At 52.9% G+C, this 57,085-nt stretch carries 57 protein-coding genes (2 of these 57 cut by a window edge); 35 read left to right on the top strand and 22 right to left on the bottom strand.

The window, feature by feature from the left end; all coding sequences use genetic code 11:
- From GPJ68_RS05700 to GPJ68_RS05720, 5 genes are all read left to right on the top strand, one after another.
- Positions 1-347, top strand: partial view of a hydrolase gene (locus GPJ68_RS05700; RefSeq protein ID WP_047416914.1) — the 3' portion only. 295 nt of this gene lie to the left of the window's left edge; 347 of the gene's 642 nt are visible here — the last part of the coding sequence; its start codon lies beyond the left edge, outside the window; the stop codon is at positions 345-347.
- 173 nt (positions 348-520) lie between these two features.
- Positions 521-1,066 (top strand): antibiotic biosynthesis monooxygenase, encoded by a 546-nt coding sequence (locus GPJ68_RS05705; RefSeq protein ID WP_016152022.1) that lies wholly within the window; start codon positions 521-523, stop codon positions 1,064-1,066.
- Between the two features lie 21 nt (positions 1,067-1,087).
- On the top strand, positions 1,088-2,956 hold the full coding sequence (locus tag GPJ68_RS05710; protein WP_104651297.1) for an amidohydrolase: 1,869 nt from the start codon (positions 1,088-1,090) through the stop codon (positions 2,954-2,956).
- 136 nt (positions 2,957-3,092) lie between these two features.
- On the top strand, positions 3,093-5,735 hold the full coding sequence (locus GPJ68_RS05715; RefSeq protein WP_104651298.1) for a DUF2339 domain-containing protein: 2,643 nt from the start codon (positions 3,093-3,095) through the stop codon (positions 5,733-5,735).
- Positions 5,732-7,126 carry a DUF3999 domain-containing protein gene (locus GPJ68_RS05720; RefSeq protein WP_104651299.1) on the top strand — a complete coding sequence of 465 codons (1,395 nt, stop codon included), beginning with the start codon at positions 5,732-5,734 and terminating at the stop codon, positions 7,124-7,126. Before GPJ68_RS05715 ends, GPJ68_RS05720 begins: the two co-directional genes overlap by 4 nt.
- 48 nt (positions 7,127-7,174) lie before the next feature.
- Here GPJ68_RS05720 and GPJ68_RS05725 read toward each other — a convergent pair whose 3' ends face one another.
- Positions 7,175-7,777 (bottom strand): peroxiredoxin, encoded by a 603-nt coding sequence (locus GPJ68_RS05725; protein ID WP_003021524.1) that lies wholly within the window; start codon positions 7,775-7,777, stop codon positions 7,175-7,177.
- Between the two features lie 168 nt (positions 7,778-7,945).
- Positions 7,946-8,527 (bottom strand): ACP phosphodiesterase, encoded by a 582-nt coding sequence (acpH, locus tag GPJ68_RS05730; RefSeq protein ID WP_104651300.1) that lies wholly within the window; start codon positions 8,525-8,527, stop codon positions 7,946-7,948.
- A gap of 217 nt (positions 8,528-8,744) precedes the next feature.
- Between acpH and queA the strand changes: the two genes are divergently transcribed.
- The 7 genes from queA to GPJ68_RS05765 all read left to right on the top strand — a co-directional run bounded on the left by queA (position 8,745) and on the right by GPJ68_RS05765 (position 15,461).
- Positions 8,745-9,815 (top strand): tRNA preQ1(34) S-adenosylmethionine ribosyltransferase-isomerase QueA, encoded by a 1,071-nt coding sequence (gene queA, locus GPJ68_RS05735; protein ID WP_003021529.1) that lies wholly within the window; start codon positions 8,745-8,747, stop codon positions 9,813-9,815.
- Between the two features lie 55 nt (positions 9,816-9,870).
- Complete coding sequence (tgt, locus tag GPJ68_RS05740; RefSeq protein WP_003021535.1) at positions 9,871-10,998, top strand: tRNA guanosine(34) transglycosylase Tgt; 1,128 nt, start codon at positions 9,871-9,873, stop codon at positions 10,996-10,998.
- Positions 10,999-11,020: 22 nt separating this feature from the next.
- On the top strand, positions 11,021-11,353 hold the full coding sequence (gene yajC / locus GPJ68_RS05745; protein ID WP_003021544.1) for a preprotein translocase subunit YajC: 333 nt from the start codon (positions 11,021-11,023) through the stop codon (positions 11,351-11,353).
- Between the two features lie 27 nt (positions 11,354-11,380).
- The gene (gene secD, locus GPJ68_RS05750) at positions 11,381-13,228 is read left to right on the top strand and encodes a protein translocase subunit SecD (protein WP_003021547.1); all 1,848 of its coding nucleotides are present in this window, start codon (positions 11,381-11,383) and stop codon (positions 13,226-13,228) included.
- A gap of 10 nt (positions 13,229-13,238) precedes the next feature.
- Complete coding sequence (gene secF, locus GPJ68_RS05755) at positions 13,239-14,210, top strand: protein translocase subunit SecF (RefSeq protein ID WP_003021550.1); 972 nt, start codon at positions 13,239-13,241, stop codon at positions 14,208-14,210.
- 169 nt (positions 14,211-14,379) lie between these two features.
- Positions 14,380-14,745, top strand: a complete 366-nt coding sequence (locus GPJ68_RS05760; protein ID WP_016152028.1) for a VOC family protein — start codon at positions 14,380-14,382, stop codon at positions 14,743-14,745.
- Between the two features lie 23 nt (positions 14,746-14,768).
- The gene (locus GPJ68_RS05765) at positions 14,769-15,461 is read left to right on the top strand and encodes a YafY family protein (RefSeq protein ID WP_047357691.1); all 693 of its coding nucleotides are present in this window, start codon (positions 14,769-14,771) and stop codon (positions 15,459-15,461) included.
- A gap of 45 nt (positions 15,462-15,506) precedes the next feature.
- On the opposite strand, the gene GPJ68_RS05770 is transcribed toward GPJ68_RS05765, so the two are convergent.
- Both GPJ68_RS05770 and GPJ68_RS05775 read right to left on the bottom strand, forming a co-directional pair.
- Positions 15,507-16,370 carry a nucleoside-specific channel-forming protein Tsx gene (locus tag GPJ68_RS05770; protein ID WP_003021561.1) on the bottom strand — a complete coding sequence of 288 codons (864 nt, stop codon included), beginning with the start codon at positions 16,368-16,370 and terminating at the stop codon, positions 15,507-15,509.
- 298 nt (positions 16,371-16,668) lie between these two features.
- Positions 16,669-17,208 carry a DUF3251 domain-containing protein gene (locus GPJ68_RS05775; RefSeq protein WP_016155853.1) on the bottom strand — a complete coding sequence of 180 codons (540 nt, stop codon included), beginning with the start codon at positions 17,206-17,208 and terminating at the stop codon, positions 16,669-16,671.
- A gap of 153 nt (positions 17,209-17,361) precedes the next feature.
- Between GPJ68_RS05775 and nrdR the strand changes: the two genes are divergently transcribed.
- The 6 genes from nrdR to pgpA all read left to right on the top strand — a co-directional run bounded on the left by nrdR (position 17,362) and on the right by pgpA (position 21,465).
- Complete coding sequence (gene nrdR / locus GPJ68_RS05780; RefSeq protein ID WP_016152032.1) at positions 17,362-17,811, top strand: transcriptional regulator NrdR; 450 nt, start codon at positions 17,362-17,364, stop codon at positions 17,809-17,811.
- Positions 17,812-17,814: 3 nt separating this feature from the next.
- On the top strand, positions 17,815-18,918 hold the full coding sequence (gene ribD / locus GPJ68_RS05785; protein ID WP_016152033.1) for a bifunctional diaminohydroxyphosphoribosylaminopyrimidine deaminase/5-amino-6-(5-phosphoribosylamino)uracil reductase RibD: 1,104 nt from the start codon (positions 17,815-17,817) through the stop codon (positions 18,916-18,918).
- 86 nt (positions 18,919-19,004) lie between these two features.
- Complete coding sequence (ribE, locus tag GPJ68_RS05790; protein WP_016152034.1) at positions 19,005-19,475, top strand: 6,7-dimethyl-8-ribityllumazine synthase; 471 nt, start codon at positions 19,005-19,007, stop codon at positions 19,473-19,475.
- A gap of 19 nt (positions 19,476-19,494) precedes the next feature.
- Positions 19,495-19,914, top strand: a complete 420-nt coding sequence (gene nusB, locus GPJ68_RS05795) for a transcription antitermination factor NusB (protein ID WP_000801129.1) — start codon at positions 19,495-19,497, stop codon at positions 19,912-19,914.
- A 77-nt stretch (positions 19,915-19,991) separates the two neighbouring features.
- The gene (gene thiL / locus GPJ68_RS05800) at positions 19,992-20,969 is read left to right on the top strand and encodes a thiamine-phosphate kinase (protein WP_075846808.1); all 978 of its coding nucleotides are present in this window, start codon (positions 19,992-19,994) and stop codon (positions 20,967-20,969) included.
- Positions 20,947-21,465, top strand: a complete 519-nt coding sequence (pgpA, locus tag GPJ68_RS05805) for a phosphatidylglycerophosphatase A (RefSeq protein ID WP_016152036.1) — start codon at positions 20,947-20,949, stop codon at positions 21,463-21,465. Before thiL ends, pgpA begins: the two co-directional genes overlap by 23 nt.
- Positions 21,466-21,565: 100 nt before the next feature.
- Here the strand turns inward: pgpA and yajO are convergent, their stop codons facing one another.
- From yajO to xseB, 4 genes are read right to left on the bottom strand one after another with little or no spacing between them, the layout of a single operon-like run.
- Positions 21,566-22,540, bottom strand: coding sequence for a 1-deoxyxylulose-5-phosphate synthase YajO (gene yajO, locus GPJ68_RS05810; RefSeq protein WP_019076159.1), 975 nt, complete (start codon positions 22,538-22,540; stop codon positions 21,566-21,568).
- 56 nt (positions 22,541-22,596) lie between these two features.
- Complete coding sequence (gene dxs / locus GPJ68_RS05815; RefSeq protein ID WP_104651301.1) at positions 22,597-24,459, bottom strand: 1-deoxy-D-xylulose-5-phosphate synthase; 1,863 nt, start codon at positions 24,457-24,459, stop codon at positions 22,597-22,599.
- A gap of 24 nt (positions 24,460-24,483) precedes the next feature.
- Positions 24,484-25,383, bottom strand: a complete 900-nt coding sequence (gene ispA / locus GPJ68_RS05820; protein WP_180837172.1) for a (2E,6E)-farnesyl diphosphate synthase — start codon at positions 25,381-25,383, stop codon at positions 24,484-24,486.
- Positions 25,384-25,626: an exodeoxyribonuclease VII small subunit gene (gene xseB, locus GPJ68_RS05825; protein ID WP_016152040.1), complete on the bottom strand. Its 243-nt coding sequence runs from the start codon at positions 25,624-25,626 to the stop codon at positions 25,384-25,386.
- Between the two features lie 208 nt (positions 25,627-25,834).
- Here xseB and thiI point away from each other — a divergent pair, with 208 nt between their 5' ends.
- A complete protein-coding gene (gene thiI, locus GPJ68_RS05830; RefSeq protein ID WP_005125147.1) occupies positions 25,835-27,283 on the top strand; it encodes a tRNA uracil 4-sulfurtransferase ThiI in 1,449 nt (482 codons plus the stop codon).
- 99 nt (positions 27,284-27,382) lie between these two features.
- On the opposite strand, the gene GPJ68_RS05835 is transcribed toward thiI, so the two are convergent.
- Genes GPJ68_RS05835 through panE form a run of 3 tightly spaced genes read right to left on the bottom strand, consistent with a single transcriptional unit; the run spans position 27,383 to position 29,958 of the window.
- On the bottom strand, positions 27,383-28,462 hold the full coding sequence (locus GPJ68_RS05835) for a hypothetical protein (protein ID WP_172860633.1): 1,080 nt from the start codon (positions 28,460-28,462) through the stop codon (positions 27,383-27,385).
- A 31-nt stretch (positions 28,463-28,493) separates the two neighbouring features.
- Positions 28,494-29,084, bottom strand: a complete 591-nt coding sequence (gene yajL / locus GPJ68_RS05840) for a protein deglycase YajL (RefSeq protein WP_016152043.1) — start codon at positions 29,082-29,084, stop codon at positions 28,494-28,496.
- Positions 29,047-29,958: a 2-dehydropantoate 2-reductase gene (gene panE / locus GPJ68_RS05845; RefSeq protein WP_019076161.1), complete on the bottom strand. Its 912-nt coding sequence runs from the start codon at positions 29,956-29,958 to the stop codon at positions 29,047-29,049. The genes yajL and panE overlap by 38 nt, the downstream gene beginning before the upstream one ends.
- Positions 29,959-30,132: 174 nt before the next feature.
- Between panE and GPJ68_RS05850 the strand changes: the two genes are divergently transcribed.
- On the top strand, positions 30,133-30,624 hold the full coding sequence (locus tag GPJ68_RS05850) for a YajQ family cyclic di-GMP-binding protein (protein ID WP_003831002.1): 492 nt from the start codon (positions 30,133-30,135) through the stop codon (positions 30,622-30,624).
- A 94-nt stretch (positions 30,625-30,718) separates the two neighbouring features.
- Here the strand turns inward: GPJ68_RS05850 and GPJ68_RS05855 are convergent, their stop codons facing one another.
- Positions 30,719-32,083: an MFS transporter gene (locus tag GPJ68_RS05855; protein WP_016152045.1), complete on the bottom strand. Its 1,365-nt coding sequence runs from the start codon at positions 32,081-32,083 to the stop codon at positions 30,719-30,721.
- Between the two features lie 182 nt (positions 32,084-32,265).
- On the opposite strand from GPJ68_RS05855, the gene GPJ68_RS05860 reads away from it, so the two are divergent.
- From GPJ68_RS05860 to GPJ68_RS05870, 3 genes are read left to right on the top strand one after another with little or no spacing between them, the layout of a single operon-like run.
- Complete coding sequence (locus GPJ68_RS05860) at positions 32,266-32,748, top strand: type VI secretion system tube protein TssD (protein ID WP_016155861.1); 483 nt, start codon at positions 32,266-32,268, stop codon at positions 32,746-32,748.
- An 11-nt stretch (positions 32,749-32,759) separates the two neighbouring features.
- Complete coding sequence (locus GPJ68_RS05865; RefSeq protein WP_019076163.1) at positions 32,760-33,227, top strand: STM2901 family protein; 468 nt, start codon at positions 32,760-32,762, stop codon at positions 33,225-33,227.
- Positions 33,227-33,550, top strand: coding sequence for a DUF1493 family protein (locus GPJ68_RS05870; RefSeq protein WP_016152048.1), 324 nt, complete (start codon positions 33,227-33,229; stop codon positions 33,548-33,550). Before GPJ68_RS05865 ends, GPJ68_RS05870 begins: the two co-directional genes overlap by 1 nt.
- A 59-nt stretch (positions 33,551-33,609) precedes the next feature.
- On the opposite strand, the gene cyoE is transcribed toward GPJ68_RS05870, so the two are convergent.
- From cyoE to GPJ68_RS05905, 7 genes are all read right to left on the bottom strand, one after another.
- Entirely contained in the window at positions 33,610-34,500 is an 891-nt protein-coding gene (gene cyoE / locus GPJ68_RS05875; RefSeq protein WP_003831005.1) for a heme o synthase, read from the bottom strand.
- 11 nt (positions 34,501-34,511) lie between these two features.
- On the bottom strand, positions 34,512-34,841 hold the full coding sequence (locus tag GPJ68_RS05880; RefSeq protein WP_003831006.1) for a cytochrome o ubiquinol oxidase subunit IV: 330 nt from the start codon (positions 34,839-34,841) through the stop codon (positions 34,512-34,514).
- Complete coding sequence (locus GPJ68_RS05885) at positions 34,841-35,455, bottom strand: cytochrome o ubiquinol oxidase subunit III (protein WP_003831007.1); 615 nt, start codon at positions 35,453-35,455, stop codon at positions 34,841-34,843. The genes GPJ68_RS05880 and GPJ68_RS05885 overlap by 1 nt, the downstream gene beginning before the upstream one ends.
- Entirely contained in the window at positions 35,445-37,436 is a 1,992-nt protein-coding gene (gene cyoB, locus GPJ68_RS05890; RefSeq protein ID WP_003831008.1) for a cytochrome o ubiquinol oxidase subunit I, read from the bottom strand. Before cyoB ends, GPJ68_RS05885 begins: the two co-directional genes overlap by 11 nt.
- A gap of 19 nt (positions 37,437-37,455) precedes the next feature.
- A complete protein-coding gene (gene cyoA / locus GPJ68_RS05895) occupies positions 37,456-38,403 on the bottom strand; it encodes a cytochrome o ubiquinol oxidase subunit II (RefSeq protein ID WP_003847580.1) in 948 nt (315 codons plus the stop codon).
- Between the two features lie 459 nt (positions 38,404-38,862).
- Positions 38,863-40,338 carry a muropeptide MFS transporter AmpG gene (ampG, locus tag GPJ68_RS05900; protein ID WP_104651303.1) on the bottom strand — a complete coding sequence of 492 codons (1,476 nt, stop codon included), beginning with the start codon at positions 40,336-40,338 and terminating at the stop codon, positions 38,863-38,865.
- A 44-nt stretch (positions 40,339-40,382) separates the two neighbouring features.
- Entirely contained in the window at positions 40,383-40,961 is a 579-nt protein-coding gene (locus tag GPJ68_RS05905; protein WP_016152050.1) for a lipoprotein, read from the bottom strand.
- Between the two features lie 306 nt (positions 40,962-41,267).
- Between GPJ68_RS05905 and bolA the strand changes: the two genes are divergently transcribed.
- The 9 genes from bolA (at position 41,268) to fadM (ending at position 51,687) form a co-directional block, all read left to right on the top strand.
- A complete protein-coding gene (gene bolA, locus GPJ68_RS05910; RefSeq protein ID WP_016152051.1) occupies positions 41,268-41,585 on the top strand; it encodes a transcriptional regulator BolA in 318 nt (105 codons plus the stop codon).
- Positions 41,586-41,929: 344 nt separating this feature from the next.
- Complete coding sequence (gene tig, locus GPJ68_RS05915; RefSeq protein ID WP_003021622.1) at positions 41,930-43,228, top strand: trigger factor; 1,299 nt, start codon at positions 41,930-41,932, stop codon at positions 43,226-43,228.
- A 247-nt stretch (positions 43,229-43,475) separates the two neighbouring features.
- Positions 43,476-44,099: an ATP-dependent Clp endopeptidase proteolytic subunit ClpP gene (clpP, locus tag GPJ68_RS05920; protein ID WP_003021624.1), complete on the top strand. Its 624-nt coding sequence runs from the start codon at positions 43,476-43,478 to the stop codon at positions 44,097-44,099.
- 126 nt (positions 44,100-44,225) lie between these two features.
- A complete protein-coding gene (gene clpX / locus GPJ68_RS05925; protein WP_003831013.1) occupies positions 44,226-45,500 on the top strand; it encodes an ATP-dependent protease ATP-binding subunit ClpX in 1,275 nt (424 codons plus the stop codon).
- Positions 45,501-45,684: 184 nt separating this feature from the next.
- A complete protein-coding gene (gene lon, locus GPJ68_RS05930) occupies positions 45,685-48,039 on the top strand; it encodes an endopeptidase La (RefSeq protein WP_016152052.1) in 2,355 nt (784 codons plus the stop codon).
- Between the two features lie 190 nt (positions 48,040-48,229).
- Positions 48,230-48,520: a nucleoid-associated protein HU-beta gene (gene hupB / locus GPJ68_RS05935; RefSeq protein ID WP_219352570.1), complete on the top strand. Its 291-nt coding sequence runs from the start codon at positions 48,230-48,232 to the stop codon at positions 48,518-48,520.
- A 267-nt stretch (positions 48,521-48,787) separates the two neighbouring features.
- On the top strand, positions 48,788-50,662 hold the full coding sequence (gene ppiD, locus GPJ68_RS05940; protein WP_016152053.1) for a peptidylprolyl isomerase: 1,875 nt from the start codon (positions 48,788-48,790) through the stop codon (positions 50,660-50,662).
- Positions 50,663-50,808: 146 nt separating this feature from the next.
- The gene (locus GPJ68_RS05945) at positions 50,809-51,183 is read left to right on the top strand and encodes a helix-hairpin-helix domain-containing protein (RefSeq protein ID WP_104651304.1); all 375 of its coding nucleotides are present in this window, start codon (positions 50,809-50,811) and stop codon (positions 51,181-51,183) included.
- 105 nt (positions 51,184-51,288) lie between these two features.
- Complete coding sequence (fadM, locus tag GPJ68_RS05950; protein WP_016152055.1) at positions 51,289-51,687, top strand: long-chain acyl-CoA thioesterase FadM; 399 nt, start codon at positions 51,289-51,291, stop codon at positions 51,685-51,687.
- Between the two features lie 107 nt (positions 51,688-51,794).
- Here fadM and queC read toward each other — a convergent pair whose 3' ends face one another.
- Positions 51,795-52,490 (bottom strand): 7-cyano-7-deazaguanine synthase QueC, encoded by a 696-nt coding sequence (gene queC / locus GPJ68_RS05955; RefSeq protein WP_003021638.1) that lies wholly within the window; start codon positions 52,488-52,490, stop codon positions 51,795-51,797.
- 64 nt (positions 52,491-52,554) lie between these two features.
- Positions 52,555-54,255 carry an SgrR family transcriptional regulator gene (locus GPJ68_RS05960; RefSeq protein ID WP_047416878.1) on the bottom strand — a complete coding sequence of 567 codons (1,701 nt, stop codon included), beginning with the start codon at positions 54,253-54,255 and terminating at the stop codon, positions 52,555-52,557.
- A gap of 217 nt (positions 54,256-54,472) precedes the next feature.
- Between GPJ68_RS05960 and cof the strand changes: the two genes are divergently transcribed.
- Positions 54,473-55,291 carry an HMP-PP phosphatase gene (cof, locus tag GPJ68_RS05965; protein ID WP_094760925.1) on the top strand — a complete coding sequence of 273 codons (819 nt, stop codon included), beginning with the start codon at positions 54,473-54,475 and terminating at the stop codon, positions 55,289-55,291.
- A 49-nt stretch (positions 55,292-55,340) separates the two neighbouring features.
- On the opposite strand, the gene GPJ68_RS05970 is transcribed toward cof, so the two are convergent.
- On the bottom strand, positions 55,341-56,396 hold the full coding sequence (locus GPJ68_RS05970) for a PLP-dependent cysteine synthase family protein (protein ID WP_094168793.1): 1,056 nt from the start codon (positions 56,394-56,396) through the stop codon (positions 55,341-55,343).
- Positions 56,397-56,512: 116 nt separating this feature from the next.
- On the opposite strand from GPJ68_RS05970, the gene decR reads away from it, so the two are divergent.
- Together decR and GPJ68_RS05980 are read left to right on the top strand one after the other, a co-directional pair.
- On the top strand, positions 56,513-56,971 hold the full coding sequence (decR, locus tag GPJ68_RS05975; RefSeq protein ID WP_016152059.1) for a DNA-binding transcriptional regulator DecR: 459 nt from the start codon (positions 56,513-56,515) through the stop codon (positions 56,969-56,971).
- Between the two features lie 44 nt (positions 56,972-57,015).
- Positions 57,016-57,085: the 5' portion of a SmdA family multidrug ABC transporter permease/ATP-binding protein gene (locus GPJ68_RS05980; RefSeq protein ID WP_180837174.1), read on the top strand. The gene runs 1,703 nt beyond the window's last position; the window shows 70 of its 1,773 coding nt (coding positions 1-70); the start codon lies at positions 57,016-57,018; its stop codon lies beyond the right edge, outside the window.

The following is a 57,085-nucleotide window of genomic DNA, read 5'->3' on the forward strand; positions in this document are numbered from 1 at the left end:
CAGCGACCGGGCGTAAAAAATTGATTATCTCCGCGCTGTGGACCGAAGTATGCCTGACTTTCCCGGCGCTGATGGCGCTGGAAGCGGGTTACGAAGTTTATGTGGTAACTGACACTTCCGGCGGCACATCCGTGGATGCCCATGAGCGTTCTATCGACCGCATGGTACAGGCGGGCGCCGTACCAGTGACCTGGCAACAGGTTCTTCTCGAGTACCAGCGCGACTGGTCCCGCAAAGAAACCTACGACGCCGTCATGGATCTGGTACGTGAGCACAGCGGCGCCTACGGTATGGGCGTGGATTACGCCTACACCATGGTGCATGGCGCGCCGGAACGTAAAGCCTAAATACACCTCATCCTTCATGTTGCCTCTTTGTAGGCTTCGTTTGCGTACCCCAGTCACTCACTTTGTCAGCTTCCGGGGATACACAATCTTGCCGCTTCGATGCGCCATGAATGATTTTGTGTATTGCTTCCGTGGCCTAAGCGGGCCTGTTTCCTCTCCACAAGGAACCCTTTATGGCGCAGAACAAACATGTGACGTTGGTGATTTCCCACACCCTGCTGCCTGAACAAGCGCAGCGGTATGAGCAGTGGCTGGGGAAAATCATGCCAGTGGCGGCCGAGTTTCCCGGTCATCTTGGGGCGAATGTGATTCGTCCTGCAGATGGCAACAATTTGTGGAACATCATTATCCGCTTCGACACGCTTGAGCATCTGTATAACTGGACCCAGTCCGATACGCGCCGCGTGCTGGTCGAAGAGATTGCCCCGCTGCTGGCGGAAGGGGATAAAACTGAAATCCGCACCGAAGCAGCGTTCTGGTTTACACCGCCCGCGCCCCATGTACGTCAGCCCAGGCGCTGGAAACAGTTTCTGATAACCCTGCTGGTGATTTTTCCCAGCACCAATCTGGTGCCGTGGTTGACCGGCATTGTGCTGCCTGCCATGAAGGGCTCGTTACTCCTGCATCTGATCAATGATGCCTGTGTGGTTGCGCTGGTGGTCTGGTTCTGGATGCCCATCGTAACCCGTCTGTTTGCCGGATGGCTGAAAAAAGCCTGACCGGTTTCTCAGGAGATTGTTATGTCTCAAACTGCCACACTGATTCTGACTCACGGAAAAATTCATACTCTCGAAAGACAAAACCCGCAGGTCGAGGCGGTGGCGATCGCCAATGGTAAGATCCTGGCGACCGGTAGCCACGATCGCATCATGAGTTTTGCCACTGACGGGACGCAGGTTGTCGATCTGCAGGGACATACGGTGATCCCGGGCCTGAACGATTCGCACCTGCACCTCATTCGCGGCGGTCTGAATTACAACCTGGAATTGCGTTGGGAAGGCGTTCCGTCGCTGGCGGACGCGCTACGCATGCTCAAAGAGCAGGCTGACAGAACGCCATCGCCGCAATGGGTGCGCGTGGTGGGCGGCTGGAGCGAATTCCAGTTTGCCGAACGTCGCATGCCAACCCTCGAAGAACTGAATGAAGCTGCCCCGGATACCCCAGTTTTTGTTCTGCACCTCTACGACAGAGCTTTGCTGAACCGTGCCGCACTGAAAGCAGTCGGCTACACCAAGGCGACGCCGGACCCGGCGGGCGGTGAGATTGTGCGTGATAGCAACGGTAACCCAACCGGGATGCTGATCGCCAAACCCAACGCCATGATCCTTTATTCGACGCTGGCAAAAGGACCAAAACTGCCGCTGGAAATGCAGGTCAACTCGACCCGGCAGTTTATGCGCGAGCTGAACCGTCTCGGGCTGACCAGCGCCATCGATGCAGGCGGTGGTTTTCAGAACTACCCGGAAGATTACGAGATAATTGAGCAGTTACACGCCAACAAACAGATGACGGTGCGCATCGCCTACAACTTGTTTACCCAGCGTCCGCAGCAGGAACTGGAAGACTTTGAACGCTGGACCGATATGCTCAAACCAGGGCAGGGGACCGACTTCTACCGTGCCAATGGGGCAGGGGAAATGCTGGTCTTCTCGGCCGCGGATTTTGAAGACTTCATCCAGCCACGCCCGGATCTGCCGGAAGGTATGGAAGATGAGCTGGAGCGCGTGGTGCGCCACCTCGTGGAGCACCGCTGGCCGTTCCGCCTGCACGCCACCTACGATGAATCCATCAGCCGAATGCTCGACGTATTCGAGAAGGTGAATCGCGATATCCCGTTCAATGGCCTGCACTGGTTCTTCGATCACGCTGAAACGATTACCGAACGGAATATCGAGCGTGTAAAAGCGCTGGGGGGCGGGATCGCTGTTCAGCACCGTATGGCGTTCCAGGGCGAATATTTTGTCGATCGCTACGGCAAAGATGCGGTCAAACATACCCCGCCGGTGGCGAAAATGCTGGCGGCTGAAGTTCCGGTAGGGCTGGGGACTGATGCCACCCGCGTGGCCAGCTACAACCCGTGGACAGCGCTCTACTGGCTGGTTTCGGGACGTACTGTGGGAGGGATGGCGATGTACGATGATAACAATCGCCTGCCGCGCGATGTGGCGCTGGAATTGTGGACCGCCGGTAGCGCCTGGTTCTCCAGCGAACAGGGTAAGAAAGGGCGCATCGAGAAAGACCAACTGGCCGACCTGGTGGTGCTGTCTAAAGATTACTTCAGTGTGCCGGAAGAGGAGATCAAAGGCATAGAGTCGGTAATGACCATTGTCGATGGCAAAGTGGTGTATGCGGCCGGGCATTTCACTCCGCTGGCGCCGCCGGCCATCCCGGTTGTACCTGACTGGTCGCCGGTGGTAAAAGTGCCGGGGCACTATCGCTCAGCGCCGCCTGCTGCGGCGAAAATTGGCGCAATGGTGCAGATGCACCAGTGCTGCGGCAGCTGCGGCGTACACGGTCATCAGCATGATATAGCGCGTAAATCGGCAATTCCGGTGTCAGATGACCGGGCTTTCTGGGGCGCGCTTGGCTGCTCCTGCTTCGCGTTTTAATCCCTCATCACAGCCCCTGGCCAAACGCAGGGGCTGATTGTCTATTCTGAAAAGCGGTTCATCGTGTTAACCGATATGGCGCAACTGCAACAATTTGTGTCATTCTGGTCTGTCTTTATACAGTGAAGGTGGAAACATGGATGAGCTGCTAACCCTTGGCTGCATTGTATTATTCTTCGCGCTGGTAGTGGTTCCTGGCCTCGCGATCGTGGCATTCAGACGCAGTGCGGCTGTACGTTCTGAGCTGATGGTCTTGCGCCGTCGGGTAGAGGAGCTGGAGCTGCGCGGTGTGGTGCAGACCAGCGCCGTTGAGCCAACGGCAGCAAAAGATATTGTTCCTGCCGATGCGCCAACGACTGCGATGAGCAGCGTATCACCGGAGCCTGTAACTGAGCCGCCGCCTGAGCCCGTTAACCCGTGGGCTTCACAGCCGAAGCCGGATAATGCGGCGGTATCTACGCCCGACGTCGAGCGGCCTTCTGCTTTTGGCGGGGTAATGTCATCGCTGGTGCGCTGGTTTATGCAGGGTAACCCGTTGGCAAAGCTCGGTATTTTGCTCCTGTTTTTGGGGCTTTCTTTCCTGCTGCGTTATACGGTCGAACATTCTCTGTTTCCGCTGGAGCTGCGTCTGGTGGCGGCCGCGCTGTTCGCTATTGTGCTGTTGGCGTTGGGCTGGCGGCTGCGGCATAAGCAACCGATCTATGCGCTGATATTACAGGGGGGAGCTACCGGAGCACTCTATCTCACCGTCTTTGGCGCGTTCCGGCTGTGGCAAATGCTGCCAATGACGCTGGCATTTGCGCTGCTGGTGGTGATTTGTGCGGCGAGTGTGGGGCTGGCTATTCTGCAAAAGGCGCTCAGCCTGGCGATGCTGGCAAGTCTTGGCGGTTATCTCGCGCCGCTGCTGCTTTCCACCGGCGGCGGCAGTCATGTCGCGCTCTTCTCATTCTATCTTCTGCTCTCGGTCGGCATTCTCGCCATCAGCATCTGGCAGCACTGGCGGGAGCTTAATCTGCTCGGCCTGCTGTTCACCTTCGGCGTTGGCGGGGTGTGGGGCCTGGAGGGCTATCGACCAGAGTATTACCTGAGTTGCCAACTGTTCCTGATCGCCAACACGATTATTTTTGGCGTGCTGAGCGTGGCGTTGTCGCTCCGGGCGCAGGAAAAAGGCAAACAGATTATTGACGGCGTACTGCTGTTTGCCCCACCGCTGATCGGTTTTGGAATGCAGTATGCCATTACCCGGCATATGGCTTATGGTCCGGCGCTTAGTGCGCTGGGCTACGGTGGTTTCTATCTGGTGTTAGCAAAGTTTGCGTTGCGCCGTTCCTCTTCTCTGGGGAGACCTTTGGTATTGTCCGCCCTGGCGCTCGGTGGTGCGTTTACCACGCTTGCTATCCCGTTGGCGCTTTCAGCCCGTTGGACGGCGATGGCCTGGTCGCTGGAGGGGCTTGGGATCCTCTGGCTGGGCGTGCAACAACAGCAACGACGCATGAGTTATAGCGGTACGGCGCTGCTCGTGCTGGCCGTGGGCAGCGCGCTATGGGCGCTGGCGAACGGAACAACCGCGCTCTCAGTCATGCTGATTTTTGCCGTGCTCAGCCTCAGTTGGCTGGTTGCTGCATGGCTATGGCGCAACATTTGGATGCCGGGCAGTTGGGCGCTACTCGCTGGTGGTTTGGTTTTCTGGATTGTTGCGCTCGTTGCGGTATCGCAACTCGTTCTGAAACAGGATCGGTGGGTACTGTCTGGCGTGCTGGCATTAATGGCGGTATCGAGCTGGGGCTGGCGAAGTATCGCGGGTCGCCTGGCGTGGCGGGAGCTGGATGCCAGTAAATGGCTGCTGTGGCCGATGATGCTGGTGATGCTGATCTATCAGATCGCTGTACAGCAGATTTTTGCGGCGGGCTGGCCGAATCTGGCCTGGTGCGCGGCGCTAATTGTTGCGGTAGCGCTGCTCTGGCGTGACGCACAAATATTACCGCCAATGCTTTCCAGACTGGCGCATTTATCGTTCTTCTGGATGATTTTACTGGCGCTCGCGGTTGAGCTGTTCTGGTTCGCGCAGGGGCTGCCGTGGGGAAGGGCTGCGTGGGGTAGCGGCCTGATGATGGCGGCTGGCGGGCTGCTTATTTTCCTGATTTATCAGTCTGTTCATCGACAAATCTGGCCGTTTCGCATCTGGCCGGCCCTCTATTCTGTTCAGGCGATGGTTCCCGTTGTGCTGGTGCTGGTCGGTCTGCTCGTGCTGACGAATTTACAAGATGGCGTGGTTTATCGTCAGACTTATCTGCCGTTGCTCAACCCGCTGGAAGAGGGCGCAGCTTTTGCCCTGCTGGGCCTGGTGGTGTTTTATCGCGCGTCTGAACGCTATTTCCCGGTGCAGCTTTCGGTATCTCGCCCATGGCCGGTTGTGGCGCTGATGGCGCTCAGCTTTTGGTGGCTCAATGGTGTGCTGCTGCGCGCATTGTCCTGGTATGGCGAGGTTGCGTGGCGTGTAGACGCACTATGGGATTCACGGCTGATTCAAACCTGTTTTGCTCTGTTCTGGATGCTGGCGGCATTGGTGGTGATGCTGCGGGCGACCCGGCGCCGCTCGCGTCGGGAATGGCTGTGTGGCGCGGTATTGCTGGGGATAGTCATTGTGAAACTGATGCTGGTGGACAGCGCAGGAGGCGGCGGTCTGGCGCGCGCGGTTGCGTTTATCGGTGTGGCCATTCTGGTGTTGATTATCGGGTATTTTTCACCATTACCGCCCAAAGCTGGAGAAGAAAAATGAAATGGATGAAAGCGGTGTTATGCAGCGTACTGCTGGGCGTGACAGGCGCGGCGGTAAGCAGCGATGAAGTGAAAGAGTCTCCGGCGGACTACGTAACGGGGGTGACGCTGGAAACTACGGGCACATCACCGTGGTATCGCCTTTCGCTACCTCCGGCGGTGTATCCGGGTACCGCCTGGGCGGATTTGCGCGATGTCCGGGTCTTTAACCATCTGGGGGAGACGGTGCCGTTTACTCTGGTGGCGCAGAAAACCCAGCCCGTTACGCCAGAGGCAGTGGCGCTGCGTTTTTTCCCGCTTGATATGTCACCGGTTGCGCCGCGTGAGGGGGGGCAACGAGGCGGAGACGCTATTGTTTTACGTTCGAAGAGCGGCATTGAAATTCATTTGCAAAGTGATGATGTCAAAGCGCTCGGCCAGAGCTATTTACTGACGCTCCCGGAAGAGACGAAAGATGCCTTTTCACTGGCGCAGTTACGCCTGAACTGGGACTCGCAGGCGGGCAACTGGCAGGGGAAAGCCTCGGTTTATGCAAGCAGTGATTTACGCTACTGGCGACCCGTGCAGGAAGATGCTCCGTTAATGGATCTGACGCGTGATAACGATCGCCTGAAAATGGACACCATCAGCGCCAGCCTCACGCTCTCTGTGGAGGCGACTCGCTACCTGCTGGTGATCCTCGACTCGCAAAGTCCGGCGCTGACGTTAAACAGTGTGAGCGCGATAGCGGCCAGCAGCGAGCCGGAATCCGAGCGTATCGTGATTGAAGCCCAGGGGAATAAGGTTTCGGATGACGAAGCCGTCTGGCGATGGGCGCAGCCCCAGCCGCTGACCTCGCTTCGCATCGATCTGGAAAGTGAAGGTGTTTTACCGGTGGAACTGGCCTGGCGCAGCGCTGAAAAAGAGCCCTGGCAGCCGCTGACAAAAACCATGCTTTACAATCTGGACTGGAGGAGTGCGGAAGATATTCGTCTTTCCGGTCAGTTGGTTGAGGCCGTCCGGATGACGACTATTAACGCCCGGTTGCCAGAGAGGCTGCCTGAGTTGAGCGGCATGCGCGACAGTTATCAACTGGTGTTTAATACGCAGGGCAAAGGGCCTTATATGCTGGCGTGGGGAAACCGGGCGGCGAAAAAGGCAGATGTTGGTCTCGATATGCTGATCCCGGCGTCGCTGCGTAAATCGCAGGAGATAGATTATCTACCGTGGGCGACTCTTCAGGAGAGCGTGGCGCTTGGTGGTGAAGCGCGATTGACGGCAACGTCAGTAGCTGAGCAACAAAGCCAGTGGAAAACGCTGTTGGTGTGGGGGGCGTTGATTCTTGGGGTCGCCGTACTGGCGCTTATGGCGTGGCGAATCTGGCGTGAAGTGAAAAAGGGTAATCCGACATAAACCAATAAAAGAGGCCCGCATTTGCGGGCCTCTTACGATTCATGCCAATTACAGGCTGGAAACGTTCTCGGTCAGGTATTTTGCTACGCCGTCCGGAGACGCGTTCATACCTTCTTTACCTTTTTCCCACTGTGCCGGGCAAACGTCGCCGTGCTCTTCGTGGAACTGCAGCGCGTCAACCATGCGCAGCATTTCGTCGATGTTACGACCCAGCGGCAGATCGTTAACCACCTGGTGGCGAACAACGCCGTTAGCGTCGATCAGGAAAGAACCGCGCAGAGCAACGCCCGCTTCCGGGTGCTCGATGCCGTAGGCTTTCTGGATTTCGCGTTTGATGTCAGCAACCATTGCGTATTTCACTGCACCGATGCCGCCTTTGTCGACAGGGGTGTTACGCCATGCGTTGTGGACAAATTCAGAGTCGAAGGAAACGCCAACAACTTCCACGCCGCGCTTCTGGAATTCTTCGTAACGTTTGTCGAAAGCGATCAGTTCAGACGGGCAAACGAAGGTGAAGTCCATCGGCCAGAAGAACAGAACGGTAGTTTTACCGTTGGTATGCTGTTTGAAGTTGAAGTTTTCAACGATCTCACCGCTACCCAGTACCGCAGCTGCTGTGAAATCCGGAGCCTGACGAGTTACCAGTACCATATAATTCTCCTGCAATGTTAAGGGGTTTTTGGAACGCAACGCGGGCCAGTATAGAGAGTGTTCGGGAATAAGACAAAGAGGCGCTGGCAATCAATGAGACAGGTTTTGTCTATCAATCTTTTGCCGGATGGCGGCTACTGCTTATCCGGCGGCTAATATGGGCTGTAGTCAAAGGGTTTTACGCTGCGCCTGTTCCATCATTTGCGGATAAAACTGCCAGAATCGTTCCTCTAACGCATCGTAATGCGTATCCAGGTCATACCATGAGTCACGCAGGGCATCGAGTCGTGGGCGGCGGCTGGCCATGCCATTCAGGACGTTCTGGATAAAATCCATGTCCCGATAGCGCTCAAGCCATTTCTCTGACCATATATAGTTGTTTAAATTGATAAAGCGCGGTGGCGATTCAGGCAAAATAGTGGTCACCTGGGTGTGTGCATAGCGGACAAAGTCCGCCAGCGGGAAGTCGGGGGATATTTCCGACCAGTGGCGCGACAGAAAATGATCCCACATTACGTCCAGCGTAATCGGCGCGACACGGCGCGTTTCGCTGCGAAACCACTCTTTGGCTTCACGCACCTGCGGCAGGTTATCGGTCATCACGTCGATACGACGGTGCATGAAGATGCCTTCTACCACGTCAGGCGAAAAGTGCGTTTCCGGATTGCCCCGGACAAAGTCGGCCAACAAATTGCCGGAAAGCGAGCTGTCGGCAAGGTGAGCCAGATGCAAATGTGCAAGAAAATTCATATCCACTTCATCCTTCAAACTGCCTCTTTGTTGGCTGCCTTCTCTCACCCCTGTCACTTACTTGAGTAAGCTCCCGGGGACTCATTCAGTTGCCGCCTCGATGCATCTTGAATGATTTTGTGTATAGATTATGTCTTTTAACTTGAGGGGTAAAGGTTGCAGGGAGGACGCCCCGGCACTAGACTACCCGCCTCTTATTTTAGTCTGAGTCAGTGTCATGCGCGTTACCGATTTCACCTTTGAACTACCCGAATCCCTGATTGCCCACTATCCGCAAGCTGAGCGCAGTAGTTGCCGCTTGCTGTCTTTGGACGGGCCGACGGGCGCGCTGACGCACGGTACTTTCACCGATTTGCTCGATAAGCTCAACCCTGGCGATTTGCTGGTCTTTAACAACACCCGCGTTATTCCGGCGCGTCTGTTTGGCCGTAAAGCCAGCGGCGGCAAGATCGAAGTGCTGGTCGAGCGTATGTTGGATGACAAACGTATTCTGGCGCATATTCGCGCCTCGAAAGCGCCAAAGCCGGGGGCCGAGCTGCTGCTGGGCGACGACGAAAGTATTAAAGCAACGATGGTGGCACGCCATGACGCGCTGTTTGAAGTCGAGTTTAACGACGAGCGCAGCGTGCTGGATATCCTTAACGCCATCGGCCATATGCCGCTGCCACCGTATATTGACCGTCCGGATGAAGATGCCGATCGCGAGCTGTATCAGACCGTGTATAGCGAAAAACCGGGTGCGGTCGCCGCGCCGACTGCGGGTCTGCACTTTGACGATCCGCTGCTGGCTAAGCTGCGCGATAAAGGCATTGAAATGGCGTTCGTCACGCTGCACGTGGGCGCGGGGACTTTCCAGCCGGTGCGCGTAGACACCATCGAAGATCACATCATGCACTCCGAATATGCGGAAGTGCCGCAGGATGTCGTTGATGCTGTGCTGGCGGCGAAAGCGCGCGGCAACCGCGTGATTGCGGTGGGCACCACCTCCGTACGTTCACTGGAAAGCGCGGCGCAGGCGGCCAAAAACGACCTTATCGAGCCGTTTTTCGGCGATACGCAAATATTCATTTATCCTGGCTATAAATATCAGGTGATTGATGCCCTGGTAACCAACTTCCACCTGCCGGAATCAACGCTGATCATGCTGGTTTCCGCGTTTGCTGGTTATAAAAACACCATGCACGCCTATCATGAAGCGGTAAAAGCGGAATATCGCTTTTTTAGTTACGGTGATGCGATGTTTATCACGTACAATCCGCAGGCTATTTCTGAGCGTGTCGGGGAATAAATCCGCGATATGAGTATTTAAAACGTCGGACTGTTTTTCTGACGCAGGAGTTAAGATGAAATTTGAACTGGATACCACAGACGGTCGCGCTCGCCGCGGCCGCCTGGTTTTTGATCGTGGCGTAGTAGAAACACCTGCTTTTATGCCGGTCGGTACTTACGGCACCGTGAAAGGCATGACGCCGGAAGAAGTTGAAGCAACTGGCGCGCAGATTATCCTCGGTAACACCTTCCACCTGTGGCTGCGCCCGGGGCAGGAAATCATGAAACTGCATGGCGATCTGCACGATTTTATGCAGTGGAAAGGGCCAATCCTCACCGATTCCGGCGGCTTCCAGGTTTTCAGCCTGGGTGATATCCGTAAGATTACCGAGCAGGGCGTGCATTTCCGTAACCCAATCAACGGCGATCCGATTTTCCTCGATCCCGAGAAGTCGATGGAGATTCAATACGATCTCGGTTCCGATATCGTCATGATCTTCGACGAATGTACACCGTATCCGGCCGACTGGGACTATGCTAAACGCTCGATGGAGATGTCTCTGCGTTGGGCGAAGCGCAGTCGGGATCGTTTTGATAGCCTCGGCAACAAAAATGCGCTTTTTGGCATCATTCAGGGCAGTGTTTACGAAGATTTACGTGATATCTCCGTTAAAGGTCTGGTAGACATCGGTTTTGATGGCTACGCTGTCGGCGGTTTGGCTGTCGGTGAGCCGAAGGAAGATATGCACCGCATCCTGGAGCATGTATGCCCACAGATTCCGGCAGATAAACCTCGTTACCTGATGGGCGTCGGCAAACCAGAAGATCTGGTTGAAGGCGTACGTCGCGGTATCGATATGTTTGACTGCGTGATGCCAACGCGAAATGCCCGTAATGGTCATTTGTTTGTGACTGACGGCGTGGTAAAAATTCGTAACGCGAAACATAAAAGCGACACCAGTCCGCTCGATGCTGAGTGTGATTGCTACACCTGTCGCAATTATTCGCGCGCTTACTTGCATCATCTCGACCGTTGCAACGAAATATTGGGCGCGCGACTCAACACGATTCATAACCTTCGCTACTACCAGCGTTTGATGGCGGGTTTACGCAAGGCTATTGAAGAGGGTAAATTAGAGAGCTTCGTGACCGATTTTTACCAACGTCAGGGTAGACCAGTTCCACCTGTGAACGTTGATTAATTTTAATAATGAGGGAATTTGAATGAGCTTTTTTATTTCTGATGCGGTAGCGGCAACAGGTGCTCCGGCGCAGGGCAGCCCGATGTCTCTGATTCTGATGCTGGTGGTGTTTGGTCTGATTTTCTACTTCATGATCCTGCGCCCGCAGCAAAAGCGCACCAAAGAACACAAAAATCTGATGAACTCCATTGCGAAAGGCGATGAAGTGCTGACTAACGGTGGTCTGGTGGGTCGCGTGACCAAAGTAGCAGAATCTGGCTACATCGCTATCGCGCTGAACGACACCACTGAAGTGGTTATTAAACGTGATTTCGTAGCTGCCGTTCTGCCGAAAGGCACCATGAAGGCGCTGTAATTTATTGTTTTCCCAAAGGGAACTGCCGTGTTAAACCGTTATCCTTTGTGGAAGTATGTCATGCTGATCGTCGTTATTGTCGTCGGTCTGCTCTATGCGCTTCCCAACCTGTATGGTGAGGATCCGGCTGTTCAAATCACTGGCGTGCGCGGTGCCGCCGCCAGTGAGCAAACGCTGATCCAGGTCCAGAAAACGTTACAAGAAGATAAAATCACACCTAAGTCTGTGGCTCTGGAAGAGGGTGCTATTCTTGCGCGCTTCGACTCCACTGATACCCAACTGCGCGCTCGTGAAGTGTTAATGGGCGTATTGGGCGATCAATACGTCGTGGCGCTTAACCTTGCACCGGCAACTCCACGCTGGCTGGCAGCCATTCACGCAGAACCGATGAAACTCGGTCTTGACCTGCGTGGCGGCGTTCACTTCCTGATGGAAGTGGATATGGACACCGCGCTGAGTAAGTTGCAGGAACAAAATATCGATAGCCTGCGCAGCGATCTGCGTGAAAAAGGCATTCCTTATACTACCGTTCGCAAAGAAGATAACTACGGTCTGAGCATCACCTTCCGTGATAGCAGCGCTCGTGATGAAGCTATCTCTTACCTGAGCAAGCGTCACCAGGATCTGGTTATTTCCAGCCAGGGCAGCAATGCTCTGCGTGCGGTGATGACCGATGCGCGCCTGAGCGAAGCCCGTGAGTACGCGGTACAGCAGAACATCAACATTCTGCGTAATCGTGTTAACCAACTGGGTGTTGCTGAGCCGGTGGTCCAACGTCAGGGTGCTGACCGCATTGTGGTCGAACTGCCAGGCATTCAGGATACCGCGCGTGCGAAAGAAATTCTGGGCGCTACCGCGACGCTGGAATTCCGTCTGGTGAACACCAACGTTGACCAGTCTGCTGCGGCATCCGGACGTGTACCGGGTGATTCGGAAGTGAAACAGTCTCGTGAAGGTCAGCCGGTTGTGCTGTACAAACGCGTGATCCTGACCGGTGATCATATCACCGACTCCACTTCCAGCCAGGACGAATACAATCAGCCGCAGGTTAACATCTCGCTGGATAGCGCGGGTGGTAACATCATGTCCAACTTCACCAAGGACAACATCGGTAAGCCGATGGCGACCCTGTTCGTGGAGTACAAAGACAGCGGTAAAAAAGATGCCAACGGTCGCGCAGTGCTGGTGAAACAGGAAGAGGTGATTAACATCGCCAACATCCAGTCTCGCCTGGGCAACAGCTTCCGTATCACCGGTATTAACAACCCGAACGAAGCGCGTCAGCTTTCTCTGCTGTTACGTGCCGGTGCGTTGATTGCGCCGATTCAGATTGTTGAAGAACGTACCATCGGTCCTACCTTGGGTATGCAGAACATTAAACAGGGGCTGGAAGCGTGTCTGGCCGGTCTGGTGGTGTCTATCCTGTTCATGATCTTCTTCTATAAGAAGTTCGGTCTGATCGCGACCAGTGCGCTGATTGCTAACCTGGTACTGATTGTCGGTATTATGTCGCTGCTGCCGGGCGCTACGCTGAGTATGCCGGGGATTGCGGGGATCGTCTTAACCCTTGCCGTCGCGGTCGATGCGAACGTACTGATTAACGAACGTATCAAAGAAGAGTTGAGTAACGGGCGTTCGGTGCAGCAGGCCATCAATGAAGGTTATGCGGGTGCATTTAGCTCCATCTTTGATGCGAACATTACGACGCTGATTAAGGTCATTATCCTGTACGCAGTTGGCACTGGGGCAATTAAAGGGTTCGCGATTACTACCGGTATTGGTGTGGCGACGTCGATGTTTACCGCGATTGTCGGTACACGTGCCATCGTAAACCTGTTGTATGGCGGCAAGCGCGTCAAAAAGCTGTCAATCTGAGGAGTGCGAAGTGGCACAGGAATATACTGTTGAACAATTGAACCACGGCCGTAAAGTCTGGGACTTTATGCGCTGGGACTACTGGGCTTTCGGCATTTCAGGTTTCCTGCTGATTGCGGCCATCGTGGTGATGGGCGTACGCGGGTTTAACTGGGGGCTCGATTTCACCGGTGGTACGGTAATTGAAATCACGCTGGAAAAACCGGCCGATATGGACGTGATGCGCGATGCGCTGGAGAAAGCGGGCTTTGTTGATCCGCTTCTGCAGAACTTCGGCAGCAGCCACGACATTATGGTGCGTATGCCGCCAACTGAAGGCGCAGACGGCGGTCAGGTACTGGGCAGCAAAGTGTTGAGTGTGATTAACGAATCCACCAACCAAAACGCCGCGGTGAAGCGAATTGAATTCGTGGGTCCGAGCGTGGGTGCAGACCTGGCGCAAACCGGTGCAATGGCGCTGATGGCGGCGTTAATATCCATCCTGGTGTACGTCGGTTTCCGCTTTGAGTGGCGACTGGCGGCAGGGGTAGTTATCGCTCTGGCGCACGACGTGATTATCACACTTGGGATCCTGTCGTTGTTCCATATCGAGATTGATCTGACTATCGTCGCATCGTTGATGTCGGTAATCGGTTACTCGCTGAACGACAGTATCGTCGTATCTGACCGTATTCGTGAAAACTTCCGCAAAATTCGTCGCGGTACGCCTTACGAAATCTTTAACGTGTCATTGACTCAGACGCTGCACCGTACGTTGATTACGTCCGGTACGACGTTGATGGTTATTCTGATGCTGTTCCTGTTCGGTGGTCCGGTACTGGAAGGCTTCTCGCTGACGATGCTGATCGGTGTTTCCATCGGTACTGCATCTTCTATCTACGTAGCATCGGCGCTGGCGCTGAAGCTGGGTATGAAGCGTGAGCACATGCTGCAGCAGAAGGTTGAGAAAGAAGGGGCGGATCAACCGTCAATTCTGCCTTAAACTATTAAGAGTGAAGATACTGGAATCCCGATCGCAAGGTCGGGATTTTTTTTGCCTGCGATTTGCTAGCAGTCCATTATCTTATCCGGTCGCCATACTACTGACAGTATGCTGTCAGTAGCCCTGTCTTATAGTCCTTCTGAGATTACCCACACAGGCAGGAGGAAGTATGAATAACGTAATTAGCTGGTTTGAAATCCCCGTGGCACAAATGGAGCGCGCCATTGCTTTTTATGAGCCAGTGATGCAGGTTTCTTTGCGTCGTGAGAATATGGACAGCGCGGAGCTGGCCGTATTTCCACATCAGGATCCCGCTCCCGGCGGGGCGCTGGCTAAATTTGACGGTATTACGCCTTCAGCGCAGGGCGCTATTATTTATCTGCATACGGACGATTTGGCTGCAACGCTTAAACGCGTCGCCACCGCTGGCGGTCAGTGCGTGTTTGGTCCGCTCGAACTGGGGCAGGATATTGGCACTATTGCGCTGTTTACTGACAGCGAAGGCAATCGCGTTGGTTTACATCAACCCGCGTAATATTTTCAGGACTGAGGATTAAAATGACCAGACGCGCCGACCGCTTGTTTCAGATTGTACAAATCCTGCGTGGCAGGCGAGTGACAACGGCGGCGCTGCTGGCAGAACGTCTTGAGGTTTCTGAACGGACGATTTATCGCGATATCCGCGATCTCTCTTTATCCGGCGTGCCCATTGAAGGTGAAGTGGGCAGTGGATACCGCTTAATGGCGGGGTTTGATCTGCCGCCGTTGATGTTAACGCATCGCGAATCAGAAGCGTTAATGGTAGCGATTCGGTTGCTGAAAACATGGGGCGGGGATTCACTCTCACAGGCGCTGGAATCCGCGCAGGAAAAAGTGCTGGCGATATTGCCGCCAGAGTGTCGGCGCAGAGCCGAGCAAACGCGGGTTTTCGCGCCAGATTTTGGCAATCAGCCGCATTCACGCAGTGCTTTTGATCTCATACATCGCGCGGTTTCGGCGCAGCATGTGTTGGCGCTGCATTATCGCGACGAGTCCGGGAATCTCTCCTGGCGCGACGTTCAGCCGCTGGGGTTATTTTTCTGGGGTGAGCACTGGTTGCTGGTTGCCTGGTGCGAGAAACGTGACGATTATCGCTGCTTTCGCGTTGATCGGTGTCTGAAGATCACGCCGCTCGACAGGCATTTTCGTGAATCTGCAGATCGCTCGCTAAGTGATTTTTTACGTAAAGTACGCTGTGAAGACCAGCCATAAAAAAGCCAGCGGTTAAGCTGGCTTGTCTGCGATAAATTGGCAGGATTAGAAGTTGTAACCTACGACCAGGTAACCACCCCAACCGGTAGATTTCGCGCTGAAGTCGCCTTCGCCCCAGTTCAGAGTATCTCCACCTTTCCACTGGCCGCCGTTATGGAAGTAACGCGCTACTACGGAGTAGTGCCAGTGATCGTAGTTCAGCGCCAGGACGTGGCTGGAAGCGATAGAGTTGCTGGTGCGGTTCGGATCATCACCCAAATCGGAGCCCCAGTCGAAGTTGGTGAAGCCGATGTAGGTCAGTTGGCCGCCCCAAACCTGGGTGATCGGCACAAAGTATTTCACTTTGAAACGGTAGCCATCCCACTCGTTTTCGTTGGATGCGCCATAGTTCTGCCACTGGTATTTAGCATACACGTTCAGGGACAGACCCATCGGCAGACCGGTATCGATATCGGTACCCAGACCCATATACCAGGTGCTCTGGCGGCTGGCTTTGTTATCACCCATATCGTAGATGTAGTTGTTGGCGAAATACCACTCTTTGAACGGACCAAAGCTCAGGTCAGCACCGGTCAGTTTATCGATGGAGAAACGCGGTTCGATTTCCATAAACAGCGGGGAACCGTCAGACCAGATGCCTTTATCGTTGCCGTTACCCCAGTCGAAGGTTTTCGGAATATCGATGTAGCCATAGAAGTCAAACCAGTCTTTTTTGGCAAACGCTTCGTATTCCAGATACACGTCATTGTTCAGTTTCGGGGAGAAACGGGTGTGGTAGCTACCCACCACGTTGACGCTCTGGTGCCACCAGTCGGACAGATATTGCGGTTTGTCATTTTCTGCAGCGTTGGCAGTAAAAGACGAGGAGAGCGCCAGCACTGCACCGGCTGCAAGTAATGTTTTTTTCATATGTATGCCACTGTTTGAAATCCCTTTCGGGAGTGAAAAAGGCGCAAATTGCGTTTCTAAATATTTCGTGTTTCTTCGGAGCCTATTATAAAAATCATTGTTCACAAAAATATGTGTTGTTTCACAGTTCTATCATTTACGTAATCGATTGCGTTCACGTTTGCTTACTTTAGGCGGCGAATTGTACTGGCTCCCATGAATGTTGCCAAGTTTTACCAGAAATATCGGTTATGTCAGGTGAGTAACAAAACGGGCCGGAGTGATGTTGCGGAACGCACAAAACGTCCCGCAAAAAAGTTTATTGATTAACAGGCTGGATGTCGTGGATACGAACAAATCCTAACTGGTCCGGAGAGAGGCCATTTATCTGCAGCGGAATGTCTACGTCGCTGGGAGCAAGGATACTTGCCGGGGCCGTTACCAATTGGTTCTGAACGTTCGTTTCCTGATAGTTATCCGTGGTGCCCTGAATTTGTCCATACTCGACGGTGGCGCTAAAGGCGGGTAAAGGCGTAGTGGATTCACCCTGAATACGTAATGTGAGCCGCGTGCCGTCGGCGTTCGGCGCAATATTGACAAGTGACATCCGTAACATGCCAATTTGGCTGTCCAGTCGGGCTGGTGTATTGGAACCCGGCAGCAGATAGGCTCCACTGGTTGATTTGGCATTCAACATATTTTGTTGTGTAATTTTTACCGTTTCCTGATTTAGCTGTGTCATCTCTTTATTCAACGTGCTAACGCTTTGATGCATCTGGCGTACTTCGCTTTGCTGTGCGCATGCGCTAAGACTAAAGAGACTTCCCACCAGGAGAATTCTTAGGTAACGTCTTGTCATTGTGATTACTTCCTTCATTGTCGCGATAGCATAATGGTAGTGCGCACCGAGCACGAAGGCATCGATCCTTTGTCTCAAAAGCGCTGCGCCTTTGTTGTCACGCCAGTTCAGGGTAAAATAGATTTCTGTTAACCACTGAGGACAGGACGCCGTATGCATTGCCCATTCTGTTTCGCCGTAGACACTAAGGTAATTGACTCTCGTCTTGTAGGCGAGGGCTCCTCAGTACGCCGCCGTCGGCAGTGTCTGGTCTGTAACGAACGTTTCACCACTTTTGAAGTGGCTGAACTTGTCATGCCGCGCGTTGTGAAAAGCAACGATGTGCGTGAACCCTTTAATGAAGATAAGCTGCGCAGCGGCATGCTCAGAGCGCTTGAGAAACGTCCGGTCAGCTCAGATGATGTCGAAATGGCGTTGAACCATATCAAATCACAACTGCGTGCGACTGGCGAGCGTGAGGTGCCGAGCAAGATGATCGGCAACCTGGTGATGGAGCAGTTGAAAAAACTCGATAAAGTCGCCTACATCCGCTTTGCCTCGGTTTACCGGAGTTTCGAAGATATCAAAGAATTTGGCGAAGAGATTGCTCGCCTACAGGACTAAGCCATGCAGGATGAATTGTACATGGCGCGCGCGCTGAAGCTTGCTGCGCGCGGACGTTTTACCACTCACCCCAATCCCAACGTGGGCTGCGTGATTGTCAAAGATGGGGAGATCGTCGGTGAAGGGTATCATCACCGCGCGGGCGAACCGCATGCCGAAGTCCACGCTCTGCGCATGGCTGGAGAAAAAGCGCAAGGGGCGACTGCCTATGTAACGCTTGAACCCTGCAGCCATCATGGTCGTACCCCCCCGTGCTGCGATGCGCTGATTGCCGCAGGCGTGTCACGTGTGGTTGCAGCGATGCAGGATCCCAATCCGCAGGTAGCAGGTCGTGGTCTCTACCGTTTGCAGCAGGCGGGCATTGACGTCAGTCACGGGCTGATGATGAGCGAGGTTGAGCAGCTTAATAAAGGCTTTCTCAAGCGTATGCGTACGGGATTCCCCTACGTGCAGCTTAAACTTGGTGCGTCGCTTGATGGGCGTACGGCGATGGCCAGTGGTGAAAGCCAGTGGATAACCTCGCCGCAGGCGCGTCGCGATGTGCAACGATTACGGGCGCAAAGCCATGCCATCTTAACCAGCAGCGCTACGGTGTTGGCTGACGACCCTCAGCTTACCGTGCGTTGGTCGGAACTTGGGGAGTCAACCCAGGCGAGTTACCCGCAGGAAAATCTGCGCCAGCCTATCCGCATTGTTGTTGATAGCCAGAATCAGGTCACGCCGGAACACCGTATTGTGCAACAGCCTGGAGAAACCTGGATTGCCCGGACAAAAGATGATCCTCGTAGTTGGCCGGAGACGGTGCGCAGCCTGAAGGTGCCGGAACATAACGGGCATCTGGATCTGGTGGTGCTGATGATGCAACTCGGCAAACAGCAAATTAACAGCATTTGGGTTGAAGCAGGTCCAACGCTTGCGGGCGCGTTATTACAGGCCGGTTTGGTCGATGAGCTAATCGTGTATGTTGCGCCTAAACTGTTAGGCAGCGATGCACGAGGATTATGTGTGCTTCCAGGCCTTGAGAAACTGGCTGACGCCCCCCATTTCAAATTCAATGAAATACGCCATGTAGGTCCGGACCTTTGCCTGCATTTAGTGGGCGCATGATCTCCCGGTTCGAAAGGGAAGCAGCGCACAGATTATTATGATAAAATCCGCCCCCCTGCGGGGTCTAGTGAATCCGAAGGAAGAATATGAACATTATTGAAGCTAACGTTGCTACCCCGGACGCTCGCGTCGCCATCACCATTGCGCGTTTCAACAACTTTATCAATGACAGCCTGCTGGAAGGTGCGATCGACGCCCTGAAACGTATTGGTCAGGTTAAAGATGAAAACATTACCGTCGTTTGGGTTCCGGGCGCGTATGAGCTGCCGCTGGCAGCCTCAGTACTTGCAAAATCCGGTAAATACGACGCGGTGATTGCGTTAGGTACGGTGATTCGTGGTGGTACCGCGCACTTCGAATATGTGGCTGGCGGTGCAAGCAATGGCCTGGCGCATGTCGCTCAGGACAGTGGCATTCCGGTAGCCTTCGGTGTTCTGACCACCGAAAGTATTGAACAAGCCATCGAACGTGCTGGCACTAAAGCTGGCAACAAAGGCGCAGAAGCTGCACTGACTGCACTTGAAATGATTAATGTATTGAAAGCCATCAAGGCCTGATTTTTGTAAGGGGAAATCCGTGAAACCTGCTGCTCGTCGCCGCGCCCGTGAGTGTGCCGTCCAGGCGCTCTACTCCTGGCAGTTGTCCCAGAACGACATCGCTGATGTTGAATACCAGTTCCTGGCGGAACAGGACGTAAAAGATGTCGACGTTCTGTATTTCCGTGAACTGCTGTCCGGGGTGGCGACTAACAGCGCGTACCTGGATGGATTAATGAAGCCTTATCTGTCTCGTCTGTTGGAAGAGCTGGGTCAGGTAGAAAAAGCCGTGCTGCGTATTGCGCTGTTTGAACTGTCTAAACGTAGTGATGTGCCGTACAAAGTGGCCATCAACGAAGCGATTGAACTGGCGAAAACCTTCGGCGCTGAAGACAGCCATAAATTCGTGAACGGCGTACTGGATAAAGCAGCACCTGTGATTCGCCCCAACAAAAAGTAATCCCGAGGCCGGCTGGATGGTGGAACTTGTTTCCGCTGCCCCCGGCTTTTTCTTTTTTTTCTGCTGAGGCATAACGTATGGCATGCGGCGAATTTTCCCTGATTGCCCGTTATTTTGACCGCGTAAGAACGTCTCGTCTTGATGTCGAAACCGGTATTGGTGACGATTGCGCACTTCTGAACATCCCTGAAAAACAGACGCTGGCGATCAGCACCGATACGCTGGTGGCAGGCAACCACTTCCTCCCCGACATTGATCCCACCGATCTCGCCTGGAAAGCGCTGGCGGTGAATTTGAGCGATCTGGCGGCGATGGGAGCCGATCCTGCGTGGCTGACGCTGGCGCTCACACTGCCTGACGTCGATGAAGCCTGGCTTGAAGCCTTCAGCGATAGCCTGTTTGAACTCCTCAATTACTATGATATGCAGCTGATAGGTGGTGACACCACGCGTGGGCCACTGTCGATGACGCTGGGTATCCACGGCTACGTCCCTGTTGGACGGGCCTTAAAACGCTCCGGTGCGAAACCGGGGGACTGGATTTATGTGACCGGTACGCCGGGCGACAGCGCGGCCGGGCTGGCGATTTTGCAGGATCGCTTGCAGGTGGCAGATGCAAAAGACGCAGACTATCTGCTTAAACGTCATCTGCGTCCAACGCCGCGTATTTTGCAGGGACAAGCCCTGCGCGATCTGGCCAGTGCGGCTATCGATATTTCCGACGGCCTGATTTCCGATCTGGGGCATATCGTCAATGCCTGTGGCTGTGGGGCGCGGGTTAACGTCGATGCGTTGCCATACTCTACGGCATTTGCCCAACACGTTGAGCCGGAACAAGCCCTGCGCTGGGCGCTCTCGGGTGGTGAAGATTATGAGTTATGCTTTACCGTACCGGAAATTAACCGTGGCGCACTGGACGTGGCGCTGGGAAATCTCGGCGCATCGTTTACCTGCATTGGGCAGATGAGCGCGGACGTGGAAGGCATTCACTTTACGCGCGACGGAAAACCCGTCACGTTCGACTGGAAAGGATATGACCATTTTGCCGCGCCTTAAAAAAGATGTCGCCAAAAGCCGCCTGAGTATGCGCAATCCGTGGCACCTGTTGGCCACCGGTTTTGGCAGCGGGCTGAGCCCAATTGTTCCAGGCACGATGGGATCGCTGGCGGCGATCCCTTTTTGGTATTTAATGACGTTTCTGCCGTGGCAGCTGTATTCACTGGTGGTCATGTTGTCTATCTGTATCGGCGTTTATCTGTGCCATCAAACGGCGAAAGATATGGGCGTGCACGATCACGGTAGCATTGTCTGGGACGAGTTTGTCGGGATGTGGATAACCCTGATGGCGCTGCCGACCCACGACTGGCAGTGGGTCGCCGCCGGATTTGTGATTTTCCGTATTCTGGATATGTGGAAGCCGTGGCCGATCCGTTGGTTCGATCGCAACGTGCATGGCGGTACGGGGATCATGATTGATGATATTGTGGCCGGAATACTCTCCGCCGGAATTTTGTATTTTATCGGCCATCACTGGCCGGTAGGTATCATTTAAATGGGCTTGCCGGATGGCAGCGTAAACGCCTTATCTGGCCTGGAAACACGATGGCGGTTTCGTAGGCCCGATAAGCGTAGCGCCATCGGGCAATGCCAGATTATTTAAATCCGACCACCGGATGCTGTTTGTACGGCGTTTCCAGCTCGGCAATCTGCTCTGGCTTCAGCGTCAAATCCACCGCATTAAGTAACTCATCCAACTGTTCCTCGCGTGAAGTGCCGATAATCGGCGCTGCCACCCCCGGTTTGCTCAGCAGCCAGGCCAGCGCAACCTGCGCACGCGTTACGCCTAATTCCTCACTGACACCGGTCAGCCGCGCGGCAATTTGCGCGTCGTTTTCATCGCTGTCACTGTATAAATTTTTACCGACTTCATCAGAAACCAGACGTGCGGTCGTTTCTCCCCAGGGGCGCGTCAGGCGACCACGCGCTAGCGGACTCCATGGGATCACCGCGACGCCTTCCTGATAGCAAAGCGGCAGCATTTCGCGTTCTTCCTCACGGTAGATCAGGTTGTAGTGATCCTGCATGCTAACGAACTGCGCCCAGCCGTGTTGTTTCTGTAAGGCCAGCGCCTGAGCAAACTGAGATGCGTGCATGGATGAGGCGCCAATATAGCGAGCTTTACCGGCTTTCACTACGTCGTTAAGGGCTTCCAGCGTTTCTTCGATAGGCGTATTGTAATCCCAGCGGTGAATTTGCAGGATGTCCACATAGTCCATACCCAGGCGTCTGAGGCTATCGTCGATTGAGCGCAAGATTTGTGCGCGGGATAATCCTTCCGCTAAATCATCAACCTGGTGAAAAACCTTGGTGGCGACCACGACATCTTCGCGGCGGGCGAAATCACGCAGCGCGCGGCCGACAATCTCTTCGCTGCTGCCAGCGGAGTAGCTGTTGGCGGTATCAAAAAAGTTAATGCCGCCTTCAAGAGCGTGTTTGATTATCGGGCGGCTGCTTTCTTCAGGTAGCGTCCAGGCGTGATTGCCGCGATTGGGCTCGCCAAACGTCATGCAACCCAGGCAAAGGCGGGAGACCCGTAGGTCGGTTTTTCCTAAGGTGTTATATTTCATTAATCCACTCCTGCTATGCTCGTGATGAGTTAAGCATAGCAGGAGCGGGGAGGGGATTATGCCAGCCAGGCCTTGATTTTGGCCTCAATTCCGGCGGCATTAAGTCCCAGTTCGGCGCGAGCCTCGTCCTGAGTCCCCTGCGGGATGAAGAAGTCAGGCAGGCCAATGTTCAGCACCGGAACAGGCTTGCGATGGGCCATCAGCACTTCGTTTACGCCGCTACCAGCGCCGCCCATAATGGCATTCTCTTCGAGGGTGACCAGCACCTCGTGTTGGGCTGCCATTTCGAGGATCAACGTTTCATCCAACGGTTTCACAAAGCGCATATCAACCAGCGTGGCGTTCAGTGACTCTGCGACCTGAGCGGCTTCCGGCATTAGGGTGCCGAAGTTGAGAATCGCCACTTTCGCACCGTGACGCTTCACGATGCCTTTGCCGATTGGCAGATGTTCCAGCGGCGCCAGCTCAACGCCCACCGCGTTACCGCGCGGATAACGTACGACCGTTGGACCGTCGTTGTAGTGATAGCCGGTGAACAGCATCTGGCGACATTCGTTCTCATCGCTTGGGGTCATAATGACCATTTCCGGGATGCAGCGCAGGAAAGAGAGGTCGAACGCCCCTTGGTGGGTTTGTCCATCTGCGCCAACGATACCTGCCCGGTCGATGGCGAACAGGACCGGCAGTTTCTGGATGGCGACATCATGCAGTACCTGATCGTAAGCGCGTTGCAGGAAGGTGGAGTAAATAGCCACGACCGGCTTATAACCGCCAATCGCCAGACCGGCCGCAAACGTCACCGCGTGCTGCTCGGCAATCGCCACATCGAAGTAGCGGTCCGGGAACTTACGTGAGAACTCAACCATACCGGAGCCTTCGCGCATCGCCGGGGTGATCGCCATCAGCTTATTGTCTTTCGCCGCGGTCTCACACAGCCAGTCACCGAAGATTTTTGAATAGCTCGGCAGGCCGCCGCTGCTTTTCGGCAGGCATCCGCTGGATGGATCGAATTTGGGTACCGCGTGGAACGTAATCGGATCTTTTTCCGCCGGCTCGTAGCCACGACCTTTTTTGGTCATGATGTGCAGGAACTGTGGACCTTTGAGATCGCGCATGTTCTTAAGCGTGGTGATAAGCCCCAGCACGTCGTGTCCGTCCACCGGGCCAATATAGTTAAAGCCCAGCTCTTCAAACAGCGTACCCGGAACAACCATGCCTTTGATGTGCTCTTCGGTACGTTTGAGCAGTTCTTTAATCGGTGGTACACCGGAGAACACTTTCTTCCCGCCTTCGCGCAGCGAGGAGTAGAGTTTGCCAGAGAGCAGTTGCGCCAGGTGATTGTTCAGCGCGCCGACGTTCTCTGAAATCGACATTTCGTTGTCGTTGAGGATAACCAGCATGTCGGGCTTAATATCACCCGCGTGGTTCATCGCTTCAAACGCCATGCCTGCGGTGATCGCACCGTCCCCAATCACACAAACGGTACGGCGTTCCTTGCCTTCTTTCTCGGCGGCAACCGCAATACCGATACCTGCGCTGATGGAGGTTGAGGAGTGCCCTACGCTCAGTACGTCATATTCGCTCTCACCGCGCCATGGGAATGGATGCAAACCGCCTTTCTGCCGAATGGTGCCGATTTTATCGCGGCGGCCGGTCAGAATTTTGTGCGGGTAAGCCTGATGTCCCACATCCCAGATTAACTGGTCAAACGGGGTGTTGTAGACGTAGTGCAGCGCTACGGTGAGTTCCACCGTGCCCAGACCAGAGGCGAAGTGCCCGCTGGAACGGCTTACGCTGTCGAGCAAATAGCGGCGCAGTTCGTCGCAAAGCTTTGGCAGGCTCTCTTTTGGCAGCAGGCGTAACTCCTGAGTGGAGTCGACCAGCGCCAGGGTCGGGTATTTGGCTATATCAAAACTCATCGCAAGCTCATGGGATATGTTGGTTTATTTATCACGCTGGATTATGTAGTCCGCTAGCGCTTCCAGTGCCGAGGTATCGAGTGACTGTGCGGCCAGCAAACTTAGCGACTGGCGGGCATCCTCAATTAAATCCCGGGCTTTATTCTGGGCTTGCTCAAGACCCAGAAGTGCAGGATAGGTACTTTTGCCAAGCTGCTGGTCAGCACCCTGACGTTTACCCAATGTTGCAGTATCGCCTACCACATCCAGGATGTCATCCTGAACCTGGAAGGCCAGACCGATGCTTTTTGCGTACTTGTCGAGTATTGCCAGGCATTCTCGCCCTTTATCGCCAGCGCTTAACGCCCCCAGACGCACGGCGGCGCGAATCAATGCCCCGGTTTTATGGCGGTGAATACGCTCCAGCGCATCCAATTCTACCTGATGGCCTTCAGCGTCCAGATCCAACGCCTGACCGCCGCACATACCGGCGATACCGCTGGCCTGGGCCAGTTCAGAGATCATCGCGATGCGGTCACGGTCAGAAACTTCCGGCATCGGGGCGTCGCTGATAATGGAGAACGCCAGCGTCTGTAGCGCATCTCCAGCCAGGATCGCATTAGCCTCGCCAAATTTTACGTGGCAGGTCGGCAGACCGCGGCGCAGGTCATCGTCGTCCATCGCGGGTAAGTCATCGTGCATCAGCGAATAGGCATGGATACACTCGACGGCGGCAGCGGGAGCATCAAGCGTACTCAGGCTGACGCCAAACATCTGACCGGTCGCATACACCAGAAACGGGCGCAGACGTTTACCGCCTAATAATGCGCCATATTGCATGGTTTCGACCACGGGAGTGTTCTGAAAGGGCAATGGCGCGATAAAACGGCTCAGTGCCTGGTTGGCCTGCTCAACGCAAGCCTGTAGCTGCTGCGTAAAATCCATTTACTCATTATCCGGTGTGAAAGGCGTAAGGGCGGCGTCTTCAGTATCTGACAGCAGGATTTGTACGCGCTGTTCAGCCTGCTGCAACTTGACCTGTCCCTGACGTGCTAACTGTACGCCACGTTCAAATTCGTTCAGCGCTTCTTCCAGCGGCAGGTCGCCGCTTTCCAGACGGGTAACAATCTGTTCCAGGTCGCTCAGCGCTGTTTCAAAACTGGCTGGCGCTTCATTTTTCTTCGGCATAATGAATGTCTGACTCTCTGTATTGGCAGCACAAGGCTATGGTAACGGACTCGCACTGATAAGCAAATAACGCACAATGGTAAGGCGATGTGCACAGGATGACCATGATGGTGGTATACTTGCGCGCCTGGATGCAGCCGCAGGGTATGGGCTGCTGTATTTTTTTCCATTACAAGTCATTCAGACTTGCCAAAGAACCATTGCCGCCATGAAGTTTATCATTAAATTGTTCCCAGAAATCACCATCAAAAGCCAATCTGTGCGTTTGCGCTTTATAAAAATTCTGACAGGGAACATTCGTAACGTTTTAAAGCACTATGATGAAGACCTTGCCGTTGTCCGCCACTGGGATCACGTTGAGGTTCGCGCTAAAGATGAAAGCCAGCGCCTGGATATTCGCGACGCGCTGACCCGTATTCCGGGGATCCACCATATTCTCGAAGTTGAAGACGTGCCGTTTACCGATATGCACGATATTTTCGAGAAAGCGCTGGTGCAGTATCGCGATCAACTGGAAGGCAAAACCTTCTGCGTACGCGTTAAGCGTCGCGGTAAGCATGAGTTTAGCTCTATTGAGGTGGAACGCTATGTTGGCGGTGGACTGAACCAGCATATTGAATCCGCGCGCGTGAAGCTGACGAAGCCGGACGTGACGGTTAATCTTGAAATCGAAAACGACCGTCTGCTGCTGGTTAAAGGCCGCTATGAAGGTATTGGCGGTTTCCCGATCGGGACGCAGGAAGATGTACTGTCGCTGATTTCCGGTGGTTTCGACTCCGGCGTGTCCAGCTATATGCTGATGCGTCGCGGCTGCCGTGTGCACTACTGCTTCTTTAATCTCGGCGGCGCAGCGCATGAAATCGGCGTTCGTCAGGTGGCGCATTATCTGTGGAACCGCTTTGGTAGCTCGCATCGCGTGCGTTTTGTCGCGATCAACTTTGAGCCGGTGGTTGGCGAGATCCTGGAGAAAGTCGACGACGGTCAGATGGGCGTGGTCCTTAAACGTATGATGGTTCGTGCAGCGTCGAAAGTCGCTGAGCGCTACGGCGTACAGGCGCTGGTAACCGGTGAAGCGCTGGGCCAGGTGTCCAGCCAGACGCTGACCAACCTGCGCCTGATCGATAACGTTTCTGACACTCTGATCCTGCGCCCGCTTATCTCCCATGATAAGGAGCACATCATTAATCTGGCGCGTGAAATTGGTACTGAGGACTTTGCCCGTACCATGCCGGAATACTGCGGTGTGATTTCAAAAAGCCCGACGGTGAAAGCGATTAAAGCGAAGATTGAGGCCGAAGAAGAAAACTTCGATTTCTCTATCCTCGATAAAGTGGTTGAAGAAGCGAACAATATCGATATTCGTGATATCGCCCAGCAGACGCAGCAGACCGTGGTGGAAGTGGAAACCGTGAGCGGCTTCGGCCCGAACGATGTGATTCTGGATATCCGCTCTGTGGATGAACAGGATGACAAACCGCTGAAGGTTGACGGTGTGGACGTCGTTTCTCTGCCGTTCTACAAACTGAGCACCAAATTCGGCGATCTGGACCAGAGTAAAACCTGGCTGCTGTGGTGTGAACGCGGGGTGATGAGCCGTCTGCAGGCGCTGTATCTGCGCGAGCAGGGCTTTGAAAACGTGAAGGTATATCGCCCGTAGTGACTTTTGCCTGAGGGTGCTGCGCTTATCAGGCCTGCAATCGGTATGTTTTGTAGGCCTGATAAATTGTTTATGCTGCCATCCGGCAATATAACAATATTATTCAAAACGGATGGGGAGCTTTTTCCCGTTCGACTCCCAGACACCCTGATAGACGCCGTCTTTTAACTCCAGCGTTATCTTCTCTTCCGATTGTTCAGCGGCAGAGGTCTTCAGTACATAATGTTGATTGTCGGCTGTGTCGCATTTACCGTTTAATTCAATCGGTGCGCCAAATTTCTGGTAAAAGTAAGCCCCTTCAAAAAAATCACCGTATTTGCAGCCGACCTTCAACACAATACGCATGCTTTTTCCCAACGTGCCGTACATCACCTTGCCGTCAATGCCGGGCGCTGGCGAAACCGGTGTTGTTCTCTTTGCGGTAGTCAGATACTGGCCGTAAGCCGTGAGCTGATTATGCAGTTCAACGGTCGGGATCTTCGTGGTGAAATCGCCCAGTTCGTCACCCGCGCGATTGGCGTGGTTGCTACAACGTCCGTTCAGGAAAGCCAGATGGTCTTTTTGCAGGGAGAATTTGTCGATGTAGTACAGACCGTCGGTGTAGGTTGCACACGATGCGTAGAATTCGGCAAAGCCAGAATCTCCACCGTCTTCTTTTATTTGCTCCGGCTTTTGTGATTTCTGTGCGACAACAAAGGTATCAATTTGGCTGCGGATATCTTTTCTGATGCGGGTGTTTAATTCGGTCATCGTGGAGCGGGAAAAGAGGTCGTTAAGGGTAATTGTCGCGCCGTTGGCTAAATCGAAGCTGATCGGTACATTGTACGACTCGCAATACGCCCCGCAGCCTACGACAAACATGTTGAGGGTCAACACTTTGGCGTCGCGATACTCAACCGTGTAGTCAAGGTTTGCGGTGGGATTCATCTCTGATTTCGCAAACTGATTCACGGTCGCTTGTGGATTATTTCCCGGTAGCTGATTGATAAAGCTTGTGAAAATATAATCGTTAATGCGTTTTGCAACCTGTGGGTTATCCGTTGAGGTAAACCACGGCACGCGATATTGCATCTCAGTGCTTGCGGGATAGCGATACTCAAGGCTCTCAATTTCAAGTTGAGTCGCACTGGCGTAGCCGGAAAGGAGCAGTAAAGCCACTCCGCTCAGATATCCTTTCATCATAATTCCTTGAATGCGAGTGGCCTGAAGATTACTCGTAGTAGTTATAAATTCCTGCAGCCATCACCAGTTGTGATGCCACTTCGTAAGCTTTTTCGCGACTCACCAGGAGATCAATGATTTTTAAACCGAAATCGATTGAGGTTCCCGGTCCCTGGCTGGTTAACAGATTGACGCGCGGATCCCATACGACGCGCTTATCCTGCCACTGGTCAGTGGGAATATTGTCTTTCAGCGCCGGAAAACCGGTCATGTTACCGATGGGGAAAATATCGTGTGGGACGAGGACTGTGGCGGCAGCGGCGCAAATTGCCGCGACAATGCGCCCGGAGCGATGAAACTGTTTCACGGTTTCGACAAGCAGAGGGCTGTCGCGAAAACACTCGGCGCCTTTAATACCGCCGGGCAGCACGATAATGTCGAAATCCCCGTCAGCAACTTCCACTAATGGTGCATCCGCCAGTAGTTTTACTCCGCGTGAGCACACGATCGTCAGGCCGCCATCGCTGGCAACGCTTGCGGTCGTGACCTTAATTCCGCCGCGAACCAGCAGATCGATAGTGGTGACCGCTTCGGTCTCTTCACTACCAGGGGCGAGACATACCAGTGCTTGAGCGCTCATACTCACTTTCCTTTCTCTTAACCATTTCAAACAGGCGGGCATTTTCCGGGACGGCGATGCCGTGCGCGCGGGCGCGTTTTAACAAATAACCAGTAATGTAGTCGATCTCAGTATGGCGCAGGGCATGTATGTCTTGCAGCATTGATGAGATATTTTCCGCCGTACTGTCAATCACTTGCTCAACATAATAGCGTAAATCATCTGCTGATGTGTGGTGGCCTTCGCGTTCAATGACCGCCGCCACCTCCTCGCAGATGAGCGCTATTTTTTCAGGATGATGGCGTAACTCTCCATTTAAGCAATCCCATAATGCGGTCAGCGGGTTAATGACGCAGTTGACGGCCAGCTTGCGCCACAACTCAGCGCGAATATTGTTGTGCCAGGCGACGTCCGGCAGCACCTCTTGCAGGACTTCAGCCAGATAACTGAAATCACCGTCTTGTTCACGCGCCGGGCCAATCCTTGTTGTTCCTTGAGCGACATGAATGATCACGTTCCCGTCACGGCGTGCCGCGTGGGTTGTGGTGCCCATCAATAGAGGTTGCTTAATGTTATGCAACTCTTCAATCGTCCCCATACCGTTGTGAATCAGCAGAATGGGAGTGGTGTCAGGCAGAATGGCGGCCAGGCCTTTGACCGCATCAGAAACCTGCCAGGCTTTCAGAGTGACAAGCAACAGGTCGCTTTTCGCCAAAAAATCGGGGTCGTTTGCCGTCAGGGATTCATTGAATACTGACCCATCCGTGTCGATCAGGTTAACGCTGCAATAGGGTTGCGGTACGCGTAGCCACCCCTGAACCTCATGTCCATGTTTGCACAGCGTGGTTAGCCAAAGCTGTCCTAACGCTCCACATCCCAGTACGGTAATTTTCATTCTTCCTCCTCACCTGCAACATCACCAGGTGTTAATCCATATCGGCCGTACCCCATTATTGTTCGCAGGTATCAGTACCACGTACAATTAAAGGATACAGCCTAGTATAGCGCTGTCTGTTGTGTAACTTTGCAGGTATTATGCTTCGCATCAAAAATGAAGGGAGAGGAAAAGATGCCATCTTTCGATATTGTTTCTGAAGTTGATCTTCAGGAAGCCCGTAACGCGGTAGATAACGCCAGCCGCGAAGTGGAGTCACGCTTTGATTTTCGTGGCGTTGAAGCGACTTTTGAGCTGAACGAGTCGAATAAGACGATTAAGGTGCTAAGCGAGTCTGATTTCCAGGTCAATCAGTTACTGGATATTTTACGTGCCAAGCTGCTGAAACGTGGTATTGAAGGCACTTCGTTGGACGTACCAGAAACCTTCGTGCATAGCGGTAAAACCTGGTTTGTTGAAGCTAAGCTGAAACAGGGCATTGAAAGCGCGGTGCAAAAGAAAATCGTTAAGCTGATCAAAGACAGCAAACTGAAGGTGCAAGCGCAAATTCAGGGCGAAGAAATCCGCGTGACCGGCAAGGCGCGTGACGATCTGCAATCCGTTATGGCGCTGGTTCGCGGCGGCGATCTCGGCCAGCCGTTCCAGTTTAAGAACTTCCGCGATTAAGTCGTAATGCCTGATGGCGCTACGCTTATCCGGCCTACAGGTTGCACACGCTATTTGTAGGCTGGATCAAACGATAGTCGCCATCTGGCACTCTTCACGCCTGGCTGATGGCCTGTTCAACCTCAAATCGATTCGTCACTTTGCTGTCGATTTTCACGTAAGCCGAATGCTCTTTCGCAACAATTAACACTTCGCTTATCCCTTCTTTAGCCAGCAGACGCTGCTTTAGGGTGTCATCTGCGGCAATCTCAGGCGGGATTTCCACTCGCAGGCTACTGACATATGGCGGCTCTTTCATTGTGCTTGCCACCAACAACCAAACTGCCGCCAGAAGCGCGCCGGCCAGGAATACCGCCTGACCATCAAACATTTCGACCACCCAACCGCCGAGCGAACCGCCAATCGCCACGCCAAGAAACTGGCTGGTGGAGTAAACGCCCATCGCCGTGCCTTTATAGCCAGCCGGAGACTCTTTGCTGATAAGCGAGGGGAGGAGGGCCTCCATCAGGTTGAAGGCGAGGAAGAATATCTGAACGCCCGCAATCAGCCCCCAAAAACGCACGTTAGCGCTCCACAATACAATCTCTGCGATAAGGATCAGTAACACGCAGGCGAGGAATACGCGCTTCATCCGCCGCTTCACTTCTGCGTAAATGATGAACGGCACCACGGAAACAAAGGACAGCAGCATCGTCACCAGATAAATTTTCCAGTGCTCTGCGGCGGGGAAACCGGCTTTCGCCAGTTGGCCCGGTAAAGCGACGAAAGTGGACATCAACAAAATGTGCAGACACATGATGCCAAAGTTGAGCTTGAGCAGTTTGGGCTCCGCCAGCACTTTGCTGAAGCTGCCTTTTACCATGCCAGATTCGCGGTTCAGCACGTGGCTGGTGCTATTGGGAACGACCCAAATGGTTAGCACGATGCCGGTGGTTGCAAGAGCTGCAATCATCCAGAACAGCGCGTGTAGCCCCAGCGCATGGGTAACGATCGGTCCTAGCACCATCGCAATGGCGAAGGTGATACCAAAGCTGACGCCGATAAACGCCATCGCTTTAGTACGGTTTTGCTCACGGGTTAAGTCGGAAAGCAGCGCCATCACGGCGGCGGCAATCGCGCCAGAGCCTTGCAAAGCGCGACCGAGAATAATGCCCCAGATTGAATCGGAGAGTGCGGCAATCACGCTGCCGAGAACGAACACCGCCAGCCCGCCGACGATAAGCGGCTTACGACCGATGCGGTCAGAAAGCAGACCAAAGGGGATCTGGAAAACGGCTTGCGCCAGACCATAAATGCCAATGGCAAGGCCAATCAGCGCTTCGCTGGCCCCCTGTAGCGCCATACCGTACGTGGTCAGAACCGGCAGAACCATAAACATGCCAAGCATGCGCAACGAGAATACGGTCCCTAAACCCCAGGTGGCGCGCAACTCACCGGGCGTCATTTTGTAATCGTTCATTCCCACCTCTGTATTAATTTCGCGCCTAGTGTAAAGCGGGGAAGGAGTGCGGTAAACCTCTACGATATGTGGAATTGTGTAGTGGGAAAATCGAAATAATTACAATTGCAACTAATTTACTTGTGATAATTACAGGTGTAGTCTTTTTGTGGTTATTTCTAATGGAAAGAGGGAAAAGGAAAATGGCGATTCCGGGCAATATGTGGATTTATGACGATGGTGGCGCGCTGATTAAGGGCGGGTGTGATGTAAAGGGAAGAGAATACAGTATTGAATTTAAAGGCTTTCATCACAATTTGTCTATTCCCACTGATAACGGTACAGGCAAGCCAACAGGCACACGCCAACATTCACCGATGATGATCGTCAAAGAGTTTGACTACTCTAGCCCGTATTTATACAAAGCTGTCGCTTCTGGTCAGAATCTTAAGTCTGCAGAGATTCGTTGGTACAAAATCAATGATGCCGGTCAGGAAGTTGAATACTTCAATATGTTTCTGGAAGGGGTGCGGATTGTCTCCGTTTCTCCCTCGATGGCTGGTCCAGAGGACATGAATAATAACCATCTTGAAACCATAGAATTACGCTACGAAAAAATCACCTGGAAGCATTGCGACGGAAACATTATCTATACCGACGCATGGAATGACCGGCAGACGGCATAATGGGGGATTGAATGGACACAACTGAAGAGGTGAATGGAACCTATTGGTATCATGGTCACGCTAACGTAACGTCGGGTGAACTGTTTGATTTGATATTCATTGAGCAGTTGGCAGATTCATTAGGTATCACCACGGAAGCTGTTATGCTGGTTTTGATCGGTCAACCATTTATTCCTGTCAAAGGAAAACTATCAGCAGCCACGAACACTCCAGGCACTAGTATTGCATCAATTCTATGTAGAAAACTTCTGAAAGGGGCTCGGTTCCCGTTTGGTTTAAGACTACACGCTCCTATGGGGAAGTTTTCCAAATTGAAGATGGTTCCAACAAACCAAATAGCAACTTACATAGGCCGTTGGGTTCCTTTTGTCGGGCATGCTCAGTTAATCGTGCTTTTGTTCGCGGTGACAAAACATACCCGCGATAAATACAACCTCATCGCACGACCCAAAGATCGCATACAGTGGACATCTTTCTGATGAGAAATTATGAAGCTGAAGTTATTGAGTACATCATGAAGAATTACCCAATCAGGGAACGTTGGTTTAGGCCTGGTCTTAAGCAGGTCACGAAAGAATGGACCCTGGAGGATGATTTTCAGTTTATTCCGGAAGATGCATATGATTTTTTAGCTGATTTATTTGAGCATTTTGATATTGAATATTCGAACTTTGATGGAAGGAATTATATTGAACAAGAATACCCTTTCTGGAAAAAAGATCCTCCTGAAATTGAATTAAAGCCTTTGACAGTAGAGATGATTATAGAGTCAGCAAAGGCGGGGAAATGGCTTTATGACTGAATAACATCCCTGCCAATAAAAAAGGGTGCCGGAGGCACCCTTTTCGTATCAGCAGATCGTTACCAGACGTAAGTCAGCAGGTTCTGCGAGTTTGGCACCATAAAGTCAACGGACATCATCACGGAAAGCGCGGTAATGGCGATGATGGAGAAACCGAACAGCTTGCGCGCCCAGACCCTGTCATCTTCCACTTTATAACCGCGCAGCGCCATGCCCAACCACCAGACACTCACCGCCGCAGCAACAATCAGGTATTTATAACCAGCATAGCCGCCCAGGGTTAGCATCAGCGTGGCGATAGCAAACGCCACGATGTACAGCGTGATATGGTTCTTCGCGACCGAAATACCTTTCACCACCGGCAGTACCGGGATGTTGGCTGCCTGATAATCCTTAAAGCGGAAAATCGCAATCGCGTAAGAGTGCGGCATCTGCCACAGACTGAAAATAGCCAGCAGAATCAGCGCACCGCTATCGAACTCACCGGTTACGGCGCAGTAGCCAATCACCGGCGGCGCAGCGCCGGAGAGTGAGCCAATCAGCGTGCCATAAACGGAATGGCGCTTCATGTACAGGCTATAGACGCCCACATAGACCACGAAGCCCATTACCCCTAGCCAGCAGGCCAGAGGGTTCGCGCCAAACCACAGCAGCATAAAGCCAGCAATACCCAGCAGGGTGGCGTATACCAGCGAGACCGCAGGGGAAATCAGACCTTTAACCAGCACGCGGTTTTTGGTCCTCTCCATCTTCCTGTCGATATCCCTGTCGATGTAGTTGTTAAATACACAACCCGACGCCACAACCAGTGACACCCCAACCAACGTGTAGATAAACAGGGGATAATCAATGCTGCCTTTCGAGGCCAGCAGGAATCCCCCAATCACCGAGATCAGGTTGCCAAAGATGATGCCTGGTTTTGTTACTTGCAGGTATTGCTTAAACATCATAATCGCCGCTCTTAGTGCATCATCATGTTGTAGTTAAGGTTCCACATAATCCAGATGGAGCCCACAACCAGGATGGCGATGATTAGCACAGTAAAGACAAAGGCTGTCATGTTCCAACCTTCATCAGATTTGCTATTCATGTGCAGGAAGCACACCAGGTGCACCAGAATCTGTACCACTGCCATTGCCAGAATAGTTCCCAGAATGACGGCAGGAGAGGCAGAACCTGTCATGACCATCCAGAACGGAATAACCGTCAGGATTATCGACAGGATAAAACCTGTCATGTAGGTTTTTACGCTGCCATGGGATGCGCCGCCGCTCTCGTTAGAATGACTCATTACATCGCCCCCATCAGATAAACAACAGTGAACACACAGATCCACACCACATCCAGGAAGTGCCAGAACAGGCTCAGGCACATGATGCGGGTACGGTTAGTACTGGTCAGGCCGCGACGAGCAACTTGCACCATCAGCACCGCCATCCAGATAAGACCGGAGGTGACGTGCAGACCGTGCGTGCCGACCAGCGCGAAGAACGCAGACAGGAAGCCGCTGCGATCCGGACCCATACCGTTAACAATCAGGTGATGGAATTCATAGAGTTCCATCCCGATGAATCCGGCACCGAACAAGAAGGTCAACGCCAGCCAGGAGATAACCTGGCTCTTGTTGTTCTTGTACATGGCGATCGCCGCCATGCCGTAAGTAATAGAGCTGAATAACAGCAGGAATGTTTCAACCAGAACGAACGGCAGTTCAAAAATGTCCTTACCCGTTGGGCCACCAGCGGTGCCGTTCACCAGAACGGCATAGGTTGCAAACAGAATAGAGAACAGAATGCAGTCGCTCATCAGGTAGACCCAGAATCCGAAGATCTTGGTCTGGCCTGCATCGTGGTGCCCGTGTTCGTGCGCGTGGGCAGTCGCGTGCGTTAAAGTATCAGTTGCCATTTTTCAGCCCTGCCTTAGTAATCTCATCGAAATGCTGGTTTTCCAGTTTTTCGACTTCCGGGACCGGCACGTAGTAATCCACGTCTTCATCAAAGCTTTTCACAATCCAGCTGATGATCATGCCTGCGAAGCTTGCAATCGCCAGCCACCAGATATGCCAGATCATGGCGAAACCAAACAGTGTTGCGAAGGCGGTAATGACGATACCGGCACCGCTGTTTTTCGGCATATGAATTTCTTCATAGTGCGCAGGCTGCTTGTACGCTTCACCTTTTTCTTTCATTTCCCAGAAGGCATCACGCTCATGAACGTGCGGCACAACGGCAAAGTTGTAGAACGGAGGCGGGGAAGAGGTTGCCCACTCCAGCGTACGACCACCCCATGGGTCACCGGTCAGGTCGCGGTTCTGCTCGCGGTCGCGAATAGAAACGAAGATCTGAATCAGCTGGCACAGGATACCCAATGCAATCAGCGCGGCACCGCAGGCGGCAACGACCAGCATCGGATGGAACTGCGGGTCAATCTGCTGGCTGAGGCGACGGGTCATCCCCATAAAGCCCAGCACATACAGCGGCATAAACGCCACGAAGAAGCCGATGATCCAGAACCAGAATGCGCGTTTACCCCAGGTTTCGTTCAGCGTGAAGCCAAACGCTTTTGGCCACCAGTAGGTCATACCTGCGAAGCATCCAAATACGACGCCGCCGATGATAACGTTATGGAAGTGCGCAATCAGGAACAGACTGTTGTGCAGCACGAAGTCCGCACCCGGAACCGCCAGCAGTACGCCGGTCATGCCGCCGACTGAGAAGGTAACGATAAAGCCAATCGTCCACAGCATCGCTGAGTGGAATACGATACGACCCTGGTACATGGTGAACAGCCAGTTGAAGATCTTCACCCCGGTCGGGATGGCGATAATCATGGTGGTAATACCGAAGAAGGCGTTTACGTTAGCGCCTGCACCCATGGTGAAGAAGTGGTGCAGCCAAACAACGAACGACAGAACGGTGATACACACGGTTGCCCACACCAGTGAGGTGTAACCAAACAGACGTTTACGTGAGAAGGTTGCAGCGATTTCGGAGAACACACCGAAGACCGGCAGAACCAGAATGTACACTTCCGGATGGCCCCAGGCCCAAATCAGGTTGATGTACATCATCATGTTGCCGCCCATATCGTTGGTAAAGAAATGGGTGCCCAGATAGCGATCCAGGGTCAGCAACGCGACGGTAACCGTCAGGATTGGGAAAGACGCGATAATCAGGATGTTCGCACACAGCGATGCCCAGCTAAATACCGGCATCTTGAACATGGTCATTCCTGGCGCACGCATCTTAATGATGGTCACAAAGAAGTTGATCCCGGTTAGGGTTGTACCAATACCGGACAACTGGACTGCCCATATCCAATAATCGACCCCGACGCTTGGACTGTACTCTATTCCCGAGAGTGGCGGGTACGCCAGCCAACCGGTCTGTGCGAATTCACCCACGCCCAGAGACAGGTTAACCAGGATTACGCCGACAACGGTGAACCAGAAGCTCAGGTTGTTCAGGAACGGGAATGCAACGTCACGTGCGCCGATCTGCAGCGGAACCACCAGGTTCATCAGACCGATAACAAATGGCATTGCCACGAAGAAGATCATAATCACGCCGTGAGCCGTGAAGATCTGGTCGTAGTGGTGAGGTGGCAGGAAGCCCGCTTCACCTGCAGAAGCCAGCGCTTGCTGACTACGCATCATGATGGCGTCGGCAAAGCCACGAATCAACATGACGATTGCGACAATGACATACATGATGCCAAGGCGTTTGTGGTCAACCGAAGTTAGCCACTCTTTCCACAGGTAGGTCCACTTACCGAAGTAAGTGATTAGGCCCAGTAAGGCCGCACCACCGATGATAATGGCAGCGATCGTAACCATGACAATTGGTTCATGGAACGGCACTGCATCCAGCGTCAATTTTCCGAACATCGTATTCTTCCTCGGCCCCTTAGTGAGCGGATTCCGCGTGGCTCATGTCCATGCCTTCCATTCCTTCGTGTGCGCTGTGCTCACCTTCGGGTTGGGTCATGTCCATGCTCTTACCGTGAGCCATAAATTTGTTAATAACGTCTTTAAACAAATCAGGTTTCACGTTGGAGAAGTATTCCACCTGGTTGTATTCGCTTGGCACAGCCACTTTTTCGAACGCAGCCATGTCGCTCATGGTGTTCGTGGACTGTTTAGCTTTAGCAACCCATTGGTCGAATTCGGCGCGGTCCTTTGTTGCGATAGCCTTGAACTTCATACCGGAGAAGCCTGGTCCGCTATAGCTTGCGGAGATACCATCATAAGTACCGACTTCGTTGGCGATCAGATGCAGTCGAGTCTGCATACCGGCCATGGCATAAATCTGGCTACCCAGACGCGGGATAAAGAAGGAGTTCATCACGGAGTTGGACGTCACTTTGAACTCAACCGGAGTATTCGCCGGGAAGGCGATTTCATTCACGGTAGCGATACCTTGTTCCGGATAGATGAAGAACCATTTCCAGTCCATGGAAACCACTTCAATGGTAATGGGCTTCTCGTCATGCGCCAGCGGTTTGCTTGGCTCAAGAGCGTGAGTGGTTTTCCAGGTCAGTACGGCAAGGAAAATGATGATTAAGATCGGCACCGTCCAGACCACAGCTTCCACTTTATTGGAGTGTGACCAGTTCGGGCTGTACTTCGCATCTTTATTGCTTGCACGATACTTCCAGGCGAAACCAACAGCCATCAAGATGGCAGGAATAACGACAATCAACATCAGGCCAAATGCCGTCAGTATCAGTGAACGTTGTTCCAGTCCAATCTGTCCTTTAGGGTCAAGCAGCGCAGAATTACAGCCACTGAGTAATGCAGTGCCTGCAATTAATGACAACCATCCCAAACTTTTATTGTATTTCCTGAGTCTCATTTAACGACCTCAATTCCACGGGACCGGGTGGCGTTTAAAGTGTGAGGGCATTTTACGGGAAGGTTACATTACTGTAAACATCCTTGGATCTGTGTTACTGGGTTCTGCCGGGCATGTCACATATGTTGCAATATATGTCGTTTTGACTTTAAGAACCTGTTGCAACATCACGTTATAACGAAAGCGGGCAAGCGGGAGACGTGCTGAGGGCAATTGGTATAACCAATACGAAAATAAAACAATTGTTTAACAATTGATTATCAATAAAAAGACAATTGAAGAGCAAAAAATAAATCTGTAGTGGCTGAATCGAGTAAGGGAAATAGTATATATAAAAGGCGTCAATAATTTCCAAATTCTTTGGCGCACAAAATAACAAATAATATTTTTAGTAATTGTTGTTTATTTAGCCGTTATAATTACGCAGGGTGATTACAACGGCGATATTAATGTGGATTTTTACGCCAGGCGGGTTTTGCGCAGTGCCAGATAATCCAGCAATCCACCAAAAACGACCCCGCAGACCGCGACCACCACCGAGATTTCCAGCAGTTCCGGCAGGAAGGAGAAGTTGGTGTAATCCAGCGCGTTCATGGTTAATAGCAGCAGCCAAACCACCAGCAGACAGCAGCCCGCAACCAACGTCATTAATGCCAGGCTGTACGCGCTACGAAATTCCGTGCGCGGAATGAAGCTCTCATTTTGCCAGCTATGTTCCAGAGTCTGACGACAAACCAGCAGCAGTATGAGGCCGGGGATAGCGGCAAACACAGAGAACAAATAAAACGTTGGCCACCCGTGCGCTTCAACAAACCAACCTGCTACCGGGCCAACGTAAACGCGACCAACGGCGGAAAGCGCGGAGAGCAGAGCGAACTGGGTTGCTGAAAAGGACTTATTGCACAGCGTCATTAATAAGGCGACAAACGCTGCCGTACCCATGCCACCACACAGGTTTTCAAAGAAGACGGCGGCGGCCATACTGAACATGTGTTTGTCAGTGATGGACAATAACCAGTAGCCCGCATTCGACGCCCCCTGCAGGATGCCGAAAATCAGCAATGCGCGAAACAGCGAAAGGCGTTGCATCAGGATCCCGCCGTACAGCGCGCCAACGATGGTTGCCAGCAGTCCGAGCGTTTTATTCACCACGCCAACTTCACCCGCATCAAATCCGACGCCGCGGATTAAAAAGGTTGTAGTCAGGCTCATGGCAAAGGCATCCCCGAGCTTATACAGAACGATAAGCAGCAGAATTAGCCAGGCGTTGTTACGACCAAAGAAGTCGCGCAGCGGGGCCACAACCGCTTGCTCCAGCGTTTTGGGCACCGGAATGGCATCAGTCGGTTCGGGCGCTAGCAGGGTAGCGATGATGCAAGGTATCAGCAGCGCCGCCATCAGCCAGTACATTCCTTGCCAGCCCAGCCAGCGGTCGGCCATCCACAGAGCCAGCCCACCGGAAACCAGCATCCCTAAACGATAGCCCAGCACGCTGATAGCCGCGCCAGTGCCGCGTTCTTCGGCGGGTAGCACGTCGGTTTTCCATGCGTCAAAGACGATATCCTGCGATGCCGAGCAAAACGCGATCACCACCGCAAGCGCGGCCATCCAGCGTAGCTGCGTGCCAGGCTCCAGAAAGCCCATCACGGCGATAGAAATCAGTAACAGCACCTGAGTTGCCAACAGCCAGCCACGGCGTCGACCTAAAAACGGCGGCGTGTAGCGGTCCATTAGCGGAGACCAGAGGAACTTAAACACGTAGGCCTGGCCGACCAGAGAAAAGAAACCGATAGTTTTAAGATCGATATTCTCGACTGTCATCCATGCCTGAAGCGTACCCGAGGTCAGTGCGAGTGGTAAACCGGAGGCGAATCCCAGTATGAGCAGGATAGCTGAACGTGGTTGCTGAAAAATACGTAAGTAATGACTGGACATGGGCTTCTATAGGCCCGACGAACGCCGGGCCATATGGGCAGAAATTAACGAGCGTTCTGCTTGATGAAATCGTGAACGCTGGTGTCCTGAGACATATCAGCGATGGTATCGGTCAGCACGCTGTTAACGGCGTCAGCGATATTTTTGTTAGAGGCCTGCAGTGCGCCTTCAACAGAATAGCTTGCGCGGTAGTTTTTGGTCATCTTATTGCCGTTAGCAGCGGTCGCAATGATGGCGATGTCTGCCTTGGTGGCGATGTTATAGCGCACGCTACCCTGGGACACGTCTGCATACAGCTGGCTAACAATGATTTGCAGGTTAACAGCACCGTTTGGCCCAATCATATAACCGCGTGCGGTCATCTGTTTTTCCAGTACTTCTTGCAGCAGGAAGCGCAGATCGCGGGACGCGGTCAGGGTAACAAGCTGGTTGTCACGGGTAACTTTTGCCAGCGCCTGATCCTGACGCTGGTCGGCACCGTTGATGCTAACGGTCACACCCATCAGGCTCGGGTCCTGCTGTGGCAGGGTAATTTTCGGGGAAACTTCAATAGTGGTCGGCGGCGTTGCGCATCCAGCTAACATAAACAGCGCGACAAACGGGACGAGGATTTTTTTAAACATGCCAGGGCTCTCAGCGAATCTAAATTGTATGGTTGGAGAAAATTCCCGCCATCATAACATCGCCAACGATGAGGGGAAGTGGGTAACGCATGTAAATTCATTGTGTTGTCAGTTTTATGTCTTTGTGGAGACCATAAACGGACTTTTTGCAATAAATCGAAGTGAGGATTTAGTGAACTTCATCCATTTGGCTGAGAAAATCAGACAAACGCTAATTTTTTGTTGCTAAGGTGTAATGAAAGCGGTAAAAGCGGCTAGTATTTAAAGGGATGGGTGACATCTCAGCGTTGTCGGAGGAAAAACTTCATGATGATTCGTGAGCAAATAGAAGAAAAATTAAGGGCAGCGTTCCAACCCGTGTTCCTCGAAGTTGTGGATGAAAGCTATCGTCACAATGTCCCGGCAGGTTCTGAAAGCCACTTTAAGGTTGTGCTGGTTAGCGATCGCTTTACAGGTGAGCGTTTTCTGAATCGTCATCGGATGATTTACAGCACCTTAACGGTGGAGCTTTCCACAACCGTTCATGCACTTGCCCTGCATACCTACACCATTAAGGAGTGGGAAGCGTTGCAGGATACGATTTTTGCATCGCCTCCGTGTCGTGGGGCGGGAAGCATCGCGTAAAAACGGATTTGCAACAACCGACGCTTTTCCAGTATGTTGCTACAGATTATGTGAAAACGGCCTGCGGGCCGTTTTGTTTTGTCTGAATTCTGGGGCAGTCGTACAGTATTCAGACAAAAATTAGCCGGGAATTGTGAAAAAAGCCGCAGCAACGCGCGATAACCGTTCTCGACTCATAAAAGTGATGCCGCTATAATGCGCGTCTTATTTTTCGGAATGTCTTCGGGATGATTCTGACGACAGGGAATGTGATTGCTTATGAGAACATCCCAGTTCCGCGAAGCCAACAACCTGTGCTTGCGGAGAAGAGTTGACCGAGCACTGTGATTTTTTGAGGTAACAAGATGCAAGTTTCAGTTGAAACCACTCAAGGCCTTGGCCGCCGTGTAACGATTACTATCGCTGCTGACAGCATCGAGACCGCTGTGAAAAGCGAGCTGGTCAACGTAGCGAAGAAAGTGCGTATTGACGGTTTCCGCAAAGGAAAAGTACCGATGAATGTTGTTGCTCAGCGTTATGGCGCGTCTGTTCGCCAGGACGTTCTGGGCGACCTGATGAGCCGCAACTTCGTTGACGCGATCATCAAAGAAAAAATCAATCCGGCTGGCGCACCGAACTACGTTCCGGGCGAATACAAACTGGGTGAAGATTTTACTTACGCGGTAGAGTTCGAAGTTTACCCGGAAGTTGAGCTGACTGGCCTGGAAGCAATCGAAGTTGAAAAACCGGTTGTTGAAGTCACCGACGCTGACGTTGACGTGATGCTGGACACCCTGCGTAAACAGCAGGCTACCTGGAAAGACAAAGACGGCGCTGCTGATGCAGAAGACCGTGTAACCATCGACTTCACCGGCTCTGTAGACGGCGAAGAGTTCGAAGGCGGCAAAGCGTCTGACTTCGTACTGGCGATGGGCCAGGGTCGTATGATCCCAGGCTTTGAAGAAGGCGTTAAAGGCCACAAAGCTGGCGAAGAGTTCACTATTGATGTGACCTTCCCGGAAGAGTACCACGCTGAAAACCTGAAAGGTAAAGCCGCTAAGTTCGTTATCAACCTGAAGAAAGTTGAAGAGCGCGAACTGCCGGAACTGACTGAAGAATTCATCAAACGTTTCGGCGTTGAAGATGGTTCCGTAGCGGGTCTGCGCGCTGAAGTACGTAAAAACATGGAACGCGAGCTGAAAGGCGCTGTGCGTAACCGCGTTAAATCTCAGGCGATCGAAGGTCTGGTAAAAGCTAACGACATCGACGTTCCGGCTGCTCTGATCGACAGCGAAATCGACGTTCTGCGTCGTCAGGCTGCACAGCGTTTTGGCGGCAACGAAAAACAAGCTCTGGAACTGCCGCGTGAACTGTTCGAAGAACAGGCTAAGCGTCGCGTAGTTGTAGGTCTGCTGCTGGGCGAAGTGATTCGTACCAACGAGCTGAAAGCTGACGAAGATCGCGTTAAAGGCCTGATCGAAGAGATGGCTTCTGCTTACGAAGATCCGAAAGAAGTTGTTGAGTTCTACAGCAAAAATAAAGAGCTGATGGACAACATGCGTAACGTCGCTCTGGAAGAGCAGGCTGTTGAAGCTGTTCTGGCGAAAGCGAAAGTGACCGAAAAAGCCACTTCCTTCAACGAGCTGATGAACCAGCAGGCGTAATTCGTCGCTTATTTAGCACGAATTTCGTACGCAAGCCCGTCACCTTTTGGTGGCGGGTTTTTTTTTGTCACGGATTTTGCATGGGAAGAGTGCGAAAACAGCGTTTCAGTGTTAGCGTTACAACAAAAGATTGTTATGCTTGAATTATGGCGATGTCGTACCCATTACAGAGGGACTAGCTGATAATCCGTCCATAAGGTTACAATCAGCACAGCAGGTTTTTTCAAATTTTATCCAGGAGACGGAAATGTCATACAGCGGCGAACGAGATAACTTTGCACCCCATATGGCGCTGGTGCCGATGGTCATTGAACAGACCTCACGTGGTGAGCGCTCTTTTGATATCTATTCTCGTCTACTTAAGGAACGCGTCATTTTTCTGACCGGCCAGGTCGAAGACCATATGGCTAACCTGATCGTGGCGCAGATGCTGTTCCTGGAAGCAGAAAACCCAGAAAAAGATATCTACCTGTACATCAACTCCCCTGGTGGAGTGATCACTGCCGGGATGTCTATCTATGACACCATGCAGTTTATTAAGCCGGACGTCAGCACCATTTGTATGGGCCAGGCGGCCTCAATGGGCGCGTTCCTGCTGACTGCCGGGGCGAAAGGTAAACGTTTTTGCCTGCCTAACTCTCGCGTCATGATCCACCAGCCTCTGGGCGGTTACCAGGGCCAGGCAACGGATATTGAAATTCATGCCCGTGAAATCCTGAAGGTAAAAGGGCGCATGAACGAACTTATGGCGCATCATACGGGTCAATCTCTTGAGCAGATTGAACGTGATACCGAGCGCGATCGCTTCCTCTCCGCTTCTGAAGCGGTAGAGTACGGTCTGGTCGACTCGATTTTGACCCATCGTAATTAATGCCCAGCGCGCAGGTGTACCGCTATAATTACCTGGAGCGGCACAACGCTGACTAGCGTCTTGCGCCTGAGAATGGCATTTGCGTCGTCGTGTGCGGCACAAAGAACAAAGAAGAGGTTTTGACCCATGACAGATAAACGCAAAGATGGCTCGGGCAAATTGTTGTACTGCTCTTTTTGCGGCAAAAGCCAGCATGAAGTGCGTAAGCTGATTGCCGGACCATCCGTGTATATCTGCGACGAATGTGTTGATTTATGTAACGACATCATTCGCGAAGAGATTAAGGAAGTAGCACCGCACCGTGAACGCAGTGCGCTGCCGACGCCGCATGAAATTCGCAACCACCTGGACGATTACGTTATCGGTCAGGAGCAGGCGAAGAAAGTGCTGGCGGTCGCGGTATACAACCATTACAAACGTCTGCGCAACGGCGACACCAGCAATGGCGTCGAGTTGGGCAAAAGTAACATCCTGCTGATTGGCCCGACGGGTTCCGGTAAAACGCTGCTGGCTGAAACGCTGGCACGCCTGCTGGACGTTCCGTTCACTATGGCCGATGCCACCACGCTGACCGAAGCTGGTTATGTGGGTGAAGATGTTGAAAATATTATTCAGAAACTACTGCAGAAGTGCGATTACGACGTGCAGAAAGCACAGCGCGGGATCGTCTATATCGATGAAATCGACAAGATTTCTCGTAAGTCTGACAACCCGTCCATTACCCGTGACGTTTCCGGCGAAGGCGTACAGCAGGCGCTGTTGAAACTGATCGAAGGTACGGTTGCTGCCGTTCCACCGCAGGGGGGGCGTAAACATCCTCAGCAGGAATTCCTGCAGGTTGATACCTCCAAGATCCTGTTTATCTGCGGCGGTGCCTTTGCCGGTCTGGATAAAGTCATTGCTAACCGTGTTGAAACGGGCTCCGGCATTGGTTTTGGCGCAACGGTAAAAGCGCAGTCTGATAAAGCCAGTGAAGGTGAACTGCTGTCGCAGGTGGAGCCGGAAGATCTGATCAAATTTGGTCTGATCCCTGAGTTCATCGGGCGTCTGCCGGTTGTAGCGACGCTGAGCGAACTGAGTGAAGAAGCGCTGATCCAGATCCTGAAAGAGCCGAAAAACGCCCTGACCAAGCAGTACCAGGCTCTGTTCAATCTTGAAGGTGTTGATCTGGAATTCCGTGAGGAAGCGCTGGATGCGATCGCCAAAAAAGCGATGGCACGTAAAACCGGTGCTCGTGGTCTGCGTTCTATCGTCGAAGCCGCACTGCTTGACACTATGTACGATCTGCCTTCTATGGAAGACGTCGAAAAAGTGGTGATCGATGAGTCGGTGATTGGCGGCCAGAGCAAGCCATTGCTGATTTACGGTAAGCCGGAAGCGCAGCAGGCATCTGGCGAATAATTCATCAATTCATACAGACATTTAATTAATAAGGGGGGATTTTATCTCCCCTTTTATTTTTCCGTAAACATGGCGTTGAATGTGTGGGAAACATCCCCATATACTGACATACATGTTAAAGGTGGTGTGGAGCACAGTCGTACCACCTGATTACCTGGCGGAAACTAAACTAAGAGAGAGCTCTATGAATCCTGAGCGTTCTGAACGCATTGAAATCCCCGTATTGCCGTTGCGCGATGTGGTGGTTTATCCGCACATGGTCATACCCTTATTTGTAGGGCGGGAAAAATCTATCCGTTGTCTGGAAGCGGCTATGGACCATGATAAAAAAATCATGCTGGTTGCCCAGAAAGAAGCGTCAACGGATGAGCCGGGTGTAAACGATCTTTTCACCGTCGGGACCGTGGCCTCTATTTTGCAGATGCTGAAACTGCCTGACGGCACCGTAAAAGTGCTGGTTGAGGGGTTACAGCGCGCGCGTATTTCAGCGCTGTCTGACAACGGCGAGCACTTCTCTGCGAAAGCGGAGTACCTTGACTCGCCTGCTATTGATGAGCGCGAACAGGAAGTGCTGGTGCGTACCGCTATCAGCCAGTTCGAAGGCTATATCAAGCTGAACAAGAAAATCCCGCCCGAAGTGCTGACGTCGCTGAACAGCATTGACGATCCTGCACGTCTGGCGGACACCATCGCTGCGCACATGCCGCTGAAGCTTGCTGACAAGCAGTCCGTACTGGAGATGTCAGACGTTAACGAACGTCTGGAATATCTGATGGCGATGATGGAGTCTGAAATCGATCTGCTGCAGGTTGAGAAACGCATTCGCAACCGCGTGAAAAAGCAGATGGAAAAATCCCAGCGTGAGTACTATCTGAACGAGCAGATGAAAGCCATTCAGAAAGAGCTCGGCGAGATGGACGATGCGCCGGACGAAAACGAAGCGTTGAAGCGTAAAATCGACGCGGCGAAAATGCCGAAAGAGGCAAAAGAGAAAGCGGAAGCAGAACTGCAGAAGCTGAAAATGATGTCTCCGATGTCAGCGGAAGCGACCGTAGTCCGTGGCTACATCGACTGGATGGTTCAGGTGCCGTGGAATGCGCGTAGCAAGGTCAAAAAAGATCTGCGTCAGGCTCAGGAAATCCTCGATACTGACCATTACGGTCTGGAACGTGTCAAAGACCGTATTCTTGAGTATCTCGCGGTTCAAAGCCGTGTGAATAAAATCAAGGGGCCGATCCTGTGCCTGGTTGGGCCGCCGGGGGTAGGTAAAACTTCTCTGGGACAGTCCATCGCTAAAGCAACCGGACGTAAATACATCCGTATGGCGCTGGGTGGCGTGCGTGATGAAGCTGAAATTCGCGGTCACCGCCGGACCTATATTGGTTCGATGCCGGGTAAACTGATCCAGAAAATGGCTAAAGTGGGCGTTAAAAACCCGCTGTTCCTGCTTGATGAGATCGACAAAATGTCTTCCGACATGCGTGGCGATCCGGCTTCCGCACTGCTTGAGGTGCTGGATCCAGAGCAGAACGTGGCGTTCAGCGATCATTACCTGGAAGTGGACTACGATCTCAGCGACGTGATGTTCGTTGCGACCTCTAACTCCATGAATATTCCCGCACCGTTGCTGGATCGTATGGAAGTGATCCGTCTGTCCGGGTATACCGAAGACGAGAAGCTGAACATTGCTAAACGTCACCTGTTGCCGAAACAGATTGAGCGTAACGCGCTGAAAAAAGGCGAGCTGACGGTCGACGATAGCGCCATTGTGGGCATTATTCGTTATTACACCCGTGAAGCTGGCGTGCGTAGTCTGGAGCGCGAAATTTCCAAACTGTGCCGTAAAGCGGTGAAACAGCTGCTGCTCGACAAGTCGCTGAAACATATTGAGATCAATGGCGACAACCTGCACGACTACCTGGGCGTACAGCGCTTTGACTATGGCCGCGCGGACAACGAAAACCGCGTAGGTCAGGTAACCGGTCTGGCATGGACGGAAGTGGGCGGCGATCTGCTGACCATCGAAACCGCTTGCGTACCGGGTAAAGGTAAGCTGACCTACACCGGTTCTCTGGGTGAAGTCATGCAGGAATCCATTCAGGCTGCGCTGACCGTGGTGCGCGCGCGTGCGGAAAAACTGGGTATTAATCCGGACTTTTACGAAAAACGCGACATCCACGTTCACGTACCTGAAGGGGCGACGCCGAAAGACGGTCCAAGTGCGGGTATTGCCATGTGTACCGCGCTGGTTTCTTGTCTGACCGGTAACCCGGTTCGCGCCGACGTGGCGATGACCGGCGAGATCACCCTGCGTGGCCAGGTTCTGCCTATTGGTGGTTTGAAAGAAAAACTGCTGGCAGCACACCGTGGTGGTATTAAAACGGTCTTAATTCCAGACGAAAACAAACGCGACCTGGAAGAGATTCCGGACAACGTAATTGCCGATCTGGACATCCATCCGGTGAAACGCATTGAGGAGGTTCTGACGCTCGCGTTGCAAAATGAGCCCTCCGGAATGCAGGTTGTGACCGCAAAATAGTGACCTCGCGCAAAGAGCACTAATAAAAACAGGGCTGGCAGGCCATTTCGGACTTGCCAGCCTTTTTTTGTATAGCTAATTTAGATGACGGATTGGGCTTGCCATCATTAACGGGTGTTGTAAGGGCATGGCAGGCCTGATATAACTGCTGCGCGTTCGCACTTTGAAGGATTCAGGTGCGATATAAATTATAAAGAGGAAGAGAAGAGTGAATAAATCTCAACTGATCGACAAAATTGCTGCAGGGGCTGATATCTCCAAAGCTGCGGCTGGACGTGCGTTAGATGCAATTATTGCTTCTGTTACTGAATCTCTGAAAGAAGGTGATGACGTAGCGCTGGTAGGTTTTGGTACTTTTGCCGTTAAAGAGCGTGCTGCCCGTACTGGTCGCAACCCGCAAACAGGTAAAGAGATCACCATCGCCGCGGCTAAAGTACCGGGCTTCCGTGCAGGTAAAGCACTGAAAGACGCGGTAAACTAAGTGATTTCCCCTTTGGGGATGTGACGAAGTACAAGGGCGCATCGACTGATGTGCCTTTTTTATTTGTAATTCCGGTACTTTCTACGCGTTGTGGGCTGACAATTGCCCCTGTTTCTTGTCACAATAGGCCTTTGTACGCAGCGTTCAGGAAACGCTATGCTGCGTGAAGCATATATACTCAAAATCCTTGCCGCCGCTGTTGTGACAACGCGCAGGCGGCTTGAGAGATAACGCGTATAGTCATCTACAGCGGAGTGTGGTTACACCATGATGGACAGCTTACGCACGGCTGCTAACAGTCTCGTGCTCAAGATTATTTTCGGTATCATTATCGTGTCGTTCATTTTGACCGGCGTGAGTGGTTACCTGATTGGCGGGGGCAATAACTTCGCCGCCAAAGTGAATGGCCAGGAGATTAGCCGCGGGCAGTTCGAGAATGCGTTCAACAGCGAACGTAACCGCATGCAGCAACAGCTGGGCGATCAATACTCCGAGCTGGCTGCGAACGAAGGCTACATGAAAACGCTGCGTCAGCAGGTGCTGAATCGTCTTATTGACGAAGCGCTGCTGGATCAGTACTCCCGCGAGCTTAATCTCAACATCAGCGACGATCAGGTTAAACAGGCTATTTTCGCCACGCCTGCGTTCCAGGTGGACGGTAAATTTGATAACAATCGCTACAACGCGATTGTTAATCAGATGGGAATGACCGCAGACCAGTACGCTCAGGCATTACGTAATCAGCTTACTACCCAGCAACTGATTAACGGCGTTGCCGGTACGGACTTCATGCTGAAAGGCGAAACGGACGAGCTGGCGGCGCTGGTCGCACAGCAGCGTATCGTTCGCGAGGCGACAATTGACGTTAACGCACTGGCCGCGAAGCAGTCTGTTACCGAGCAGGAAGTTGCCAGCTACTACGAGCAGAATAAAAACAACTTTATGACGCCGGAACAGTTCCGCGTGAGCTACATCAAGCTGGATGCTGCTGCTATGCAGGAGACGGCCAGCGATGCTGATATTCAGGCATATTATGACCAGCATCAGGATCAGTTCACTCAGCCGCAGCGTAACCGCTACAGCATCATTCAGACCAAAACGGAAGATGAAGCCAAAGCGGTACTGGACGAGCTGAACAAAGGCGGTGATTTCGCTGCGCTGGCAAAAGAAAAATCTGCTGACATCATCTCTGCCCGTAAAGGCGGCGATATGGGATGGCTGGAAGATTCCACCACCCCGGATGAGCTGAAGAATGCCGGTCTGAAAGAGAAAGGCCAACTGTCAGGTGTGATTAAGTCTTCCGTTGGTTTCCTCGTTGCGCGTCTTGACGACGTGCAGCCTGCGCAGGTTAAACCGCTGAGCGAAGCCCGCGACGACATTGCGGCGAAAGTGAAGCAGGAAAAAGCGCTGGATGCCTACTATGCGCTGCAGCAGAAAGTGAGCGATGCCGCCAGCAACGATAACGAATCCCTGGCGGGTGCGGAGCAGGCGGCGGGTATGAAAGCGGTTGAAACGGGCTGGTTTAGCCGTGATAGCCTGCCGGAAGAGCTGAACTTCAAACCGGTCGCTGACATCATTTTCAATGGTGGTTTGGTTGGTGAGAACGGTACGCCTGGCAGTAACTCCGACATCATCACCGTGGATGGCGATCGCGCGTTTGTACTGCGTATTGCAGAGCACAAAGCTGAAGCCGTTAAACCACTGGCTGAAGTGAAAGATCAGGTAACTGCGCTTGTTAAGCACAATAAAGCAGAGCAGCAGGCGAAGCTTGATGCCGATAAACTGCTGGCGGATCTGAAAGCTGGTAAGGGCGATGAAGCCATGAAAGCGGCGGGTCTGAGCTTTGGCGAAGCGAAAACGCTGAGCCGTACGGGTCAGGATCCGCTGAGTCAGGCGGCCTTTGGCCTGAGCCTGCCGGCGAAAGACAAACCGAGCTACGGCGTGGCGAACGACATGCAGGGTAACGTTGTACTGCTGGCGCTGGACGAGGTGAAAGCCGGTTCTATGCCTGAAGAGCAGAAGAAAGCGATGGTTCAGGGGATTACCCAGAACAATGCGCAGATTGTCTTTGAAGCGCTGATGAGCAACCTGCGTAAAGCCGCAAAAATTAAAGTCGGTGACGCGCTGGAACAGCAGCAATAACCGAGGCTACTCGCAAAAAATTGCAAAAAGTTGTATCAACCAAAGGCCGCTTTCGCGGCCTTTTCCATTTCTGATATTTGCCGTTTGTCTGCCGTTCTGCACCTCGCTATCGTGATTCCACTGTTAACAAACAAGGAGAAAACAGTATGAAACATGGAATCAAAGCCCTGCTTATTACCCTTTCATTGACCTGCGCCGGTATGGCTCAAAGCGCACTGGCTGCAGAGCCAGTCGCCAAAAGCCAGGCGACTCAAGTCAAAGCGGATGCTACGGGGGGAGCACAAAGCAAAGCCACGCAACCGGCTAAAGCGAGCGATGATGAAGGCACCAGGGTAAGCATCAACAGCGCTTCTGCGGAGGATTTAGCGCGAGTCATGAATGGCGTAGGTCTGAAGAAAGCGCAGGCGATTGTCAGCTATCGTGAGGAGTACGGGCCGTTTAAAACGGTGGAGGACTTAAAGCAGGTACCGGGCATGGGGAGTTCGCTGGTAGAGCGCAATCTGGCAGTTTTAACACTTTAATAACTTGCAGAGTGCTGAAAGTTTGCCAGACTGTAGAGGTCATACCAGTTATGACCTCTTACCCTGAAGTGTGTTCCTATAAAAACAACGTAAGGCTCCTGCGCTATGCAAACACAAATCAAAGTTCGTGGTTTTCATCTTGATGTCTATCAGCACGTTAACAATGCTCGCTATCTTGAGTTTCTGGAAGAAGCCCGCTGGGATGGCCTGGAAAACAGTGACAGCTTTCAGTGGATGACCGCACACAACATCGCTTTTGTGGTCGTGAATATTAACATTAACTACCGCCGCCCTGCGGTGCTGAGCGACCTGCTGACCATTACCAGTCAGGTGCAACAGTTAAATGGCAAAAGCGGTGTGTTGAACCAGACTATCACCCTGGAGCCGGAAGGACAGGTGGTGGCAGACGCGTTGATTACCTTCGTCTGTATTGATTTGAAAACGCAAAAGGCGCTACCGCTGGAAGGGGAGTTGCGCGAAAAACTGGAGCAGATGGTGAAGTGATGGAAGGAAGCCTGACGGCGCTTCGCTTATCAGGCTTACGGGCGATATTGACCATGGTGAATGTCGAAAGCCGGATAAGGTGCGTGCACCGCCATCCGGCAAAACGATCACTTTAGTCCTGTTTTCTGCTTCATTGCCGCCATCACTGCCGGTTTATCTGCCAGATAATGGTTCAGGCCGTTGGCGCGCAGATTACAGGCCGCGCAGTGACCGCAACCGTCACCTTTGATGCCGTTATAGCAGGTCAGCGTTTCTTCGCGTACCAGGTCCAGCTTGCCCCAGTAATCGGCCAGTGCCCAGGTTTCGGCTTTATCGATCCACATCAGCGGGGTTTCAAAGCGGATATCTTTCGCCATTCCCAGGCTTACGGCATGGTTCAGGGCTTTGACGAACTCATCGCGGCAGTCCGGATATCCAGAGAAATCCGTTTCACAAACGCCGGTAATGACTGCCTCCGCCTGCACCTGATACGCGTAAATCGCCGCCAGCGTTAAAAACAGAATATTGCGTCCTGGCACAAAGGTATTGGGAATGCCGTTCGCATCCGGTTCGTAATCGGGTACCGGAATGTTATCGCGGGTCAGGCTGCTGACGGCCAGTTCGCTGAGCAGCGTTACATCAAGTACCTTGTGCGCACGCGCGCCAAGTTTTAAGGCCAGGTCACGTGCGACATCAATCTCAGCGCGATGGCGCTGACCATAATCAAAGGTCACGCAGTGCACTTCATCATACTGATGCAGCGCTTGCGCCAGACAGGTTGTGGAGTCCTGACCCCCACTGAATACAACAACGGCACGTTTCATGGTTTTTCCTGACAAATAACGAAACCCTTATGGTAGCGCCTGGGCGTGTCGCCGACCAGCTTCTTCACGCCGACGGGGGCGGTAGCCAGGCTTCGGTAAATTCAAACCAGCCGCGAGGATTCAGGCGTACGCCGTTCACGCCCGGCGGAGCGCTAATACGATAGTGATAATTGAACAGCGGTGTCAGGGTCGCGTCATGCATCAGCGAGGCGAAAACGTGTTGTAAAGCCGCATGACGATCGTCCTCATCGGCCTGGATTTGCAGGGCATCCAGGGTGGTTTGCAGATGAGTATATGCCGGCGAGCTCAATACATGTGACCAGAGCTGATCGCAACGCAGCCACTGTTCGAGGGTATATTCAGGCGCTTCGCCAATCAGCCTGTCGCCCATCATCAGGTCGGCCTGGGCTAAAGGATGGTCGCCATCCCAGTTTTTAGCATTATGAAAAATAAGCGTTAATTCACAGCCGAGTAGCGCCAGCGCCTGGCGAAGCTGTTCAGCCATGGCGTGCAATTCTACCGGCAGGTGATAGGCCAGCGTAAGTTTTTCCGGTAGCGGCACGTCGTCCAGTTCATCCCATTGGGGGATCGTCCATCCCGGCAGCAGCGCATTGCTTGGCGTGATCAGGTTTTCATCCACGTCAAGCGTTTGTAGCAGGGAAGAGCGGTGGATAATATTGACCAGGCGACGGGCCTGCTGCGTATTCAGCCGCGCGCTTTTTCTGAGCGTGAGATAGCAGAAACCGAGGCTGATCCCGCTGCTTACCTGGCTTAGCATGGGAAGCTCTTCGGGTTTACCAATTGCAATTTGAACCGGATGGCGACAGCTGGTGCCCAAATCCTGGGAGAAAAGCTGCGGGGTTATCCAGTATTCAATGGCTTTTAGTAGCGGATGACTCAGGTGGTAGTGATCGTGACTCTCGATACGCACCAGGTCTGGGGTAAACAGCGTCAACCGGAACGGACCGGTACCAACAAACGGGAGTTCGGGATGTGCCAGGTGACTGCTGTAGCTTGCCAGACGATGCGCCAGCCAGAAGTCGGGGCGATGCAAAATAAAGGTTAGACACTGGGGATGCGTCACCTCAATGCGCTTTACGCTGATAAACAGCTTGTTTAACGCGGGTAGCTCTAACAGCTTCAGCAACTGTTGATGTAGCTGTGTGCTGCTGACCGCATCGCCGTTATGCCAGTACAGGGTGGAGCGAATATAGAAATCCCAGCGCTGGCCGTCGGCGGAGATATTCCAGTGGTGGGCTAAATCTCCGCAGGGGCGTTGCGTAATACTGTCGAACCGGGTCAGGCCCGAGAATATTTGTCCGGCGAGGTGTTGCTCTGCGCGGCCAGGGAGAAATCCAGGGTGCAAAGGGTCGAGCTGGCGGTAATAGGGGATGCGCAGGGTTGGCGTGTCGTTTTGCCACTGACCGCCCATAAACGGCTGGAGCAGCGTTCTTAATTCTCCCGGCGCCAGCTGAGCCAGCTCCAGTACGCTAAGTTGCTCCCCCTTTTGCAGCGCTTGTTCCATCATAATGCTGCGTAGCGAATCTGGCGTCACCAAAAAGCGCAGCTGCCCGCGTTTCCCACGCCCCGACTGGGCGTGCCACTCCAGCCAGCCAGCATCCTGCGCTTGCTTCAGCAGGGTACGCACGTGGCGCTCGCTGCAAAAACAGCGTTCTGCCAGCTCCCCGACGGTCACCGACTGCGGTTCTCCCGCCGACGGCTGCCACAGGCGTTGGTACTGATTCAGGCGATTCAACAATCTCATATACACGTCATCCTTCAAGCTGCCTCTTTGTTGGCGGCGTTAATTCACCCCAGTCACTGCATGCTCCTGGACGTTCATTCACTTGCCGCCTGGATGCAACTTGAATGATTTTGTGTAATAAACCCGGAACAATTCATTTTATCTATTCACTATTACTTCCGTATATCTCAGGTGATACTGAATCACAAGTTAACCGCGTCACAGTGTGGAGAAAGAAATGGCTCGTCTGGCTGCATTTGATATGGATGGCACCCTTTTGATGCCGAATCACCATTTAGGTGACGAAACGCTTTCAACGCTGGCGCGCCTGCGTGAACGCGAGATCACCCTGACATTTGCCACCGGCCGCCATGTGCTGGAGATGCGCCATATTTTGGGTTCTATCTCACTGGACGCCTTTTTGATCACGGGTAACGGCACGCGCATTCACTCTGTTGAGGGCGATGTATTGCACCGTCAGGATCTGGATCCGATTGTGGCGGATATCGTGTTACATCAGAAGTGGGATACTACAGCCAGCATGCATGTCTTTAATGACAACGGTTGGTTCACCGGACAAGAGATCCCATCGCTGCTACAGGCGCATGTGTATAGCGGATTTCGCTACCAGATCGTCGATGTGAAACGTATCCCGGCTCATCAGGTAACGAAAGTCTGTTTCTGTGGGGATCATGACTCCCTGATCCAATTACGCATTCAACTGAATGAGGCGCTGGGTGAGCAGGCAAATCTCTGTTTTTCCGCGGTTGATTGCCTTGAGGTGCTGCCGGTGGGCTGTAACAAAGGATCGGCGCTGGCGGTACTAAGCGACCACTTAGGTTATTCAATGGCCGAATGTATGGCATTTGGCGATGCCATGAACGATCGCGAAATGTTAGGCAGCGTTGGGCGCGGCCTGATTATGGGCAACGCGATGCCACAACTGATTGCTGAACTGCCGCATTTGTCGGTGATTGGGCATTGCCGCAATCAGGCGGTGTCACACTTTTTGACGCATTGGCTGGACAATCCGCATCTACCTTATTCCCCCGAATGAGAGATCCCTTCCAGCAAGCCAGACTTCGCGTCTGGCTTTTTTTATCCCATTAATGGGTGTTCAGAAGCCGGGTGAGTTCCGCTTTCCACGGCGTTAAATCACCGATGTGCGTGTCGATCCACTGCGGGTTGTAGTAGGTTTCAAGATAGCGTTCGCCGCTGTCGCACAGCAGCGTGACCAGTGAACCGCTTTCTCCTGCATCGCGCATACGGGCGGCAAGTTGCAGCGTTCCCCACATGTTGGTGCCAGTTGAAGCGCCGACTTTGCGGCCCAACTGCGTTTCCAGCCAGTGTGCGGTGGCCACGCTTGCGGCATCCGGTACGCGCAGCATTTCATCGACTACGTCAGGAATGAAGGAGGGTTCGACACGTGGGCGGCCGATGCCTTCGATTTTGCTTCCTACCGGGCTGCGTAACGTTGCATCGCGATCCTGCCAGAAGGGCAGAAAGACTGAGTTTTCCGGATCCACCACCATCAGGCGGGTGTCGTAGCCCTGACAGCGAATATAGCGGCCAATGGTTGCAGAGGTGCCGCCGGTTCCGGCGCTCATCACAATATGGCGGGGGACGGGGTTGGGCTCGCACTGCATCTGACGGAAGATGCTGTCAGCAATATTGTTATTGCCACGCCAGTCGGTAGCGCGCTCAGCATAAGTGAACTGGTCCATGTAATGACCGTTCAGCTCACGCGCCAGCTGTTCAGAAGCCGCATAGATTTCACAGGCGCTTTCCACGAAATGACAGCGACCACCGTAAAACTCTATCTGTTCAATTTTACGCTTCGCCGTACAGGAAGGCATGACGGCAATAAACGGCAGCCCTAACAGTCGGGCGAAATAAGCCTCAGAGACCGCCGTTGAACCGGACGATGATTCAATGATGGTGGTACCTTCTTTAATCCAGCCATTGCACAATCCGTACAGAAACAGTGAACGCGCCAGACGATGCTTCAGGCTCCCGGTGGGATGCGTGCTCTCATCTTTTAAATAGATCTGAATGCCCGGGAACGCCGGTAGCGACAGACGAATGAGATGCGTATCCGCAGAACGCTGATAATCCGCGTTGATTTCATTGATGGCGTTTTTAACCCAGGAGCTATTCATAATTAATAGATATCCATTTGTCATTTTGTGCCAAGAATAGCGAAAAGCACGGAAAAAATTGTTGCCATTTAGCCTTTAAAATAGAATGTAAGGAGAAAATTCTTCTCTGTGGAGTGGATATGTTAGACAAAATTGACCGTAAGCTGCTTAGCTTACTGCAACAGGACTGCACCCTTTCTTTGCAGGCGTTAGCAGATGCCGTTAATCTGACTACCACCCCCTGCTGGAAACGCCTCAAACGGCTTGAGGATGACGGTATCCTGCTGGGTAGAGTCGCCCTGTTAGATCCAGAAAAACTGGGGCTGGGGCTGACCGCGTTTGTGCTGATTAAGACTCAGCATCACAGCAGTGAATGGTATTGCCGCTTTGTCACCGAAGTCACCGGTATGCCGGAGGTTCTGGGGTTCTGGCGTATGGCAGGGGAATATGATTACCTGATGCGAGTGCAGGTCGCCGATATGAAAAGCTACGATGAATTTTATAAGCGCCTGGTGAACAGCGTACCGGGCCTGTCTGACGTCACCTCCAGCTTTGCGATGGAACAGATTAAATACACAACTGCGCTCCCTATTGAATAACTCTCCCGGCGCTTATTGCCGGAAATCTTGTCAGGACATAACGCGTGCGATTATTTGCTCAATTAAGCTGGTACTTCCGCCGGGAGTGGCGTCGCTACCTCGGGGCGGTGGCCC

It is taken from the genome of Citrobacter sp. 172116965, assembly GCF_013458095.1.
Classification (GTDB): domain Bacteria; phylum Pseudomonadota; class Gammaproteobacteria; order Enterobacterales; family Enterobacteriaceae; genus Citrobacter; species Citrobacter braakii.

Coding starts and splice junctions, on each gene's coding strand:
- GPJ68_RS05705 (WP_016152022.1), top strand. CDS start 521: ATGGCGCAGAACAAACATGTGACGTTGGTGATTTCCCACACCCTGCTG.
- GPJ68_RS05710 (WP_104651297.1), top strand. CDS start 1,088: ATGTCTCAAACTGCCACACTGATTCTGACTCACGGAAAAATTCATACT.
- GPJ68_RS05715 (WP_104651298.1), top strand. CDS start 3,093: ATGGATGAGCTGCTAACCCTTGGCTGCATTGTATTATTCTTCGCGCTG.
- GPJ68_RS05720 (WP_104651299.1), top strand. CDS start 5,732: ATGAAATGGATGAAAGCGGTGTTATGCAGCGTACTGCTGGGCGTGACA.
- GPJ68_RS05725 (WP_003021524.1), bottom strand. CDS start 7,777: ATGGTACTGGTAACTCGTCAGGCTCCGGATTTCACAGCAGCTGCGGTA.
- acpH (WP_104651300.1), bottom strand. CDS start 8,527: ATGAATTTTCTTGCACATTTGCATCTGGCTCACCTTGCCGACAGCTCG.
- queA (WP_003021529.1), top strand. CDS start 8,745: ATGCGCGTTACCGATTTCACCTTTGAACTACCCGAATCCCTGATTGCC.
- tgt (WP_003021535.1), top strand. CDS start 9,871: ATGAAATTTGAACTGGATACCACAGACGGTCGCGCTCGCCGCGGCCGC.
- yajC (WP_003021544.1), top strand. CDS start 11,021: ATGAGCTTTTTTATTTCTGATGCGGTAGCGGCAACAGGTGCTCCGGCG.
- GPJ68_RS05760 (WP_016152028.1), top strand. CDS start 14,380: ATGAATAACGTAATTAGCTGGTTTGAAATCCCCGTGGCACAAATGGAG.
- GPJ68_RS05765 (WP_047357691.1), top strand. CDS start 14,769: ATGACCAGACGCGCCGACCGCTTGTTTCAGATTGTACAAATCCTGCGT.
- GPJ68_RS05770 (WP_003021561.1), bottom strand. CDS start 16,370: ATGAAAAAAACATTACTTGCAGCCGGTGCAGTGCTGGCGCTCTCCTCG.
- GPJ68_RS05775 (WP_016155853.1), bottom strand. CDS start 17,208: ATGACAAGACGTTACCTAAGAATTCTCCTGGTGGGAAGTCTCTTTAGT.
- nrdR (WP_016152032.1), top strand. CDS start 17,362: ATGCATTGCCCATTCTGTTTCGCCGTAGACACTAAGGTAATTGACTCT.
- ribD (WP_016152033.1), top strand. CDS start 17,815: ATGCAGGATGAATTGTACATGGCGCGCGCGCTGAAGCTTGCTGCGCGC.
- ribE (WP_016152034.1), top strand. CDS start 19,005: ATGAACATTATTGAAGCTAACGTTGCTACCCCGGACGCTCGCGTCGCC.
- thiL (WP_075846808.1), top strand. CDS start 19,992: ATGGCATGCGGCGAATTTTCCCTGATTGCCCGTTATTTTGACCGCGTA.
- pgpA (WP_016152036.1), top strand. CDS start 20,947: ATGACCATTTTGCCGCGCCTTAAAAAAGATGTCGCCAAAAGCCGCCTG.
- yajO (WP_019076159.1), bottom strand. CDS start 22,540: ATGAAATATAACACCTTAGGAAAAACCGACCTACGGGTCTCCCGCCTT.
- dxs (WP_104651301.1), bottom strand. CDS start 24,459: ATGAGTTTTGATATAGCCAAATACCCGACCCTGGCGCTGGTCGACTCC.
- ispA (WP_180837172.1), bottom strand. CDS start 25,383: ATGGATTTTACGCAGCAGCTACAGGCTTGCGTTGAGCAGGCCAACCAG.
- xseB (WP_016152040.1), bottom strand. CDS start 25,626: ATGCCGAAGAAAAATGAAGCGCCAGCCAGTTTTGAAACAGCGCTGAGC.
- thiI (WP_005125147.1), top strand. CDS start 25,835: ATGAAGTTTATCATTAAATTGTTCCCAGAAATCACCATCAAAAGCCAA.
- GPJ68_RS05835 (WP_172860633.1), bottom strand. CDS start 28,462: ATGAAAGGATATCTGAGCGGAGTGGCTTTACTGCTCCTTTCCGGCTAC.
- yajL (WP_016152043.1), bottom strand. CDS start 29,084: ATGAGCGCTCAAGCACTGGTATGTCTCGCCCCTGGTAGTGAAGAGACC.
- panE (WP_019076161.1), bottom strand. CDS start 29,958: ATGAAAATTACCGTACTGGGATGTGGAGCGTTAGGACAGCTTTGGCTA.
- GPJ68_RS05850 (WP_003831002.1), top strand. CDS start 30,133: ATGCCATCTTTCGATATTGTTTCTGAAGTTGATCTTCAGGAAGCCCGT.
- GPJ68_RS05855 (WP_016152045.1), bottom strand. CDS start 32,083: ATGAACGATTACAAAATGACGCCCGGTGAGTTGCGCGCCACCTGGGGT.
- GPJ68_RS05860 (WP_016155861.1), top strand. CDS start 32,266: ATGGCGATTCCGGGCAATATGTGGATTTATGACGATGGTGGCGCGCTG.
- GPJ68_RS05865 (WP_019076163.1), top strand. CDS start 32,760: ATGGACACAACTGAAGAGGTGAATGGAACCTATTGGTATCATGGTCAC.
- GPJ68_RS05870 (WP_016152048.1), top strand. CDS start 33,227: ATGAGAAATTATGAAGCTGAAGTTATTGAGTACATCATGAAGAATTAC.
- cyoE (WP_003831005.1), bottom strand. CDS start 34,500: ATGATGTTTAAGCAATACCTGCAAGTAACAAAACCAGGCATCATCTTT.
- GPJ68_RS05880 (WP_003831006.1), bottom strand. CDS start 34,841: ATGAGTCATTCTAACGAGAGCGGCGGCGCATCCCATGGCAGCGTAAAA.
- GPJ68_RS05885 (WP_003831007.1), bottom strand. CDS start 35,455: ATGGCAACTGATACTTTAACGCACGCGACTGCCCACGCGCACGAACAC.
- cyoB (WP_003831008.1), bottom strand. CDS start 37,436: ATGTTCGGAAAATTGACGCTGGATGCAGTGCCGTTCCATGAACCAATT.
- cyoA (WP_003847580.1), bottom strand. CDS start 38,403: ATGAGACTCAGGAAATACAATAAAAGTTTGGGATGGTTGTCATTAATT.
- ampG (WP_104651303.1), bottom strand. CDS start 40,338: ATGTCCAGTCATTACTTACGTATTTTTCAGCAACCACGTTCAGCTATC.
- GPJ68_RS05905 (WP_016152050.1), bottom strand. CDS start 40,961: ATGTTTAAAAAAATCCTCGTCCCGTTTGTCGCGCTGTTTATGTTAGCT.
- bolA (WP_016152051.1), top strand. CDS start 41,268: ATGATGATTCGTGAGCAAATAGAAGAAAAATTAAGGGCAGCGTTCCAA.
- tig (WP_003021622.1), top strand. CDS start 41,930: ATGCAAGTTTCAGTTGAAACCACTCAAGGCCTTGGCCGCCGTGTAACG.
- clpP (WP_003021624.1), top strand. CDS start 43,476: ATGTCATACAGCGGCGAACGAGATAACTTTGCACCCCATATGGCGCTG.
- clpX (WP_003831013.1), top strand. CDS start 44,226: ATGACAGATAAACGCAAAGATGGCTCGGGCAAATTGTTGTACTGCTCT.
- lon (WP_016152052.1), top strand. CDS start 45,685: ATGAATCCTGAGCGTTCTGAACGCATTGAAATCCCCGTATTGCCGTTG.
- ppiD (WP_016152053.1), top strand. CDS start 48,788: ATGATGGACAGCTTACGCACGGCTGCTAACAGTCTCGTGCTCAAGATT.
- GPJ68_RS05945 (WP_104651304.1), top strand. CDS start 50,809: ATGAAACATGGAATCAAAGCCCTGCTTATTACCCTTTCATTGACCTGC.
- fadM (WP_016152055.1), top strand. CDS start 51,289: ATGCAAACACAAATCAAAGTTCGTGGTTTTCATCTTGATGTCTATCAG.
- queC (WP_003021638.1), bottom strand. CDS start 52,490: ATGAAACGTGCCGTTGTTGTATTCAGTGGGGGTCAGGACTCCACAACC.
- GPJ68_RS05960 (WP_047416878.1), bottom strand. CDS start 54,255: ATGAGATTGTTGAATCGCCTGAATCAGTACCAACGCCTGTGGCAGCCG.
- cof (WP_094760925.1), top strand. CDS start 54,473: ATGGCTCGTCTGGCTGCATTTGATATGGATGGCACCCTTTTGATGCCG.
- decR (WP_016152059.1), top strand. CDS start 56,513: ATGTTAGACAAAATTGACCGTAAGCTGCTTAGCTTACTGCAACAGGAC.